67 protein-coding genes are annotated in these 53640 nt (G+C 61.6%); 55 read left to right on the top strand and 12 right to left on the bottom strand.

What is annotated here, in order from left to right; translation table 11 throughout:
• The coding region (locus tag G533_RS0116630; protein ID WP_027950947.1) for an EF-Tu C-terminal domain-related protein at nt 1-495 on the top strand (495 nt) is incomplete at its 5' end.
• Between the two features lie 62 nt (nt 496-557).
• Here the strand turns inward: G533_RS0116630 and G533_RS0116625 are convergent.
• A complete protein-coding gene (locus G533_RS0116625; RefSeq protein WP_027950946.1) occupies nt 558-959 on the bottom strand; it encodes an NINE protein in 402 nt (133 codons plus the stop codon).
• A gap of 196 nt (nt 960-1155) precedes the next feature.
• Here G533_RS0116625 and G533_RS0116620 point away from each other — a divergent pair, with 196 nt between their 5' ends.
• The 30 genes from G533_RS0116620 to rplQ all read left to right on the top strand — a co-directional run bounded on the left by G533_RS0116620 (nt 1156) and on the right by rplQ (nt 15669).
• Nucleotides 1156-1398 (top strand): HP1242/YdcH family protein, encoded by a 243-nt coding sequence (locus G533_RS0116620; RefSeq protein WP_027950945.1) that lies wholly within the window; start codon nt 1156-1158, stop codon nt 1396-1398.
• A 10-nt stretch (nt 1399-1408) separates the two neighbouring features.
• Nucleotides 1409-1723 carry a TraR/DksA family transcriptional regulator gene (locus tag G533_RS0116615; RefSeq protein ID WP_027950944.1) on the top strand — a complete coding sequence of 105 codons (315 nt, stop codon included), beginning with the start codon at nt 1409-1411 and terminating at the stop codon, nt 1721-1723.
• A 133-nt stretch (nt 1724-1856) separates the two neighbouring features.
• A complete protein-coding gene (gene rpsJ / locus G533_RS0116610; RefSeq protein ID WP_027950943.1) occupies nt 1857-2168 on the top strand; it encodes a 30S ribosomal protein S10 in 312 nt (103 codons plus the stop codon).
• A 123-nt stretch (nt 2169-2291) separates the two neighbouring features.
• The gene (rplC, locus tag G533_RS0116605) at nt 2292-2927 is read left to right on the top strand and encodes a 50S ribosomal protein L3 (protein ID WP_027950942.1); all 636 of its coding nucleotides are present in this window, start codon (nt 2292-2294) and stop codon (nt 2925-2927) included.
• A gap of 18 nt (nt 2928-2945) precedes the next feature.
• On the top strand, nt 2946-3563 hold the full coding sequence (rplD, locus tag G533_RS0116600) for a 50S ribosomal protein L4 (protein WP_027950941.1): 618 nt from the start codon (nt 2946-2948) through the stop codon (nt 3561-3563).
• On the top strand, nt 3560-3856 hold the full coding sequence (gene rplW, locus G533_RS0116595) for a 50S ribosomal protein L23 (RefSeq protein ID WP_027950940.1): 297 nt from the start codon (nt 3560-3562) through the stop codon (nt 3854-3856). The genes rplD and rplW overlap by 4 nt, the downstream gene beginning before the upstream one ends.
• Nucleotides 3857-3870: 14 nt before the next feature.
• On the top strand, nt 3871-4698 hold the full coding sequence (rplB, locus tag G533_RS0116590; protein WP_027950939.1) for a 50S ribosomal protein L2: 828 nt from the start codon (nt 3871-3873) through the stop codon (nt 4696-4698).
• Nucleotides 4699-4736: 38 nt separating this feature from the next.
• A complete protein-coding gene (gene rpsS, locus G533_RS0116585; RefSeq protein WP_027950938.1) occupies nt 4737-5012 on the top strand; it encodes a 30S ribosomal protein S19 in 276 nt (91 codons plus the stop codon).
• Nucleotides 5013-5040: 28 nt separating this feature from the next.
• Complete coding sequence (gene rplV, locus G533_RS0116580; protein WP_027950937.1) at nt 5041-5379, top strand: 50S ribosomal protein L22; 339 nt, start codon at nt 5041-5043, stop codon at nt 5377-5379.
• Between the two features lie 17 nt (nt 5380-5396).
• The gene (gene rpsC, locus G533_RS0116575) at nt 5397-6068 is read left to right on the top strand and encodes a 30S ribosomal protein S3 (protein WP_027950936.1); all 672 of its coding nucleotides are present in this window, start codon (nt 5397-5399) and stop codon (nt 6066-6068) included.
• Nucleotides 6069-6079: 11 nt separating this feature from the next.
• Entirely contained in the window at nt 6080-6493 is a 414-nt protein-coding gene (rplP, locus tag G533_RS0116570; protein ID WP_027950935.1) for a 50S ribosomal protein L16, read from the top strand.
• Nucleotides 6493-6684, top strand: a complete 192-nt coding sequence (gene rpmC / locus G533_RS0116565; protein WP_027950934.1) for a 50S ribosomal protein L29 — start codon at nt 6493-6495, stop codon at nt 6682-6684. Before rplP ends, rpmC begins: the two co-directional genes overlap by 1 nt.
• Before the next feature lie 2 nt (nt 6685-6686).
• Complete coding sequence (rpsQ, locus tag G533_RS0116560; RefSeq protein WP_027950933.1) at nt 6687-6953, top strand: 30S ribosomal protein S17; 267 nt, start codon at nt 6687-6689, stop codon at nt 6951-6953.
• 40 nt (nt 6954-6993) lie between these two features.
• On the top strand, nt 6994-7362 hold the full coding sequence (gene rplN / locus G533_RS0116555; RefSeq protein ID WP_027950932.1) for a 50S ribosomal protein L14: 369 nt from the start codon (nt 6994-6996) through the stop codon (nt 7360-7362).
• 26 nt (nt 7363-7388) lie between these two features.
• Entirely contained in the window at nt 7389-7703 is a 315-nt protein-coding gene (gene rplX, locus G533_RS0116550; RefSeq protein WP_027950931.1) for a 50S ribosomal protein L24, read from the top strand.
• Between the two features lie 23 nt (nt 7704-7726).
• Entirely contained in the window at nt 7727-8266 is a 540-nt protein-coding gene (rplE, locus tag G533_RS0116545) for a 50S ribosomal protein L5 (RefSeq protein ID WP_027950930.1), read from the top strand.
• 10 nt (nt 8267-8276) lie between these two features.
• The gene (gene rpsN / locus G533_RS0116540) at nt 8277-8582 is read left to right on the top strand and encodes a 30S ribosomal protein S14 (protein WP_027950929.1); all 306 of its coding nucleotides are present in this window, start codon (nt 8277-8279) and stop codon (nt 8580-8582) included.
• A gap of 15 nt (nt 8583-8597) precedes the next feature.
• Nucleotides 8598-8993: a 30S ribosomal protein S8 gene (gene rpsH / locus G533_RS0116535; RefSeq protein WP_027950928.1), complete on the top strand. Its 396-nt coding sequence runs from the start codon at nt 8598-8600 to the stop codon at nt 8991-8993.
• Between the two features lie 24 nt (nt 8994-9017).
• A complete protein-coding gene (gene rplF / locus G533_RS0116530) occupies nt 9018-9545 on the top strand; it encodes a 50S ribosomal protein L6 (RefSeq protein WP_027950927.1) in 528 nt (175 codons plus the stop codon).
• Between the two features lie 10 nt (nt 9546-9555).
• The gene (gene rplR, locus G533_RS0116525; protein ID WP_027950926.1) at nt 9556-9906 is read left to right on the top strand and encodes a 50S ribosomal protein L18; all 351 of its coding nucleotides are present in this window, start codon (nt 9556-9558) and stop codon (nt 9904-9906) included.
• A gap of 9 nt (nt 9907-9915) precedes the next feature.
• Nucleotides 9916-10428 (top strand): 30S ribosomal protein S5, encoded by a 513-nt coding sequence (gene rpsE, locus G533_RS0116520; protein WP_027950925.1) that lies wholly within the window; start codon nt 9916-9918, stop codon nt 10426-10428.
• An 18-nt stretch (nt 10429-10446) separates the two neighbouring features.
• A complete protein-coding gene (rpmD, locus tag G533_RS0116515) occupies nt 10447-10629 on the top strand; it encodes a 50S ribosomal protein L30 (protein ID WP_027950924.1) in 183 nt (60 codons plus the stop codon).
• 15 nt (nt 10630-10644) lie between these two features.
• Entirely contained in the window at nt 10645-11079 is a 435-nt protein-coding gene (rplO, locus tag G533_RS0116510; protein ID WP_027950923.1) for a 50S ribosomal protein L15, read from the top strand.
• On the top strand, nt 11080-12402 hold the full coding sequence (gene secY / locus G533_RS0116505) for a preprotein translocase subunit SecY (protein WP_027950922.1): 1323 nt from the start codon (nt 11080-11082) through the stop codon (nt 12400-12402).
• 31 nt (nt 12403-12433) lie between these two features.
• Nucleotides 12434-12550, top strand: a complete 117-nt coding sequence (rpmJ, locus tag G533_RS24090; protein WP_084639065.1) for a 50S ribosomal protein L36 — start codon at nt 12434-12436, stop codon at nt 12548-12550.
• Nucleotides 12551-12699: 149 nt separating this feature from the next.
• On the top strand, nt 12700-13056 hold the full coding sequence (rpsM, locus tag G533_RS0116500; protein WP_027950921.1) for a 30S ribosomal protein S13: 357 nt from the start codon (nt 12700-12702) through the stop codon (nt 13054-13056).
• A gap of 75 nt (nt 13057-13131) precedes the next feature.
• Nucleotides 13132-13524, top strand: coding sequence for a 30S ribosomal protein S11 (gene rpsK, locus G533_RS0116495; protein ID WP_027950920.1), 393 nt, complete (start codon nt 13132-13134; stop codon nt 13522-13524).
• A 33-nt stretch (nt 13525-13557) separates the two neighbouring features.
• The gene (gene rpsD, locus G533_RS0116490) at nt 13558-14178 is read left to right on the top strand and encodes a 30S ribosomal protein S4 (RefSeq protein ID WP_027950919.1); all 621 of its coding nucleotides are present in this window, start codon (nt 13558-13560) and stop codon (nt 14176-14178) included.
• Between the two features lie 38 nt (nt 14179-14216).
• Nucleotides 14217-15221, top strand: coding sequence for a DNA-directed RNA polymerase subunit alpha (locus G533_RS0116485; RefSeq protein ID WP_027950918.1), 1005 nt, complete (start codon nt 14217-14219; stop codon nt 15219-15221).
• A 58-nt stretch (nt 15222-15279) separates the two neighbouring features.
• Nucleotides 15280-15669, top strand: coding sequence for a 50S ribosomal protein L17 (gene rplQ, locus G533_RS0116480; protein WP_027950917.1), 390 nt, complete (start codon nt 15280-15282; stop codon nt 15667-15669).
• 373 nt (nt 15670-16042) lie between these two features.
• Here the strand turns inward: rplQ and uvrA are convergent, their stop codons facing one another.
• A complete protein-coding gene (uvrA, locus tag G533_RS0116475) occupies nt 16043-18928 on the bottom strand; it encodes an excinuclease ABC subunit UvrA (protein WP_027950916.1) in 2886 nt (961 codons plus the stop codon).
• Nucleotides 18929-19109: 181 nt separating this feature from the next.
• Between uvrA and G533_RS22430 the strand changes: the two genes are divergently transcribed.
• From G533_RS22430 to G533_RS0116450, 5 genes are all read left to right on the top strand, one after another.
• Nucleotides 19110-20303 carry an MFS transporter gene (locus G533_RS22430; protein WP_084639063.1) on the top strand — a complete coding sequence of 398 codons (1194 nt, stop codon included), beginning with the start codon at nt 19110-19112 and terminating at the stop codon, nt 20301-20303.
• A 151-nt stretch (nt 20304-20454) separates the two neighbouring features.
• A complete protein-coding gene (gene ssb / locus G533_RS0116465; RefSeq protein ID WP_027950915.1) occupies nt 20455-20958 on the top strand; it encodes a single-stranded DNA-binding protein in 504 nt (167 codons plus the stop codon).
• A 48-nt stretch (nt 20959-21006) separates the two neighbouring features.
• Nucleotides 21007-21894, top strand: coding sequence for a sugar nucleotide-binding protein (locus G533_RS22425; protein WP_051230516.1), 888 nt, complete (start codon nt 21007-21009; stop codon nt 21892-21894).
• Nucleotides 21895-21898: 4 nt separating this feature from the next.
• Nucleotides 21899-22429 (top strand): molybdenum cofactor biosynthesis protein B, encoded by a 531-nt coding sequence (moaB, locus tag G533_RS0116455; protein WP_035528616.1) that lies wholly within the window; start codon nt 21899-21901, stop codon nt 22427-22429.
• Nucleotides 22426-23628 carry a molybdopterin molybdotransferase MoeA gene (locus G533_RS0116450; RefSeq protein ID WP_027950913.1) on the top strand — a complete coding sequence of 401 codons (1203 nt, stop codon included), beginning with the start codon at nt 22426-22428 and terminating at the stop codon, nt 23626-23628. Before moaB ends, G533_RS0116450 begins: the two co-directional genes overlap by 4 nt.
• Nucleotides 23629-23642: 14 nt before the next feature.
• On the opposite strand, the gene fabB is transcribed toward G533_RS0116450, so the two are convergent.
• Entirely contained in the window at nt 23643-24869 is a 1227-nt protein-coding gene (fabB, locus tag G533_RS0116445; RefSeq protein WP_027950912.1) for a beta-ketoacyl-ACP synthase I, read from the bottom strand.
• A 4-nt stretch (nt 24870-24873) separates the two neighbouring features.
• Complete coding sequence (fabA, locus tag G533_RS0116440; protein ID WP_027950911.1) at nt 24874-25389, bottom strand: 3-hydroxyacyl-[acyl-carrier-protein] dehydratase FabA; 516 nt, start codon at nt 25387-25389, stop codon at nt 24874-24876.
• A 931-nt stretch (nt 25390-26320) separates the two neighbouring features.
• On the opposite strand from fabA, the gene G533_RS22420 reads away from it, so the two are divergent.
• From G533_RS22420 to G533_RS0116425, 3 genes are read left to right on the top strand one after another with little or no spacing between them, the layout of a single operon-like run.
• Nucleotides 26321-27766, top strand: coding sequence for a mannose-1-phosphate guanylyltransferase/mannose-6-phosphate isomerase (locus G533_RS22420; RefSeq protein ID WP_051230514.1), 1446 nt, complete (start codon nt 26321-26323; stop codon nt 27764-27766).
• Nucleotides 27766-28593 (top strand): UTP--glucose-1-phosphate uridylyltransferase GalU, encoded by an 828-nt coding sequence (gene galU, locus G533_RS0116430; RefSeq protein WP_027950910.1) that lies wholly within the window; start codon nt 27766-27768, stop codon nt 28591-28593. Before G533_RS22420 ends, galU begins: the two co-directional genes overlap by 1 nt.
• A gap of 15 nt (nt 28594-28608) precedes the next feature.
• Complete coding sequence (locus G533_RS0116425; RefSeq protein ID WP_027950909.1) at nt 28609-29958, top strand: phosphohexomutase domain-containing protein; 1350 nt, start codon at nt 28609-28611, stop codon at nt 29956-29958.
• Here G533_RS0116425 and pgi read toward each other — a convergent pair.
• Nucleotides 29955-31619, bottom strand: coding sequence for a glucose-6-phosphate isomerase (gene pgi, locus G533_RS0116420; protein WP_027950908.1), 1665 nt, complete (start codon nt 31617-31619; stop codon nt 29955-29957). The two genes, G533_RS0116425 and pgi, sit on opposite strands and share 4 nt — an antisense overlap.
• Nucleotides 31620-31687: 68 nt before the next feature.
• Nucleotides 31688-32650, bottom strand: a complete 963-nt coding sequence (locus tag G533_RS0116415; protein ID WP_027950907.1) for a polyprenyl synthetase family protein — start codon at nt 32648-32650, stop codon at nt 31688-31690.
• Nucleotides 32651-32905: 255 nt separating this feature from the next.
• Between G533_RS0116415 and rplU the strand changes: the two genes are divergently transcribed.
• From rplU to G533_RS0116385, 6 genes are all read left to right on the top strand, one after another.
• A complete protein-coding gene (rplU, locus tag G533_RS0116410; RefSeq protein WP_027950906.1) occupies nt 32906-33214 on the top strand; it encodes a 50S ribosomal protein L21 in 309 nt (102 codons plus the stop codon).
• A gap of 15 nt (nt 33215-33229) precedes the next feature.
• Nucleotides 33230-33487, top strand: coding sequence for a 50S ribosomal protein L27 (gene rpmA / locus G533_RS0116405; RefSeq protein WP_027950905.1), 258 nt, complete (start codon nt 33230-33232; stop codon nt 33485-33487).
• Nucleotides 33488-33608: 121 nt separating this feature from the next.
• Nucleotides 33609-34790: an Obg family GTPase CgtA gene (gene cgtA / locus G533_RS0116400; RefSeq protein WP_027950904.1), complete on the top strand. Its 1182-nt coding sequence runs from the start codon at nt 33609-33611 to the stop codon at nt 34788-34790.
• Entirely contained in the window at nt 34790-35917 is a 1128-nt protein-coding gene (gene proB / locus G533_RS0116395; protein WP_027950903.1) for a glutamate 5-kinase, read from the top strand. The genes cgtA and proB overlap by 1 nt, the downstream gene beginning before the upstream one ends.
• A 30-nt stretch (nt 35918-35947) precedes the next feature.
• Nucleotides 35948-36874 carry a ZIP family metal transporter gene (locus tag G533_RS0116390; protein ID WP_027950902.1) on the top strand — a complete coding sequence of 309 codons (927 nt, stop codon included), beginning with the start codon at nt 35948-35950 and terminating at the stop codon, nt 36872-36874.
• Between the two features lie 20 nt (nt 36875-36894).
• Nucleotides 36895-37344, top strand: coding sequence for a methyltransferase family protein (locus tag G533_RS0116385; protein WP_035528612.1), 450 nt, complete (start codon nt 36895-36897; stop codon nt 37342-37344).
• 11 nt (nt 37345-37355) lie between these two features.
• Here G533_RS0116385 and hemH read toward each other — a convergent pair whose 3' ends face one another.
• A complete protein-coding gene (gene hemH, locus G533_RS0116380; RefSeq protein ID WP_027950900.1) occupies nt 37356-38432 on the bottom strand; it encodes a ferrochelatase in 1077 nt (358 codons plus the stop codon).
• Nucleotides 38433-38679: 247 nt separating this feature from the next.
• Between hemH and G533_RS22415 the strand changes: the two genes are divergently transcribed.
• Entirely contained in the window at nt 38680-39033 is a 354-nt protein-coding gene (locus G533_RS22415) for a UrcA family protein (RefSeq protein WP_051230512.1), read from the top strand.
• Nucleotides 39034-39099: 66 nt separating this feature from the next.
• On the opposite strand, the gene G533_RS0116370 is transcribed toward G533_RS22415, so the two are convergent.
• Nucleotides 39100-40089, bottom strand: coding sequence for a prenyltransferase (locus tag G533_RS0116370; RefSeq protein WP_027950899.1), 990 nt, complete (start codon nt 40087-40089; stop codon nt 39100-39102).
• A gap of 109 nt (nt 40090-40198) precedes the next feature.
• Between G533_RS0116370 and G533_RS0116365 the strand changes: the two genes are divergently transcribed.
• From G533_RS0116365 to G533_RS0116325, 9 genes are all read left to right on the top strand, one after another.
• Nucleotides 40199-41629, top strand: a complete 1431-nt coding sequence (locus tag G533_RS0116365; protein WP_027950898.1) for an amidohydrolase — start codon at nt 40199-40201, stop codon at nt 41627-41629.
• 97 nt (nt 41630-41726) lie between these two features.
• On the top strand, nt 41727-42209 hold the full coding sequence (locus tag G533_RS22410; protein WP_051230510.1) for a MarR family winged helix-turn-helix transcriptional regulator: 483 nt from the start codon (nt 41727-41729) through the stop codon (nt 42207-42209).
• The gene (locus G533_RS0116355) at nt 42206-43906 is read left to right on the top strand and encodes an aromatic amino acid hydroxylase (RefSeq protein WP_027950897.1); all 1701 of its coding nucleotides are present in this window, start codon (nt 42206-42208) and stop codon (nt 43904-43906) included. The genes G533_RS22410 and G533_RS0116355 overlap by 4 nt, the downstream gene beginning before the upstream one ends.
• 107 nt (nt 43907-44013) lie before the next feature.
• Entirely contained in the window at nt 44014-45186 is a 1173-nt protein-coding gene (locus G533_RS0116350; protein ID WP_027950896.1) for an acyl-CoA dehydrogenase family protein, read from the top strand.
• Between the two features lies 1 nt (nt 45187).
• On the top strand, nt 45188-45820 hold the full coding sequence (locus G533_RS0116345; protein ID WP_027950895.1) for a glutathione S-transferase family protein: 633 nt from the start codon (nt 45188-45190) through the stop codon (nt 45818-45820).
• Between the two features lie 84 nt (nt 45821-45904).
• Nucleotides 45905-47053 carry an acyl-CoA dehydrogenase family protein gene (locus tag G533_RS0116340; protein WP_051230522.1) on the top strand — a complete coding sequence of 383 codons (1149 nt, stop codon included), beginning with the start codon at nt 45905-45907 and terminating at the stop codon, nt 47051-47053.
• Between the two features lie 10 nt (nt 47054-47063).
• The gene (locus G533_RS0116335; RefSeq protein ID WP_338035410.1) at nt 47064-48191 is read left to right on the top strand and encodes an acyl-CoA dehydrogenase family protein; all 1128 of its coding nucleotides are present in this window, start codon (nt 47064-47066) and stop codon (nt 48189-48191) included.
• A 62-nt stretch (nt 48192-48253) separates the two neighbouring features.
• On the top strand, nt 48254-49657 hold the full coding sequence (locus G533_RS0116330; protein ID WP_027950892.1) for an ABC1 kinase family protein: 1404 nt from the start codon (nt 48254-48256) through the stop codon (nt 49655-49657).
• On the top strand, nt 49654-50970 hold the full coding sequence (locus G533_RS0116325; RefSeq protein WP_027950891.1) for an ABC1 kinase family protein: 1317 nt from the start codon (nt 49654-49656) through the stop codon (nt 50968-50970). The genes G533_RS0116330 and G533_RS0116325 overlap by 4 nt, the downstream gene beginning before the upstream one ends.
• 1 nt (nt 50971) lies before the next feature.
• Here G533_RS0116325 and G533_RS0116320 read toward each other — a convergent pair whose 3' ends face one another.
• The 4 genes from G533_RS0116320 to tnpA are packed head-to-tail and all read right to left on the bottom strand — an operon-like array spanning nt 50972 to nt 53555.
• Entirely contained in the window at nt 50972-51241 is a 270-nt protein-coding gene (locus G533_RS0116320) for a hypothetical protein (RefSeq protein ID WP_027950890.1), read from the bottom strand.
• Nucleotides 51231-52883 (bottom strand): IS66 family transposase, encoded by a 1653-nt coding sequence (tnpC, locus tag G533_RS0116315; protein ID WP_205622641.1) that lies wholly within the window; start codon nt 52881-52883, stop codon nt 51231-51233. Before tnpC ends, G533_RS0116320 begins: the two co-directional genes overlap by 11 nt.
• 28 nt (nt 52884-52911) lie before the next feature.
• Nucleotides 52912-53256, bottom strand: coding sequence for an IS66 family insertion sequence element accessory protein TnpB (gene tnpB / locus G533_RS0116310; protein WP_027950888.1), 345 nt, complete (start codon nt 53254-53256; stop codon nt 52912-52914).
• Nucleotides 53253-53555: an IS66 family insertion sequence element accessory protein TnpA gene (tnpA, locus tag G533_RS0116305; protein ID WP_027950887.1), complete on the bottom strand. Its 303-nt coding sequence runs from the start codon at nt 53553-53555 to the stop codon at nt 53253-53255. The genes tnpB and tnpA overlap by 4 nt, the downstream gene beginning before the upstream one ends.
• Nucleotides 53556-53640 lie beyond the last annotated feature (85 nt).

Genomic DNA, 53640 nt, shown 5'->3' with positions numbered 1-53640 from the left:
CGTGTTGAGCGTGGCGTGATCAAGGTAGGCGAGGAAATCGAGATTGTCGGTATCCGCGACACCGTGAAGACGACCTGTACGGGCGTTGAGATGTTCCGCAAGCTGCTGGACGAAGGCCGTGCGGGCGAGAACGTTGGCGTACTGCTGCGTGGCACCAAGCGTGAAGACGTTGAGCGTGGCCAGGTACTGGCGAAGCCGGGTTCAGTGAAGCCGCACACCAAGTTCGAGGCAGAGGTGTATGTGCTGTCGAAGGACGAAGGTGGCCGTCACACGCCGTTCTTCAAGGGCTACCGTCCGCAGTTCTACTTCCGTACCACGGACGTGACGGGTGCGTGTGAGCTGCCGGAAGGCGTTGAGATGGTCATGCCGGGCGACAACATCCAGATGGTTGTGACGCTGATTGCGCCGATCGCGATGGAAGATGGTCTGCGCTTTGCGATCCGTGAAGGCGGCCGCACCGTGGGTGCTGGCGTCGTCGCCAAGATCCTCGAGTAAACTGGCGCTCGCTAGACAAAAAGCCCGGCCATGTGCCGGGCTTTTTCGTTGCAGGCCGTGTGTTACTGGCGCTGCAGGTTCTTTTCTGAAATCTGGCTGTTCAGTGTGAGGAAGTCGTACAGAACACCCAGCCCGAAAAGCCCCAGCGTAAGCAGGTAGACAAGGCCGGTGACGATCTTACCCATGTACAACCGGTGCACTCCGAAGACGCCGAGGAAGGTGAGGAGGATCCAGGCAAGGCTGTAGTCGGTTGGGCCCTCTACGTAGCGCCGATCGGCATCCCGTGCCATACCCGGTATGAGCAACAGGTCGATAATCCAGCCGATGAAGAACAGGCCTAGGGTGAAGAACCAGATAACACCGGTGATCTGGCGGCCATAGTAGAAGCGGTGGGCACCAATAAAGCCAAAGATCCACAACAGATAGCCGATGAGTACCGAATGGGTTTCGTTGTCGTTGCGCATGTGCTTTTCTCCTGAAGCCAGTAGTGGCATCGTTACCGCTGCGCGGATTAACGTCAAGGTCCGATGTCGGTTAACGGGTATCCTGGCCATGATCTGGATCATGGCACCAGGCCCGCTGCATGAACTACGCTGAAGGGCCGCCGCTGGCTGAGAGCAGCATTGTCCTGGCCGGGCCATTAATAAACAAGGAGACACCATGTCAGTAGAGCATCACGATCTCGTACACGAGTTCCCCGAATTCCGCGACCGGATTCACGCCCTGAAGATGAACGATGCGCATTTTCGCAAACTGTTCGATGAATACCACGAACTGACCAGGGAGGTGGAGAATATGGAGAACGAAGTGACGCCGGTGGCGACACATACCGAAGAGCAGGCGAAAATGCGTCGCCTGCACTTAAAGGACGCCCTCTATTGCATGCTCAACGCTGCGGTGTAACATGGCACCCATGAGTAATGCAGAAGTACGCGCCCGGTTGTCGGCAAGCCTTGCCGAGCTTGAACATCGTCTGGGCAGCATCAAGCGCGATGTGACCCGAAGCCATTCCGGAGACTGGGCTGAGCAGGCCCAAGAGCGGGAAAATGACGAGGTCGAGGACGCTATCGGTCTGGAAACCACGCAGTCGATTGCTGACACCCGCGCGGCGCTCGCTCGCCTGGATGCCGGCACTTACGGCCACTGCGTTCGCTGCGGCGAGGCCGTTGGCGCAGCGCGTCTGGAGGCACTGCCAACCGCCGCCCATTGTGTGAATTGTGCAGAGTAAAGCGGCCCTCTCACCACTAAAATAATCCCGTACCCTGCTTGACAGTTCGCGGGGTGGTCTTTAGAATTCGCGTTCCTTTTTCGGGGGGCTCCATTGCGGACCCCTGGTTTTTTATTGATTGGAGTTAGGTCTGGTGCAGAACCAACGCATTCGTATTCGCCTCAAGGCTTTCGACCATCGCCTGATAGACACGTCTACCCAGGAAATCGTGGAAACCGCTCGCCGCACTGGCGCGCAGGTCAAGGGGCCGATCCCGCTCCCGACTCGCAAAGAGAAGTACACCGTGCTGGTTTCCCCGCACGTGAACAAAGATGCTCGTGACCAGTACGAAATTCGTACCCACAAGCGTCTGCTCGACATCGTGGAGCCTACCGAGAAGACGGTAGACGCCCTGATGAAACTGGACCTGGCAGCAGGTGTAGAAGTACAGATCAGTCTTGGTTAACGATAACTCGTAGCAAGACCAGCCCGTAGGCCCACATGGTCTGCGGGTGTGTAACGCCCGGTTCTTTGAAGCAAGGCGGGGCGGCCATAGAGGGTAAGCCCCGTACACTGAGAGGTTAGTAAGATGACTATTGGCTTAGTCGGCCGTAAGTCCGGTATGACTCGTGTTTTTACCGAGGACGGCGCGTCCATTCCAGTAACCGTAGTGGAGGTTTCTCCAAACCGCGTTACTCAGATCAAAGAGCTCGAGAGCGATGGCTATCGGGCAATCCAGGTCACTGCGGGTAACCGCAAGGCCTCGAAAGTGAGTAAATCAGCAGCGGGTCACTTCGCCAAGGCGGGTGTGGAAGCCGGCACGGGTCTCTGGGAGTTCCGCCTAGCGGAAAGCGATGAGACGCCTGCGGTGGGCTCCGAGCTGACGGTTGCACATTTTGCTGCTGGCCAGAAAGTGGATGTGGCCGGCAAGTCCAAGGGTAAGGGTTTCCAGGGCGTGATCAAGCGCTGGAACTTCTCCATGCAGGACGCGACGCACGGTAACTCGCTGTCGCACCGTGCCCCGGGTTCAATTGGTCAGTGCCAGACGCCTGGTCGTGTGTTCAAGGGCAAGAAGATGTCCGGGCACATGGGCGCTGAAACAGTGACCACCCAGGGTCTGGAGATCGTGCGTGTTGATGCGGAGCGTAACCTGCTTCTCATCAAGGGCGCTGTCCCCGGTGCACCCGGCGGAGACGTTATCGTGCGTCCCGCGGTCAAGGCTTAAGGTTAGGGGGTCTCTAACGTGGAATTGAGTGTAGTCAAGCCAGGTAACGCCGCAGCGGGCACGGTTTCAGTGTCTGATGTCGCCTTTGCCCGCGAATACAATGAAGATCTCGTGCACCAGGTGGTTACCGCTTATCTGGCTGGCGCGCGCCAGGGCACCCGTGCCCAGAAGACGCGCTCCGAAGTCAGTGGCGGTGGCAAGAAGCCCTGGCGCCAGAAAGGTACCGGCCGCGCCCGTGCTGGCACCATCCGTTCGCCGATCTGGCGCACCGGTGGCGTCACGTTTGCAGCGCGTCCACAGGATCACTCGCAAAAAGTGAACCGCAAGATGTACCGCGCGGCCATGCGCTCCATCATGTCGGAGCTGGCACGCCAGGATCGTCTGCTGGTCGTCGAGAGTATGGATCTTGAGGCGCCGAAGACCAAGCTGCTGGTCAAGCAACTGGGTGAATACGGTCTGGACAACGTGCTGATCGTGACCGCGGAGCTGGCCGAGAACCTGTACCTCGCAGCGCGCAACCTGCACAAGGTTGATGTGCGCGATGTTGACGGTGTTGATCCGGTGAGTCTCATCGCCTACGACAAGGTGATGGTCACTGTGGGTGCCGTGAAGAAGATTGAGGAGATGCTCGCATGAACCAGGAGCGGATTTTCCAGGTATTGGTGGCGCCACACGTATCCGAGAAGGCTGCGGTACTGGCGGACGCCAACAACCAGTACGTTTTCAAGGTGGCTGTGAATGCAACCAAGGCCGAAATCAAGAAGTCGGTCGAGCAGCTGTTCAAGGTCAAGGTCGATGCCGTGCAGACCCTCAAGGTCAAAGGCAAGGTCAAGCGTAACAAGTATGGCCTGAGCGCGCGGCCGACCTGGAAGAAGGCATATGTTCGTCTGGAGCAGGGTCAGGACATCGACTTTGCCGTGGCTGAATAAGGAGTAGGTGCGAGATGGCAGTTTTAACAAGTAAACCGACATCGCCAGGACGTCGTCACGTCGTCCGCGTGGTGAGCGAGGGCCTGCACAAAGGTGCGCCTCACGCTCCCCTGCTGGAAAAGCAGAGCCGTCGCGGCGGTCGCAACAACAACGGTCGCATTACCGTGCGTCACGTTGGTGGTGGCCACAAGCAGCACTACCGCATTATCGATTTCAAGCGTTCCAAGGACGGTATTCCGGCCAAGGTTGAGCGCCTCGAGTACGATCCCAACCGCACGGCGAATATCGCCCTGTTGTTGTTCGCAGACGGTGAGCGTCGTTACATCATCGCGCCCAAGGGCGTGAAGGCGGGCGATGTTCTGCAGTCCGGCTCCGCAGCGTCAATCAAGATTGGTAACTGCCTGCCGTTGCGCAACATCCCTGTGGGTTCAGTTATCCACGCGGTCGAGCTGAAGCCGGGCAAAGGTGCCCAGGTGGCGCGCTCTGCAGGCGCTTCGGTGCAGCTGGTCGCTCGCGAAGGGCAGTACGCAACGCTGCGTCTGCGCTCGGGTGAAATGCGCAAGGTGCTTTCCGACTGCCGCGCCACTATTGGCGAGGTGTCGAATTCCGAGCACAGCCTGCGCAAGCTCGGCAAGGCCGGTGCTGCTCGCTGGCGCGGTGTGCGCCCGACCGTGCGCGGTGTGGCGATGAACCCGGTTGATCACCCGCATGGTGGTGGTGAAGGCCGCACTTCAGGTGGCCGGCACCCGGTCAGCCCGTGGGGTACCCCGACCAAGGGCTACAAGACGCGCTCGAACAAACGCACTGACGGCCTTATCGTGCGCCGTCGTGGCAAGAAATAAGTTCGGTCGATAGAGCCAAGAGATTAGAGGAAGACACTGTGCCGCGTTCACTGAAAAAAGGTCCCTTTATCGACCTTCACTTGATGAAGAAAGTTGAAGCAGCGATTGAAAGCAACGACCGTCGCCCGATCAAGACCTGGTCGCGCCGTTCCATGATATCGCCGGATATGGTTGGTCTGACAATCGCCATCCACAATGGCCGTCAGCATGTGCCGGTTTTGATCAATGAAGACATGGTTGGTCACAAGCTTGGAGAGTTTGCGGTAACACGCACTTTCAAAGGGCACATTGTGGACAAGAAGGCGAAGCGCTAAGCGCTGGTCTATAGCGAGGTTTAGGAAAATGGAAGTTGCAGCAAGACTGAAAGGTGCGCGGATCTCGGCCCAGAAGGCCCGCCTGGTTGCAGACCAGGTGCGCGGCAAGCCTGTCGAGGAGGCTCTGAGCCTGCTCGAATTCAGCACCAAAAAGGCAGCTCAGATCGTCAAGAAAATTCTCGACTCTGCGATTGCCAATGCTGAGAACAATGAAGGCGCGGATGTGGATGAGCTTAAAGTGTCCAGCATCTTTGTCGACGAAGGTATGACCATGAAGCGTCTGCGGCCACGTGCCAAGGGTCGTGCGGATCGCATTTTCAAGCGTTCCTGTCATATCACAGTGAAAGTTGCAGACGGCCAAGGCTAAGTTCAGGAGAAGACCACATGGGTCAGAAAGTACATCCGGTCGGCATACGTTTAGGTATCGTCAAAGATCACAACTCGATCTGGTATGCAGATAGCAAAAACTATGCGAAGACGCTGATTACCGATCTTGAAGTACGCAAGTACATCGAGAAAACGCTGGAGCACGCTTCCGTGAGCCGCGTTGTAATCGAGCGCCCCGCGCAAACGGCACGTATCACCATTCACACCGCCCGCCCGGGTATTGTGATTGGCAAGAAAGGTGAGGACGTTGACGGCCTGCGCAAGACGCTCGCGGAAAAGATGGGTGTGCCCGTGCACATCAACATCGAGGAAATCCGCAAGCCCGACCTGGATGCGAAGCTGGTTGCGCAGAACGTTGCGCAGCAGCTGGAGCGTCGTGTCATGTTCCGTCGTGCCATGAAGCGTGTGGTGCAGAACGCGATGCGCCAGGGCGCCGAAGGCATCAAGATCCAGGTGGGTGGCCGTCTGGGTGGCGCCGAGATAGCGCGTACCGAATGGTATCGTGAAGGTCGTGTACCGCTGCACACACTGCGCGCAGACATCGACTATGCAACCTACGAGGCATCTACCACGTACGGCATCATCGGCGTGAAAGTGTGGATCTTCAAGGGTGAAGTGATTGGCACGGAGCATAATTCCGACAGCGCCAAGAAGACAGCAACTAATTAAGGGTTACGCAGATGCTTCAACCTAAGCGTACTAAATTCCGCAAGATGATGAAGGGTCGCAACCGCGGCCTGGCAGAGCGCGGCAGCAAGGTCAGCTTTGGCGAGTTCGGCCTCAAGGCGACCGGCCGCGGCCGCATTACGGCGCGCCAGATCGAAGCCGCCCGTCGTGCGATGACCCGTCATATCAAACGTGGCGGGAAAATCTGGATCCGGGTCTTCCCCGACAAGCCGATTACCGGCAAGCCGCTGGAAGTTCGTCAGGGTAAAGGTAAGGGTAACGTTGAATACTGGGTAGCCCAGATTCAGCCCGGCAAGGTTCTGTACGAAGTGCAGGGTGTTTCCGAGGAGCTGGCGCGGGAAGCGTTTGCCCTGGCCGCCGCGAAGATTCCGGTAGCCACTACATTTGTTAAACGGTCGGTGATGTGATGAAAGCTAGCGAATTGCGTGACAAGTCCCCTGAGGACCTCAACAAGCAGCTGCTCACCCTGCGTGAAGAGCAGTTCAAGCTGCGCATGCAGAAGTCCACTGGTCAGCTGGGGCAGACGCATCTGCTGCAGCAGAACCAGCGCGACATCGCACGCGTCAAGACTTTGCTGAACGAAAAGGCGGGTAACTGAACATGTCTGGTGCAGAGAAGCGTATACGGACGGCAACTGGCAAGGTTGTCAGCAACAAAATGGACAAGACCATCACGGTCCTGATTGAGCGTCGCGTCAAGCACCCGGTGTACGGCAAGTACATCACGCGCTCATCCAAGATCCACGCGCACGACGAGAACAACGTCTGCAGCATTGGTGACACCGTGAAAGTGACTGAGTCCCGGCCCATTTCCAAGAGCAAGACCTGGAAGTTGCTCGAAGTCGTGGTAAACGCCCAACAGGTATAAGCGCTGTTTTTTGCGGCCCCGCCGCAGTTTGGAGTAAGAGATGATTCAGACAGAGTCGTATTTGGAAGTCGCTGACAACAGCGGTGCCCGTCGGGTGATGTGCATCAAGGTGCTGGGTGGCTCCAAGCGTCGCTACGCGCGCGTTGGCGACCTCATCAAGGTCACCGTGAAGGAAGCGATTCCGCGCGGCAAGGTCAAGAAGGGCCAGGTCATGACGGCGGTTGTGGTGCGCACCCGTAAAGGTGTGCGTCGCCCCGATGGCTCGCTGATCAAGTTTGACGACAACGCCGCTGTGCTGCTGAACAACCAGCAGGCGCCCATCGGCACCCGTATTTTTGGCCCCGTGACTCGTGAGCTGCGTGGCGAGAAGTTTATGAAGATTATTTCTCTGGCTCCGGAAGTTATCTGATTCGGCCAGGAGGAGAGGAAACCGTAATGTCCAAGATCAAGCGCGATGACGAAGTGATTATCCTGGCCGGCAAGGACAAGGGTAAGCGCGGCAAGGTTCGCAAGGTGCTCACTGACAATCGCGTGGTTGTCTCTGGCATCAACATGGTGAAAAAACACACACGGCCCAACCCGCAAATGGGTGTCGCCGGGGGCATTGTCGAGCGCGAAGCGCCGATCCAGGTGTCCAACGTGGCAATTTACAACCCGTCGACCAGCAAGGCCGACCGGGTCGGTTACAAAGTTGATGGGGATACCAAGATGCGTATCTTCAAATCCAGTGGCGAGGCGATTGACGCCTGAGTAGGGGGTCAAGGGTAAAAGACATGGCAACGTTGAAAGAAAAGTACAAGAGCGAGATCGCTCCCCAGCTGCGCGAAGAGCTGGGTCTGGGTAATGTGATGGAAATCCCGCGCATCACCAAAATCACCCTGAACATGGGTGTTGGCGAGGCGGTGGGCGACAAGAAAGTGCTGGAGAATGCCGTCGCCGACATGGAGAAGATTTCCGGCCAGAAGCCCGTCATTACATTGGCCCGGCGCTCCATCGCGGGTTTCAAGATCCGTGATGGCTGGCCGATCGGCTGCAAGGTGACGCTGCGTTCAGATCGCATGTACGAATTCCTGGAGCGCCTGATCACGATTGCGATCCCGCGTATCCGTGACTTCCGCGGTGTCAGCCCGAAGTCGTTTGACGGCCGCGGCAACTTCGCCATGGGTGTCAGCGAGCAGATTATTTTCCCGGAAATCGAGTACGACCAGGTGGATACGCTGCGCGGTATGGACATCACCATCACCACCACGGCTCGTACGGATGATGAAGGCCGCGCTCTCATGCGCGCTTTCAACTTCCCCCTGAAAGGTTAAGAGGCAAGTAATGGCTAAAAAATCGATGATCGCACGTGAGAAGAAGCGCGCGCAGATGGTGGTCAAGTATGCCGGCAAGCGTGCCGCGCTGAAGGCTGTCCTGAACGATCAGAACGCATCCGATGACGCCAAGTGGGACGCGCAGATTGCGCTGCAAAAGCTCCCCCGCGATGCCAGCCCGGTACGCAAGCAGCGTCGTTGCCAGCTGACCGGCCGTCCTCACGGTGTCTATCGTAAATTTGGCCTGTGCCGCAACAAGCTGCGTGAAGCAGCGATGCGCGGCGATGTACCGGGTCTGGTTAAAGCCAGCTGGTAACGGAGAGATTCGATCATGAGTATGCAAGATCCGCTGTCAGATATGCTGACCCGCATCCGTAACGCCCAGATGGCTGGCAAGGCCCGTGTAGAAATGCCCGGTTCCAAGCTCAAGGCCGCTGTTGCCGAGGTGCTCAAGCACGAAGGTTACATCAACGACTTTGCGGCCTCCGCCGAGTCGGGCAAGCCGCGCCTCAGCATTGAGCTGAAGTATTACGAAGGCAAGCCCGTTATCGCCGAGATCGACCGCGTTAGCCGTCCTGGCCTGCGTAGCTACGCAGCCAAGGGCGAACTGCCGACTATTCGCAACGGCTTGGGAGTGGCGATCGTGTCCACCTCCAAGGGCGTGATGACCGACCGCGCAGCGCGAGCTGCGGGCGTTGGTGGCGAAGTGCTCTGCACCGTTTTCTAGAATTACTGAAGAAGGGCATTCAACATGTCTAGAGTCGCAAAAAATCCGGTACAGCTGCCGCAGGGGGTCACCGTGACCCAGAGCGGTCGCGATGTGACCGTCAAAGGTGGCAAAGGTACGCTGGCGCTCGAACTGGGCCTGGGTATCGCCATCAACGAAGAGGACGGTGCGCTCAACATCGCCTATGACGGTGACAAGTTCAAGGCGCTGGCAGGTACCACACGCGCGCTGCTGAATAACATGGTGGTCGGCGTCAGTGCTGGCTGGGAAAAGAAACTGGTTCTCAACGGCGTAGGTTATCGCGCCAAGGCGGACGGCAAGTCGGTGAACCTCACCGTGGGCCTGTCGCACCCGGTGGATTACCAGCTGCCAGAAGGCGTGAGCGCCGAAACGCCAACCCAGACTGAAGTTGTGGTCAAGGGTATCGACAAGCAGGCTGTAGGCCAGGCGGCTGCCGAGATTCGCAGCTTCCGTCCGCCAGAGCCTTACAAGGGCAAGGGTATTCGCTACGCCAACGAGAACGTGCGGCGTAAAGAAGCCAAGAAGAAGTAGGTAGGTTGAGATGAGTGCAAAGAATGATTCAAGGCTGCGTCGCGCACGTCGCGCTCGCAACCGTATGTGTGAGCAGGGCGTCAACCGTCTCAGCGTGCACCGTACGCCACGGCACATCTACGCCCAGGTTCTCGCGCCCGCAGGTGATCGGGTTCTGGCCAGCGCGTCGACGCTGGACAGCAGCCTGCGCGCAGGCAGCACCGGCAACCAGGAGGCTGCAGCCGCTGTAGGCAAGCTGGTCGCGGAACGCGCCAAGGCCGCCGGAATCGAGAAGGTTGCGTTTGACCGCGCAGGCTACAAGTACCACGGACGTGTCAAGGCGCTTGCCGACGCTGCCCGTGAAAGTGGACTGGAATTCTAGGGTAAGGTTATGGCGTTTAACGATCAGAAGAAGCAGCAGCAGGACGGCGACCTCCAGGAAAAACTGGTGCAGGTCAACCGTGTTGCCAAAGTGGTCAAGGGTGGCCGTATCTTCAGCTTTACCGCGCTGACGGTTGTGGGCGATGGCAATGGCAAGGTCGGCTTCGGCCGCGGCAAGGCGCGCGAAGTGCCTGTTGCGATCCAGAAGGCGATGGAAGCCGCTCGTCGCAACATGATCCAGGTCGAATTGAGCCAGGGCACAATTCAATACCCGGTGAAAGCCAGCCACGGTGCATCCAAGGTGTACATGCAGCCGGCATCCGAAGGTACCGGTGTTATCGCGGGTGGTGCAATGCGTGCTGTGCTGGAAATTGCCGGCGTACACAACGTACTGGCCAAGTGCTATGGCTCCACCAACCCGGTCAATGTGGTACGCGCAACCTTCAATGGCCTGCGCGACATGTGTTCCCCGGATGATGTGGCGGCGAAGCGCGGCAAAACCGTCGAAGAAATTCTGAACTAATTATTGGGTTGGCGAGTCATGGCTAAAGCTACTATCAAAGTGACGCAGACCAAAAGCGTCCACGGTCGGTTGAAGAACCACCGCGCCTGTATCGCGGGCCTGGGTCTGCGCCGAATTGGTCATACCGTTGAGGTGGAAGATACCCCCTCTGTTCGCGGCATGATCAATAAAGTGAACTATATGGTTCGGATCGAGGAGTAAATCATGTCAGACGTTATGCGACTGAACAACCTGGGGCCGAACCCCGGCGCGCGCAAAGAAGGCAAGCGCGTTGGCCGTGGTATCGGGAGTGGCCTGGGCAAGACCGCAGGCCGCGGTCACAAGGGGCAGAAGTCCCGCTCCGGTGGCAAAGTGCGTCCGGGTTTCGAAGGCGGCCAGATGCCGCTGCAGAAGCGCCTGCCGAAGTATGGCTTCACTTCACGTGTGTCGCGTACTACTGCACAGGTGCGCCTGGGTGAACTGAATGCCGTGGACGGCGATGTGGTCGATATCGACGCGTTGAAAGCGGCTGATGTTATCCGCCAGGACGTACTGCGCGTGCGTGTGTTCTTGTCAGGTGAAGTCAGCAAGCCTGTTACCGTCAAGGGCCTCGTAGTTACCAAAGGCGCGCGAGCGGCGATCGAACAGGCCGGCGGGAAGGTCGAGGAATAAATGGCGACAGGTCAGCTGCCAGGGTCGAATAAAGCAGGACTGGGCGAGCTCTTTGCTCGCCTTCGTTTTGTATTGTTGGCCATTATTGTTTACCGGATCGGTACGCACATACCGGTTCCGGGAATTGACCCTGCCCAGCTGGCAGCCTTGTTCAACCAGAATCAGGGCACCATTCTTGGTCTGGCGAACATGTTCTCGGGTGGTGCACTGGAGCGGATGAGTATCCTCGCGCTGGGCATCATGCCGTATATTTCCGCGTCGATTATCATGCAGCTGATGTCCGCCGTGACACCGCAGCTGGAAGCGCTGAAGAAAGAAGGTGAGTCCGGGCGGCGCAAAATCAGCCAGTACACCCGCTACCTGACCGTGGTGCTCGCGATTATCCAGGCCACGGGCATGACCGTGGGTATGGCTAACCAGGGCATGTCGTATGACGTGTCGGTGGTGTTTTACGTGATAGCGATCACGTCGCTGGTTACCGGCGCCGTGTTCATGATGTGGTTGGGTGAGCAGATCACCGAAAAGGGCGTTGGTAACGGGATATCGCTGCTGATTTTTGCCGGTATTGTCGCCGGCCTGCCGGCTGCGATCGGTCAGTCGCTGGAACAGGCGCGCCAGGGCGAATTGAACATTCTGGTACTGCTGTTCATCCTGACGCTGGCGATCGCAGTCATCTACATGATCGTGTTTATCGAGCGTGGCCAGCGGCGTATTACCGTCAACTACGCCAAGCGGCAGCAGGGGCGCAAGATGATGCAGGCGCAGAGCTCGCACCTGCCGTTGAAAGTGAATATGGCGGGCGTGATACCGGCTATTTTCGCCAGCAGCATCCTGCTGTTCCCGGCCTCTATTGCCCAGTGGTTCGGGTCCAGTGGCTCGGCAGACTGGCTGCAGGACCTGGCTCTGGCGATTGGTCCGGGGCAGCCCCTGAACATCTTGCTGTTTACGGCGTTTGTGGTGTTCTTCTGCTTCTTCTACACGGCGTTGATGTTCAACCCGCAGGAAGTGGCTGACAATCTCAAGCGATCCGGCGCATTCGTCCCCGGTATTCGCCCCGGTCAGCAGACAGCGAACTACATTGATGGCGTGTTGACCCGGTTGACGGTATTTGGCTCCGCCTACATCGCGCTGGTGTGCCTCATGCCCCAGTTCCTGGTGGTGATGTGGAATGTGCCGTTTTACCTGGGTGGTACCTCCCTGCTGATCGTGGTCGTCGTGGTGATGGACTTCATGGCGCAGGTGCAGAGCCACTTGATGTCTCACCAGTATGACTCGGTGATGAAGAAAGCGAAGCTGAACAACTATGGTGCTTCCGGCCGCTGATAGTGCTGGCCGGTCATTGGAGAGAAGTGAAATGAAAGTACGTGCATCAGTAAAGAAGGTCTGCAGAAATTGCAAGGTCGTTCGTCGTAAGGGCGTCGTCCGCGTTATCTGCAATACCGATCCGCGTCACAAGCAGCGCCAGGGCTGATCGGCCCCGGTTACTGACTGTTGATTTTTAGTAAACATATCGCTAGAATGCTGCGCCTTTCGCGCCACACACCCTCAATCTTGTCGATTGAGGGGTCAGGTGTTTCTGCCCAGTGCAAAGCGACGATTTGAGTATTTGGAGAAAGTTGGATGGCTCGTATTGCCGGCGTCAACATACCTGATAACAAGCACACTGTTATCGCCCTGACCTACATTTTTGGCGTGGGTCGTACACAGGCACGCCGCCTGTGCGTCGAGGCCGGTGTTGCCGAGGACGCGAAGATTGGTGATCTCGACGAAGGACAGATGGATGCACTGCGCACCAAAGTCGGCGAGATGACGGTTGAGGGTGACCTGCGCCGGGAAGTGTCCATGAACATCAAGCGTTTGATGGACCTGGGCTGCAACCGTGGCCTGCGTCACCGCCGCAGCCTGCCGCTGCGCGGTCAGCGCACCAAGACCAATGCACGTACCCGCAAGGGCCCGCGCAAGCCGATTCGCAAGTAAGGGACTCGTACCCGCGAATCCTTTTTAGTGTAGCTGCACCGGGTGCAGTGTCGATATTAAAGCAGGAAAAACAGTATGGCCAAGCCAGGTGGCAAGACCACTCGCAAGAAGATAACCAAGACCGTGGTGGACGGCATTGCGCACGTGCACGCATCGTTCAACAACACGATCATCACCATCACCGACCGCCAGGGCAACACCCTGAGCTGGGCGACGTCTGGTGGTTCCGGTTTCCGCGGTTCACGCAAGAGCACGCCCTTCGCGGCCCAGGTCGCCGCCGAGCGCGCTGGTGAGGCTGCCAAGGAATACGGGCTGAAGAACCTCGATGTTCAGGTGAAAGGCCCCGGCCCAGGTCGCGAGTCCGCCGTGCGCGCTCTCAATGCCTGTGGTTACAAAATCACCAACATCACCGACGTGACGCCGATTCCGCACAATGGCTGCCGTCCGCCCAAGAAACGTCGCGTCTAATATCAAGACAAGCGCTTAGCAGGAACAACTGACATGGCTCGATACATTGGACCCAAGTGCAAGCTGGCCCGCCGGGAGGGAACAGATCTGTTCCTCAAGAGCGGCGTGCGTGCACTCGAAAGTAAGTGCAAACCCGAATCCGCCCCAGGGCAGCACGGCGCGCGCCGCGGCCGTCTGTCCGACTACGGCGTACAGTTGCGTGAAAAGCAGAAAGTACGCCGTATCTACGGCATACTGGAGAAGCAGTTCCGCAACTACTACAAGGAAGCTGCACGCCTGAAAGGCGCGACCGGCGAAAACCTGCTGCAGTTGCTGGAAAGCCGTCTCGACAACGTCGTATACCGCATGGGTTTTGGCTCCACGCGTGCCGAAGCGCGCCAGCTGGTGTCTCACAAGGGCATTCTGGTCAACGGCGCAGTGGTCAACGTAGCGTCCTACCAGGTGAAAGCAGGGGATATCGTTTCCCTGCGCGAAAAGGCCAAAAAGCAGCTGCGTGTGCAGTCCGCCCTGGCGCTTGCCGCCCAGCGCGGGGATTCCGAGTGGATCGATTTCAATAGCGATAAGCTGGAAGGAGTATTCAAGTCAGCGCCTGAGCGTCAGGACCTGTCTTCCGAGATCAATGAAAACCTGATCGTGGAACTGTACTCCAAGTAATCCGGACTTAGGACTAACCTACTCATACAGGTGCCAGAATGCAGACAGCAGTAAACGAATTTTTGACTCCGCGGGTCATCAACGTCGAAGAGAAGACGAGCACTCGCGCGCAGGTCACCCTGGAGCCGCTGGAGCGGGGCTTTGGCCACACGCTCGGCAACGCCCTGCGTCGCATACTGCTGTCTTCCATGCCCGGCTGCGCCATCACCGAAGTGGAAATCGATGGTGTTGAGCATGAGTACAGCGCAATCGAGGGCGTGCAGGAAGATGTCATCGAAATCCTGTTGAACCTCAAGGGTGTAGCCCTGGTCATGAACGGCAAGGAAGAAGCCGAGCTGACCCTGAGCCGTAAAGGCCCGGGTGTGGTGACGGCGGGTGACATTCAGGTTGATCACGACATCGAGATCCGCAACCCCGATCACGTGATTTGTCACCTCAACGGCAGCTCAGACATCAGCATGAAGCTGACTGTAGCTCGCGGCCGCGGCTACTCACCGGCTGATTCCCGGGAAAACCCCGAAGAGGAAACACGCGCCATTGGCCGCCTGCACCTCGACGCGACGTTTTCGCCGATCAACCGCGTAGCCTACGTTGTAGAGGCAGCGCGCGTAGAGCAGCGCACCGACCTCGACAAACTTGTACTGGACCTCGAGACCAACGGCACCATCGATCCAGAGGAAGCCATTCGCCGCGCGGCAACAATCCTGCAGCAACAGCTCGCGGTGTTCGTTGACCTCGAAAGCGAAAGCCAGAGCGAGTCCGTGATCGAGGAAGACGAAGTCGACCCGATCCTGCTGCGCCCGGTCGACGACCTCGAACTGACCGTACGTTCGGCCAACTGCCTGAAGGCAGAGAATATTTACTACATCGGCGACCTCGTTCAGCGCACCGAAGTGGAGCTGCTGAAAACCCCGAACCTGGGCAAGAAGTCTCTGACAGAAATCAAGGATGTACTGGCGTCTCGCGGCTTGTCGCTGGGTATGCGCCTGGACAACTGGCCACCGGCCAGCCTCCGAAACGACGACCGGGTGTTGAGCATCTAAACACACGAGTTACCAGTTGGCAGTGCTGAGATAGCACAGAGAGTATAGGAAAGGAAAAATGCGTCACCGTCATAGCGGACGTCAGTTGAACCGGAATGCCTCCCACCGCAAGGCCATGTTCCGGAACATGACCGTGTCTCTGGTAGAGCACGAGTTGATCAAAACCACCTTGCCCAAGGCGAAAGAGCTGCGCAGCTACGCTGAGCCGCTGATCACCCTGGCCAAGAGCGACAGCGTGGCGAATCGCCGCCTCGCCTTTGATCGCATGCGCGACAAAGCCGCAGTGGGCAAACTGTTTGCCGAACTCGGACCGCGCTACCAGGCGCGCCCGGGCGGTTACATTCGCATCATGAAGTGTGGCTACCGCGCCGGAGACAAGGCCCCCATGGCCTACGTCGAGCTGGTTGATCGCCCCGCTTCGGATGACGTGGCAAGCGAAGAGGCATAAAGTCTCTTATTAAAAAGCCGGGCAATGCCCGGCTTTTTTGTGCCCGTAATTCGGCGCGATAATGGCATAAACTCGCTCCTACCACTGCCCAAGTTTACGCACTTACGAGCCCAGTTCCAGTCGTCACAGCCAACCACCCCAAGACGACAAGCCCCATAGCGTCGCCCCGGCCACAGCGGACCGTCGACGGCCAGGACGGCCGTCGCCGAGCCCCCATGGATGGGTTCACGGCGTGTCCGCGGTGGCCGGGGCGACGCTATGGGGCGCTGCCTCGGAGACTGCCGGTCCCCCATGAACGGGTTCACGGCGTGTCCTCAGTGCCTAGTGCCTGGGGTGCCGCTACGCGGCGCCCGCACCATCGGGCCGCAGCAGCCTAGGCAGCCGCCTTCTTCTTCCCCTTTCGCACAGCCCCCTTCTTGCTGCGCCCGCCAGCTGCATGCGTCAACAGCGGTTTGAGGAACATCCCGGTATAGGAGCCGGGAGCTTCCGCAACCTCTTCCGGCGTACCCGTCGCGATAATCTGACCGCCCCCCGAGCCGCCCTCCGGTCCCAGGTCCACCAGCCAGTCTGCCGTTTTGATCACATCCAGGTTGTGCTCGATAATCACCACCGTATTGCCGTGATCACGCAGACGGTGCAGCACCTCCAGCAGCTGGCGGATGTCCTCGAAATGCAGCCCGGTTGTGGGCTCATCGAGGATGTACAGCGTTTTCCCGGTATCGCGCTTGGACAGCTCCCGCGACAGCTTCACCCGCTGCGCCTCACCCCCGGACAGGGTCGTAGCCGCCTGCCCCAAGCGGATATAGGATAACCCCACATCCATCAGCGTCTGCAGCTTGCGCGCGATGCTCGGCACCGGCTCGAAGAACGTCAGCGCGTCTTCCACTGTCATCTCCAGCACCTCGTGGATGTTCCTGCCCTTGTAGCGCACCTCCAGCGTTTCGCGGTTGTAGCGCTTGCCCTTACACACATCACAGGGCACATAGATATCCGGCAGGAAGTGCATCTCCACCTTGGTGACACCATCGCCCTGACAGGCCTCGCAGCGTCCACCCTTCACATTGAAGCTGAAACGTCCCGGTTTGTAGCCACGCGAGCGAGCCTCCTGCGTGCCCGAGAACAGCTCACGTACCGGCGTGAAGATGCCAGTGTAGGTGGCGGGGTTGGAGCGGGGTGTGCGACCAATCGGGCTCTGGTCGATGTCGATACACTTGTCGATGTGCTGCATCCCGGCGATCGCGGTATAAGGGGCCGGTGTGAGGGTTGTCGCGCCGTTGAGCTCGGTTGCCGCCAGCGGGTACAGCGTATTGTTGACCAGGGTTGATTTACCCGAGCCGGACACGCCGGTAACGCAGGTCAACAGGCCCAGGGGCAGCTCCAGCGTGACGTTCTGCAGATTGTTGCCCCTGGCCCCCGACAGTTTCAGCATTTTCTTCGGGTCAACCGCTGTGCGGGCCGCCGGTACGGCGATCTCGCGCTTGCCCGACAGGTACGCGCCCGTCAGCGAGTCCTCATTGGCGACGATATCGGCAAGCTTGCCCTGGGCGACAATGCGCCCACCGTGCACCCCGGCGCCCGGCCCGATGTCGATAATGTGATCGGCGCTGCGAATGGCATCCTCGTCGTGTTCCACCACCAGTACCGTATTGCCGAGATCGCGCAGGTGCGTAAGGGTACCCAGCAATCGCTCGTTGTCGCGCTGGTGCAGCCCGATTGAGGGCTCATCCAGAATGTACATAACGCCGACCAGCCCGGCCCCAATCTGCGAGGCCAGACGGATGCGCTGTGCCTCGCCGCCGGAGAGTGTTTCTGCGCTGCGGCTGAGTGTGAGGTAGTTGAGGCCCACATCCACCAGGAAGCGGTAGCGTGCGCGCAACTCCTTGAGAATCTTGCTGGCGATTTCACCCTTGCGCCCCGGCAGCTCAAGGCCGCCGAAATACAGCTCTGCCTCGCCAACCGGCATCTCGGCGATGCTTGGCAGGTTGCGATCATCCACAAATACGTGGCGGGCATCCTGGCACAGGCGCGTGCCACCACAGTCCGGGCAGGGCTGAGTGGACATGAACTTGAACAGCTCTTCGCGCACCGACTGTGACTCAGTGTCGCGGTAGCGTCGCTCCATATTGGGCAATATACCCTCGAAGGGGTGCTTGCGCTTGTATACGTCCCCGCGGTCGTTCATGTAGGAGAAACTGACCTCTTCCTCGCCACTGCCGTGGAGGATGGCTTGCTGTTGCGCCTTCTTGAGTTTCATGAACGGGGTGTCGATGGAGAAGCCGTAGTGGTTAGCCAGGCTGGTCAGCATGTGGAAGTAATAGACATTGCGCCGGTCCCAGCCGCGAATGGCCCCTTCTGCCAGGCTGGCCTCCGGGTGCAGTACGACCCGCGCCGCATCGAAATACTGCTTCACTCCCAGGCCGTCGCAGCTGGAACAGGCGCCGGCGGGGTTGTTGAACGAGAACAGTCGGGGCTCCAGCTCGTCAATACTGTGACCGCACACGGGGCAGGCAAAACGCGCTGAAAACATGATGTCCTCACCGCCGCCTTCCATCGGGCTGATCGTGGCCAGGCCATCGGTCAGTCCCAGGGCTGTTTCGAACGATTCCGCGAGACGCAGGCTGAGGTCGGCGCGTACCTTGAATCGATCCACCACAACCTCGATATCGTGCTTGCGCTTCTTGTCGAGGTCGGGAAGGTCGTCGAGCTCGGTGATGATGCCATCGACGCGGGCGCGCACGAAGCCGGCGGCGCGCAGTTCCTCGAAAACATGCAGGTGTTCGCCCTTGCGCGCACGCACCACCGGCGCCAGCAACATCAGCTTGCTGCCCTCCGGCATGGCCAGTACCGAATCCACCATCTGGCTCACTGTCTGCGCCTGCAGGCTTTCGCCGTGCTCGGGGCAGCGTGGCTCGCCGACCCGCGCATAGAGCAGGCGCAAATAGTCATAGATCTCGGTAATGGTGCCCACGGTAGAGCGGGGGTTGTGTGAGGTGGACTTCTGCTCGATGGAAATGGCCGGAGAAAGACCTTCGATATGGTCCATATCGGGTTTTTCCATCATCGATAGAAACTGTCGCGCATAGGTGGACAGGGACTCCACGTAGCGACGTTGCCCCTCGGCGTACAGCGTGTCGAAAGCCAGCGATGACTTGCCCGAACCCGAGAGGCCGGTGATCACTACCAGCTTGTCGCGCGGGATATCGAGGTCGATGTTCTTCAGGTTGTGGGTGCGCGCACCGCGGACGTGAATAGTGTCCATGTGTCTCCGGTCAGGGGCTGTCGGTCGAACCCGACAGTATAGGTGGTGTTGTTGCGTCGAGGCAAAAGTATACAGGGCTGTTACGCAGTTGCCCGCCGGGTGGATGCCACGGGGAAGGGGAAGCTGTTACCATACCGCACTTTTGCATAGTGCCTGCCCTGTTGTGATTACCAAGAACCCTATGTCGGCCGTTGAGCGGCGTTCCGTGGCGGCGCTGGCCCTGCTGTATAACGTGCGCATGCTCGGCCTGTTCATGGTGCTGCCCTTGCTCGCGTTGTATGCCGTGGACGTTGCCGGGTCTACGCCGGCGCTGATCGGCGTGGCACTGGGCGCTTACGGGCTGACGCAGGCCTGCCTGCAGATCCCCTTCGGCTGGTTGTCTGACCGCATTGGTCGCAAGCCCGTGATTGTGGGTGGCCTGCTGGTATTTGCCGCCGGTAGTGTGGTGGCGGCCATGGCCGACAGTATTCAGGGCATCATTCTCGGCCGTGCGCTGCAGGGCGCCGGTGCCATTGCCAGTAGTGTCATGGCGCTGGTGGCGGACCTCACGTCGCAAGAGCAGCGCACCAAGGCCATGGCCGTGGTGGGCGCCAGCATCGGGCTGGCGTTTGCGCTGGCGTTGGTGCTGGGCCCACTGCTCGCCGGGTTTGGCGGCCTGGAAGCAGTGTTCGGCGTCACCGCCGCGCTGGCTCTGGTGGGCATTGTGGTGGTGCTGTGGCAAGTCCCCGACCCGCCCCGCAGCGGGATCGCCCATGCTGAAGTCGGCGCGCGGCCACGTCTGCTGCGGACGAGCCTGCGCAACCGCGCGCTGCTGCGCCTTGATGTGGGTATTTTTGCCCTGCACTTTGTGCTGATGGCGAGCTTCCAGATTGTGCCCGGTGCGCTGGAGTCGGTCGTCGGCGTTGCTCGGGAGGATCATTGGCAGGTCTACCTGCCAGCTGTCCTGCTATCGGTGCTGGGAATCCTGCCCCTGATGCGGCTCGCAGAGCGCGGAGGGCGACACCATCTGGTGTTCCTGATAGCCATCGCGGTGTTGATGGTGGCGCTCGCGCTGCTCGGCCTGGCGACAAGTCCCTGGCTGTTCTGCATGGCATTATGGCTGTTCTTCGTAGGCTTCAATTATATGGAGGCGGTGCTGCCCTCCATGGTAAGCAAGGCGGTGGCGCCGGAGGCCAAGGGCACTGCGCTGGGTATTTTCTCCACCGCGCAGTTCCTGGGTATATTCGCCGGCGGCGTGGCCGGCGGCTGGGTACTGCAGCACTATGGCATCGTGGGTATCACGGAGCTCTGCCTGGTGGTGGTGGCCGTGTGGATGCTCGTCGCCCTGCCTGCGCCCCGGCCGGGACATGCCGGCCTGCCTGAAGCGGCCCCCTGACGGGCGTAACTCCATCGGGGGTGTGCCCGCCGCCTGGTGTGGGCTCAACTGATGGGTTTTGGTGTGATGTGCTGTCGCAATTGCACAGGCGGATTGCTATAGTCCCTGACTTACTTTCCTATCGCCAATCGTCCACGAAAGAGGAGTGACCATGGCTTCACGGGGCGTCAACAAAGTCATACTGGTCGGTAACCTGGGCGCAGATCCGGAAGTGCGCTACATGCCTTCAGGTGGCGCGGTCACCAACGTCAATCTGGCAACGTCTGAGAGCTGGAAAGACAAGCAAACAGGCCAGCCACAGGAACGTACCGAGTGGCACCGCATTGTCTTTTTCAATCGTCTGGCCGAGATCGCTGGCGAGTATTTGAAAAAGGGCTCCAAGGTGTACGTTGAGGGCTCGTTGCGCACACGCAAGTGGCAGGGTCAGGATGGCCAGGACCGCTACACCACGGAAATCGTCGCCAATGAAATGCAGATGCTCGACAGCCGCACGGGCGGCGGCCAGATGGGCGGTGACAATTACGGGCGTGATGAGTACAACCAGAGCGCGGCACCGCAACAGGCGCCGGCGCCTTCCGGGGCGCCCCGCGCCGCGCCGCCGAGCAATCCCCCGCCCGGTGATTTTGCCGACTTTGACGACGATATCCCGTTCTAGGCCCGCCAGCGGGCAAGCGCTGCGTGCCGACGTGGTAGGGGGCAACTCGTGCGTGTCCTGCTGATAGGGTCGGACGGCTCTCTCGGTCTGGCGCTGGCTGATCATCTGAAGCGCTGGGGGCGGCACGAGCTGGAGAGCGTTTCCAGCTCGGTGTCCCGCTGGAAGAGCGAACGCCACGCCAAGAAGGTAGTGCGCCGCGCGCGGGCGGACATCGTGGTCGATGCCCGTTTGCAGGGCGCTATCGACAGTGGCGAACTGATCAACGAGCTGGATGTGGAGCGCAGCCATTGGCTCGCCAAGGCGTGCCAACGCAGTGGCGCCGCTTATTTCCTGGTGTCCTCTGCCCGCGTTTTTGCCGGCGATGCGGAGCGCGGGTACCGTGAGCAGGACCCTCCCGACAACCCGGAAACCGTTGCTCGTTTGCTGGCCTCCGCAGAGCAGCGCACGCGCGAGACCTGTGAGCGGCATGTGGTGCTCCGCCTGGGGCCGGTGTTCTCGGCCGCGGGCATCAATGTGCTCTCGCACATGCTTGAGCAGTTGATTGCGGGGGGAAGCCTGCTGCTGGACAACCAGCTCAGGGGCTGCCCCGTGGAGTCGCTGGACGCCGCCCGGGTCGTGGCCGGCATGCTGGACCAGTTCGGCGTAGGTGCAGAGGCGTGGGGTACCTATCACTACTGCAGCACCGACGCCACCAACTGCTATGAGTTCGCCGAGGCGCTGCTGGCTTCCGCTTCCCAGTTTTCGCGGTTTTCCCCCGACGGCGTGCAGTTGCAGTTGCTTGAAGGCCCCGGCCGCGCGCTCAACCGCTCGCTGCAATGCAGCGCCATTCGCAGCGCCTTTGCCATCAAACAGGTATCCTGGCGCAGTTTTGTTGCCGACACAGTGCGCCAGTACTTCTACCAACGCCAGCAACAGCAGGCAAGCAAGGAACTCTGAACCGATGTCAGAATCCCCCGCGAGCGACACACCGGTGCCTCTGTCTATCGCCGTGCTGACCGTGTCCGACAGCCGCACGCCGGAAAACGACACCTCCGGTCAGTACCTGCGGCAGTCTCTGGAGGCGGCCGGTCACAGCTGCTTTGATCACCGAATCGTGCCGGACGATATTTACCAGATAAGGGCGCTACTCTCGATCTGGATAGCCGATCCCGCGGTACAGGCTGTGCTGGTCACGGGCGGTACCGGCTTCTCCGGGCGGGACTCCACTCCCGAGGCGGTCGCGCCGTTGTTCGATAAATCGATTGAGGGGTTTGGCGAGGTGTTCCGTGCGTTGTCCCTGGTGGAAATCGGCTCCTCCACAGTGCAGTCGCGCGCGCTGGCGGGGCTGGCCAACAACACCGTTATCTTCTGCATGCCGGGCTCAACCGGGGCCTGCCGCACCGCGTGGACGGGCATTATCCGTGACCAGCTCGACAGCGAGCACCGACCCTGTAATTTCGTCGGTGTGCTGCGGGCGCGCTCCGGCTCGTGACCCCTTTAGTCCCGGTTGCAGAGGCACTGGACACCCTGTTGTCCAAGGCCCCGCCACCCCCGCACAGCGAATTGCGCCCACTGCATGGCGCCTGTGGTGCGGTGCTGGCCGCCGACGTCGTCGCCGATATCGCGGTGCCGCCGGAAGACAACAGTGCCATGGACGGTTATGCACTGCGTGCCGTCGACATGCCCGGACCGCTGCCCGTGAGTCAGCGCATTGCGGCGGGGCAGGCACCACGGCTCCTGCTGCCGGGAACTGCAGCGCGCATCTTCACCGGCGCACCGGTGCCGCCGGGTGCGGATACCGTGGTCATGCAAGAGCAGTGCACCGAGGTGAATGGGGCGCTTGAAGTACGGGGTGAGGTGCGCGCAGGCGACAATATCCGGCTTCGCGGCCAGGATATTGTCACAGGCGCCTGCCTGTTGGCCCGTGGCCGGCGCCTGCGCCCGGAGGATCTGGGTCTGCTGGCATCCATAGGCGTGGGGCAGGTAAGGGTGCGCCGTGCCCTGCGCGTGGCCCTGCTTGCCACGGGTGATGAGCTGGTTGAACCCGGTAGCGGGCCCCTGCAGCCCGGGCAGATCTATAACAGCAACCGTTTTATGCTCGCCGCGCTGCTGCGGAGCCTGGGTATGGAAGTCGTCGACTGCGGGCGCGTTGCCGACACGCCCGCCGCAACCGCGGATGCCCTGTTGCAGGCTGCGGGCAGCGCCGACTGCGTGCTCAGCACTGGCGGGGTCTCGGTGGGTGATGAGGACCACGTGCGCAGTCAGGTCGAACGCCTGGGTTCACTCGCGCTCTGGCGCCTGGCGATCAAGCCCGGAAAACCGCTGGCTTTTGGGGAAGTGGGTGGTGTGCCCCTTCTGGGGCTGCCGGGCAACCCGACGTCGAGCTTTGTTACCTTCTGCCTGCTCGCCCGGCCGTTTCTCCTGCGCTTTCAGGGCGTCGATGATGTGGAACCGCTGTGGCTGCGCGCCCGGGCCGGGTTTACCCGCGACAAGGCCGACCGGCGGGAAGAGTATCTGCGTGTGACCCTGAGTTCAGGCGAGAGCGGCATGCGCGTGGTGCCCTTTGCCAACCAGAGCTCCGGTGTACTGAGTTCCGTGTGTTATAGCAATGCCCTGGCGCGCATACCGGCGGCGACGACGGTTGCCGAAGGTGACTGGCTGGACGTGGCCCTGCTGGATTCCCTGAACTGAGCGCCCGCGGGCACTCAGCCCGTGAACTTCTGGAAGACCAGCGAGGCGTTGGTGCCGCCAAAACCGAAACTGTTGGACATGACGCGCTGCAGATCGACATTGTCGTGGCGCTGGATGGCGATTGGCAGCCCTTCCGCTTCCGGGTCCAGTGTTTCGATGTTGGCCGAGGCCGCGATGAAGCCGGCTTGTTGCATCAGCAGTGAGTAGATCGCCTCCTGCACGCCCGCGGCGCCCAGCGAGTGTCCGGACAGCGACTTGGTGGAGCCGACAACAGGAATGTGGTCGCGATCGCGGTAGGCTTCACGCACCGCCTTCAGCTCCTGAATGTCGCCAGCGGGTGTGCTGGTGCCGTGTGCATTGATGTAGTCGATAGGGCCCGTGACCGTGGCAAGCGCCTGCTGCATGCAGCGCACAGCACCTTCACCGGACGGCGCCACCATGTCGTGGCCATCAGACGTTGCACCGTAACCCACCAGCTCGGCATAGATGTGTGCACCCCTGGCGAGGGCGTGCTCCAGTTCCTCGAGCACCAGCATGCCGCCGCCACCGGCAATAACAAAGCCATCGCGGTTGGCATCGTAGGCGCGGGAAGCCCGCTCCGGCGTGTCGTTGTATTTGGTGGACAGCGCACCCATGGCATCGAACAGGCTGCTCAGCGTCCAGTGCAGTTCCTCACCGCCGCCGGCAAATACAACGTCCTGCTTGTTGAGCTGAATCTGCTCCATGGCATTGCCGATGCAGTGTGCGCTGGTGGAGCAGGCCGAGGATATCGAGTAATTCACACCCTTGATGTGGAAAGGCGTCGCGAGGCAGGCCGAGACAGTACTGCCCATGGTTTGGGTGACACGATAGGGGCCAACGCGACGCAGTCCTTTTTCCCGCAGAATATCCGCCGCTTCGGTCTGACTGGCGGAAGACGCACCGCCGGATCCGGCGATGATGCCGGTGCGTACGTTTGAGACATCCTTTTCCGTGAGCCCGGAGTCGGCAATGGCCTGCTGCATGGAAATATACGCGTAGGCCGCGGCATCTCCCATGAAACGCAGTTGCTTGCGATCGATGTGATCCGCCACGGTAATCTCCGGCGCCCCGGCGACGTGTGAGCGCATACCGATGTCGATCTGCTCCTGGCGAATTTTGATGCCAGAGCGCCCTGCACGCAGCGCGTCGGTGACTGTTTTGGCATCGTTACCCAGACAGGACACGATACCGAGCCCTGTAATGACTACCCGTCTGCTCATGGGATTAAAAAGACTCCGTTGAGGTGAACAGCCCGACACGCAGATCGTTTGCTGTGTAGATATCGCGGCCATCCACAGAGACCACGCCGTCGGCGATGCCCATGATGAGTTTGCGCTCGATAACGCGTTTCATGTGGATGTGATAGCCCACTTTCTTTGCACTGGGTACCACCTGACCGGTGAACTTCACGTCCCCGGAACCCAGCGCGCGGCCGCGCCCCGGATTGCCTCGCCAGCCGAGGAAAAAGCCGACCAGTTGCCACATGGCGTCCAGCCCCAGGCAGCCGGGCATCACCGGGTCGCCCGGAAAGTGGCACTGGAAAAACCACAGGTCCGGATGGATATCCAGCTCGGCGATGATTTCGCCCTTGCCGAAACGTCCGCCTTCAGAGCTCACATGTGTGATGCGGTCCAGCATCAGCATGTTGTCGGTGGGCAACTGGGCATTGCCGGGGCCGAAGAGGTGACCGTGCCCGCAGGCTACCAGTTCCTCTTTCGTGAATGCGCTTTGTGCGGTCATAGTGTGTCCAGTCGGGCCCTGGAGGCTGGGGGGGGGCGGTCAGCCCTGATCTCCGTCGTGTAATGTTCCAGCAGGGCATGTGTGTCAGGGCGTCATTCTAAACCCTGCAGGGCACAAGTCCAGCGCTGGCGTGCGCAGGGATTTGGGGGTTGGTCAGGTATGTAGGCTGTGGGGTGTTTCCTTAAGGATTGAGTGGGCGGGCGGCCCGTTGGGCCGCTGCGTCGCTTTGCACGGTGCGTTATTTCCTGCTCCATTCCGGGCGCATGCGGCGCGCGGTCCTTTGGGTGATCTTGCGCTACCGTCTGGCGGTCGATTGATGAAGTTATTTGGTCACTTGTCATGGCGGCGGTGTTTCTCGGGTGGCCTTTACGCACTAGCAGCGCTGAGGGTGGGGTGCGTTTAAGAGAGTTGTGGGGGCGCACCGACGCCCTCCAAGTCCGCAGGAAACAACCCACCGCACAAATCAACGCGGGTACGTTGACGAATGGAGCGGTGCTTCGTATTGAGTGGGGCTTCATAGCCGAGGTTTCCACCCGCGTTGATCCGGTGTGCGGGAGTCTTTTTGCGGACTCGGAGGGCGTCGGCGCGAACACAACCCCACCTTAGACCCCGCCAACCTCCAGCCCTGCTAGTACGCAAACGCCTCCCAAGCGCTCAACAGCCTTGGCAAATGCCCAATCCCCCCAACCAGCACGTCGCCAGACGGCAGCGCAAAAACACCCAAAGGACCGCGCGCCGCATGCGCCCGCAGTGGAGCAAAATGACTCCCGTGCTCCGGAGCGACGCAGCGGCCCAACGGGCCGCCAACCTCCAGAACCCACCAGAACCCCGCCAGCCGCTGGCCTCCCACTTTGTCCTTCAAGTAAGATAGAGGACTCCAGCGAGCATCGGCTGCCTGCGGCCAATCTCGCCCAACGCAACAGGACCTACCATGTTGACACCCGTTCTCCTCTCCGGTGGCGTCGGAAGCCGCCTGTGGCCCGTGTCCAGGGAGCTTCACCCGAAGCAGTTTCTGCCCCTGGCCGGCGAGCTCACCATGCTCCAGCAAACCCTCAAGCGCACAGGTTCACTGGAAGCCAATGCCCCGGTAGTGGTCTGCAACGAAGAGCATCGTTTCATGGTGGCGGAGCAGCTGCGCCAGGTCGGGATCAAGGCGGGTGCCTTGATTCTTGAGCCACAGGGGCGAAACACGGCTCCGGCGGTGGCGCTGGCGGCGCTGCATGAGCAGGCTCGTGACCCCGAGGCCGTGTTGCTGGTGTTGCCCGCTGATCATCTTATCCAGCAGGTAGAGGCTTTTTCCGTAGCAGTCGCCAGGGCGCTGCCGCTGGCGCGCGCCGGCCGGCTGATGACCTTTGGCGTGGTGCCGCACACGCCCGAGACAGGTTACGGTTATATTCGCTGTGGAGCCGCTCTGGATGAAGACCTCTATGCACTGGAGGCATTTGTCGAGAAACCGGACAGCGCGACGGCTCAGGCCTACCTGGAAAGTGGCAGTTATCTCTGGAATAGCGGCATGTTTCTGCTGCGGGCGGAAACCTACCTGGCGCAGCTGGCGGAGTTCCAGCCTGCGATGCTGGCAAGCTGTCGTCGTGCGATGCAGGAGGCAACGCGAGACATGGATTTCATTCGCCCCGAGGCGGAAGCCTTTGCGGCCTGCCCCGCAGACAGTATCGACTATGCCGTGATGGAACACACGCGCGAAGGTGGCGTCATCGCCCTGGACTGTGGCTGGAGCGATGTCGGCGCCTGGTCGGCACTGTGGGAAGTCGCGGCGCGCGATGTGCAGGGTAATGTCAGCCAGGGCGATGTCATGCTCGACAACTGTCAAAATAGCTATTTTCGTAGTGAATCCCGTCTGCTGGCTGCAGTTGGGGTGGATAATCTGGTGGTGGTGGAAACGGCGGATGCCGTACTGGTGGCGGATCGCGACCAGGTGCAGGACGTCAAGCGTATTGTCAGTCGCCTGAAAGCCGAGTCGCGGCCCGAGGCATCGTTGCACTCGCGCGTCTATCGCCCCTGGGGGTCTTACGAAACGCTGGTTACCGCCGACCGTTTTCAGGTGAAGCGCATCATCGTTAACCCGGGACAGACCCTGTCGCTGCAAATGCACCACCACCGCGCAGAGCATTGGATTGTGGTGCATGGGACGGCGGAGGTGACCTGTGAAGAGAAGGTGTTCATGCTCGGTGAAGACGAATCCACCTATATCCCGCTCGGTCGCAAGCACCGCCTGGCGAACCCCGGCCGCATTCCCCTGGAGCTGATTGAAGTGCAGTCCGGGACGTATCTGGGTGAGGATGATATTGTTCGGTTTGAAGATGTCTACGGCCGCGAGCAGGCCAGTCAGGCAAACAAGGTAAACAAGGAGAGTCGTTGATGATCAAGAAATGCCTGTTCCCCGTGGCCGGTTATGGCACCCGCTTCCTGCCGGCGACCAAGAGCATGCCGAAGGAAATGCTGCCCATCGTCAACAAGCCGCTGGTGCAATACGGTGTGGAAGAGGCCATTGCCGCAGGCATGACGACCTGTGCGATGGTCACTGGCCGGGGCAAGCGCAGCATCGCCGATCACTTCGACATCAGCTTTGAACTGGAACACCAGATCTCCGGCACCGGCAAGGAGGTGTATCTGGAGAGCATTCGCAATGTGCTCGACAAGGGTGTGTTCACCATGGTGCGCCAGCGCGAAATGAAGGGGCTGGGCCACGCCATTCTGACCGGCGAAGCGCTGATTGGCAGTGAGCCGTTTGGTGTGGTGTTATCCGACGATCTCTGCATCAATGACGGCCCGGGTGTGCTTAGCCAGATGGCCGAGCTCTATCGTCAGTTTCGCTGTTCCATCGTCGCCATTCAGGAAGTGCCGATGGAGGAAGTACACAAGTACGGGGTGATTGCCGGTGAAAGCCTGAAAGACGGAATTTTCCGCGTGGATAAGATGGTGGAGAAACCTGATGCCGCCTCGGCACCTTCGAATCTTGCGATCATTGGTCGCTACATCCTGACGCCGGACATTTTCGATATCCTGCGCGAAACCCCGCCCGGGGCCAACGGCGAGGTGCAGCTCACCGATGCATTACAGACACAGGCGCGGCAGGGCTGTGTCATGGCCTACAAGTTCTCGGGTCGCCGCTTTGACTGCGGCAGTGTGCCGGGGTTTGTCGAGGCCACCAATTTCGTTTACGAACATCTTTATTCACAGCAGTAGGTGGGGGTTGGCAGCATGCAGAAGCTCGACTGTTTCAAGGCCTACGATGTCCGTGGACGCGTTCCCGACCAGTTGAATGAGGATATTGCGCGGCGCATAGGTCGTGCCTATGCAGAGGTAGTTAAACCGCAGAAGGTGGTTGTCGGTCACGATATCCGCCTGACCAGTGAAGCGATCAAGGCAGCCCTGGCGGACGGCCTGCGGGAGCAGGGTGTGGATGTGTATGACATCGGCATGTGCGGCACTGAGGAAATCTATTTCGCGACCAGTCACGCCGAAATGGATGGAGGCATTGTGGTAACAGCCAGCCACAACCCGAAAGATTTCAATGGCATGAAGTTTGTGCGCGAGGAGTCGCGGCCCATTTCCGGCGACAGTGGCCTTGCGGATATACAAGCCCTGGCGGAGGCCAACGCGTTTACGCGCGCAGGATCGCACGGTCGCTACCTGCCGCTGGATACCTCTGAAGCCTACATCGAGCATTTGCTTTCCTATGTGGATGTGGCGTCACTGCCGCCTCTGCGCATCGTGGTCGATGCCGGTAACGGCGGTGCAGGGCGCGTGGTGGATCTGCTGGCAGCGCACCTGCCGTTCGAATTTATCCGCCTGCATCACGAGCCGGACGGACACTTTCCCAACGGGGTGCCCAATCCGTTGCTGGAGGAAAACCGTGCGGTCACCAGCGAGGCGGTGCTCTCTCACAATGCCGATCTGGGATTGGCCTGGGACGGCGATTTCGACCGCTGTTTCTTCTTTGACGAGCGTGGTGAGTTTGTCGAGGGCTATTATCTGGTGGGTCTGCTGGCGGAAATGGCGCTGGAGCAGCACCCGGGGTCGGCGATCATCCACGACCCGCGGCTGGTGTGGAACACCATCGACCGCGTGGAGCAACTCGGTGGACGCGCGGTAGAAAGCAAAACCGGCCATGCGTTCATCAAGGAGCGGATGCGGGCCGAAAACGCGGCCTATGGTGGTGAAATGAGTGCTCACCACTATTTTCGCGACTTCGCCTATTGCGACAGTGGCATGATTCCCTGGCTGCTGGTTGCGGCCCAGCTGGGCCGACGCGGGATGCCGCTGTCGGCGCTGGTAGCCGAATGCATGGCGGCTTTTCCCTGCAGCGGCGAGATCAATCGCAGTGTACCGGACCCGGCTGCGGTGCTGGCCAGAGTTGCGGCACGCTACCGGCCTCAAGCCGTGGCGGAATCATCGGTTGACGGGCTGTCCATGGCCTTTGCGGACTGGCGCTTTAATCTGCGCCTGTCGAATACCGAACCTGTGGTGCGCCTGAATGTGGAAAGCCGCGGTGATGCCGCGCTGATGACGGCGCAAACAGCCGAGCTGCTGGCCCTGATCGACGCTTAGGTCGCCGCTGGGGCGTCGGTAGACCGTTGTGCCCGGAACCATTCTGCGAGCAGGCGCTCCGTGGCCGGGTCCAGGGTCTTGTCGGCCCCGGGGTCGTCGAGACGCTTGAGAATGCTGTGGCCGATGCTCTTGCCCAGTTCCACCCCCCATTGGTCAAAAGCATTCACCCCCCACAGCCGGCTGCTGCAAAATGTACGGTGTTCGTACAATGCCAGCAGCGCCCCGAGGGTGTGTGGCGTGAGGGCGTCCAGCGTAATGACACTGTGCGGTCGACTCCCGGGAATCACCAGGTGTGGCGCCAGGCGCCGTGCCTCGGCTTCCTCCACGCCGCGCTCTAACAGGCTGGCGACTGCATCCTCCGTGCTGCGCCCAACCATCAGGGCCCGGCTCTGCGCGAGGCCATTGGCGACCAGCAGGCGATGTTGCGCGGCTTCACCGGTGGCGGTAGTCAGCGGCAGAATGATGTCGGCCGGGCACAGGCGTGTACCCTGGTGCAGTAATTGGTAGAACGAGTGTTGTCCCATGGTTCCGGCAGCACCCCAGAGCACCGGGGCCGTGTCGTACGCCAGGGTTTCCCCATCGCGGCTGACCCGCTTGCCGTTGCTTTCCATGGTGAGCTGCTGCAGATAATCGGGCAACCTTTCCAGGCCCTGGTCATAGGGCAGTACCACATGGTTTGCTGCCTGGAAAAAGTTGCAGTACCACACCTCAAGCAGGCTCATCAGCATAGGCAGGTTGTGCGCGCTGTCGGCCTCGAGAAAGTGCCGGTCCATGGCTTCGGCACCGGCAAGCAGGGCGCTGAAAGCCTCCCAGCCAATGGCGACCGCAATGCTGAGTCCAATGGCTGACCACAGGGAGAAGCGCCCGCCGACCCAGTCCCACAGGGGCAGGCAGTTGTCCGCTGGAATGCCGAAGGCCGCGGCGGCTTCGAGGTCGCTGGTGATGGCCAGGAAATGCCGTGACCAGTCCCCGTCGCTGGCACCCGCCGCGCGCAGCCAGCGCTGGGCCGCTTCGCCGTTGGCGAGCGTCTCCTGAGTCTGAAACGATTTCGAGCACAGAATGAAGAGCGTGGACGCGGGGTCGAGACCGCGCAGTGTGCCCTGCAGGTCTGCAGGGTCCACATTGGCGACATAGTGGCATTGCACCGGACCCTGCCAGTTCGCCAGTGCCGCCGTCACCAGCCGCGGCCCGAGGTCTGAGCCGCCGATGCCGATGTTCACCACATGACGAATGGCCTGGCCGGAATAGCCGGTGAGCTCCCCCGTCGTAATGCGTTCACACCACAGACGCATGCGGTGGCGGGTATCCTCGACGCGGCTGAACTCGGCCTCCAGGCCGGACGGCGCGCTGCGCGCACGCAACAGAGTGTGCAGTGCAGGGCGGGCTTCCGTGTTGTTCAGGGGCGCGCCAGCGAGCAGCTGCCGGGCGTGGTGGGGGAGTTGCGCCTGTTCGGCCAGGCGCAGTAACGCGCCGCGGCTATCCCGGCAGAGCAGGTGGCGTGAGTAGTCCAGTGTGAGGCCCGCGGCGCTGGCGGTGAAATCCGCGGCACGCTGGACCTCGCGGTTGAACAGTGCACTGACGGCGGTGCCGCGCAGCGGTTCGGCGAGCGCCTGTAGTTCATGCCAGGAGGGAAGATCCGAAAGATGCAGAGTGTGTGCCATGGTGCGCGCCGCCGGGATAGGTGGCCAGTATAGGCAGCGCTATCGCGGCCTGCAATTCGCGCGTGGCGTCAGTGGTCGCGCTCTATGGACAGGCGTGTAAGCTGCTGCAGGGCGTCCAGCGCCGGACCCGGGGGCAGCCCGGCCAGAGCCGCCACCGCCAGGTCGTGGTGTTCGCGTGCCCGCATGCGCGTATGCTCCATGGCGGCGCAGCGTTCTACCGCGGCACTGATGGCTTCCATTTCCTCCGCGGAGCGCTCGGTAATGGCGCGTCTCACCAGTGCCTGTTCGTCTGCGTTGCCGGTGCGCAGGATGTGAATCAACGGCAGCGTCACTTTGCCTTCGCGCAGGTCGTCGCCGACATTCTTGCCCATGGTCGCGGCATCACCCGCGTAGTCGAGCATGTCATCGATCATCTGGAACGCCAGCCCGAGGTGCAGACCGAAACTGGACAGCCGCTCTGCCTGGGCCCGGTCGCTACCGCTCAATACTGAGGCGCCGTAGCAGGCGGCGGCAAACAGCACGGCGGTCTTGCGGGTGATGATGTCGATGTAGTCCTGCTCGGTGGTGTCCGCGTTGCCCGCCCGGGTCAGCTGCAGCACCTCGCCCTCGGCGATGGTGTTGGTGGTATCAGCCATGTGGCGCAGAATATCGAGGTTATCGAGCTGTACCATGAGCTGGAAGGCGCGCGTGTAGAGAAAGTCGCCGACCAGCACGCTGGATGCATTGCCAAAGGCGGAGTTGGCCGTCGGGCGGCCGCGGCGCAGCTGTGACACGTCGACCACATCGTCGTGGAGCAAGGTTGCCGTGTGAATAAACTCGATGACAGCGGCAAAAGTGATGTGGGCGCTGGCGCAGGTTCCCAGGGCCCTGGCGGTCAGCAGTGCGAGCAGGGGCCGCATGCGTTTGCCGCCGGCGTCCACAATATAGTGGCCGACATTCTCGACCAGAGGCACGTTGGACTCGAGCTGCTGGATTATCAGGTGGTTGACCTGATCGAACTCGCGGGCAACGCTGGCGCGGATCTGCTGCATAATGTGAGGGCGTTGAAAATGCTCGCGCATGCTAGGGTGGTCGGGGTGGGGTGTCAAGCGCGGCTGGGGCCGGGTGCGGCGCCTGTAAATAAACCTTGCCCACATTGGGCGAGTTGAGTAAAATTCGCGCCCTCCGGGAGAGATGCGCCTGAAACGCATGCCCCGGAATCATGAGCACTGTTAGTGCCTGGCTCTGCCCCCTTGATTTGCAAGGGTTTTTTACACCGCGAGCAGGCTAACTGAACGGAGACGGCAATGTACGCAGTTATTGAGAGCGGTGGCAAGCAGCATCGCGTGGTGGAGGGGGAGACCCTGAAGCTGGAAAAGATCGAAGTGGCCACAGGCGAGACGGTTGAGTTCGACCGCGTGCTGATGGTCGGCGGCGACCAGGTCAAGATCGGCACTCCGCTGGTAGCGGGAGGCAAGGTGACCGCTGAAGTGGTAAGCCACGGTCGTCACAAGAAGGTTAAGATTGTGAAATTTAACCGCCGCAAGCACTACCGGAGAGAAACTGGCCATCGCCAGTGGTTCACCGAAGTTAAAATCACCGCTATCACGGCGTAACGGAGGCTAGCGACTATGGCACACAAGAAAGCAGGCGGCAGTACTCGTAACGGTCGCGATTCCGAAAGTAAACGCCTTGGCGTCAAGCGTTTTGGCGGCCAGCTGGTGCAGGCAGGCAACATCCTGATCCGCCAGCGCGGCACTCGTTTCCACCCCGGCGCCAATGTGCGTTGCGGCCGTGACCACACGCTTTTTGCAACGGCAGAAGGCAAAGTGGAATTTGTGACCCGGGGCCCCAATAACCGGAAATACGTGCAGGTGGTGAGCGCCTGATCGGGCGGTCAACCTGGCCGGATAGATAGAAAGCCTCGTCAACTGACGGGGCTTTTTTTTTTGAGTGACTGATGTTCGCAGTGGCGAACGCGACCCCGCCGAGGGGCGCAACGGCTGAACCATGAAATTTGTAGATGAAGCAAGCATCAAGGTGTTTGCGGGCAACGGTGGCAACGGCTGCCTGAGCTTCCGCAGGGAGAAGTATATTCCGCGGGGCGGCCCGGATGGCGGCGATGGCGGCGATGGCGGTAGTGTCATCCTGGAAGCCGACGAAAACCTCAACACCATGGTCGACTACCGTTTTGTGCGCAGTTATCGCGCCGAGAATGGCGAGTCCGGCCGCAGCCGCAACTGTACCGGCAAGAGCGGCGAGGACCTCATTCTTCGGGTACCCGTGGGCACCACGATCATTGATGAGGACAGCGCCGAGGTGCTCGGCGACCTGGCGGCCCATGGTGACCGGCTTATTGTGGCCCAGGGCGGTTGGCACGGCCTCGGTAACGCGCGCTACAAATCCAGCACCAACCGGGCGCCGCGACAAACCAGCCCGGGAACGGAAGGCGAACAGCGCGCGCTGAAGCTTGAATTGAAAGTGCTGGCGGATGTCGGCCTGCTGGGGCTGCCAAATGCGGGCAAGTCGACCCTGATCAGGGCGGTGTCGGCGGCGCGGCCGAAGGTCGCCGATTATCCCTTCACTACGTTGGTGCCGAATCTGGGGGTGGTCAAGGTCGATGCTCATCGCAGTTTCGTCGTGGCCGATATCCCGGGCCTGATTGAGGGCGCCTCCGATGGCGCCGGCCTCGGCATCCGCTTCCTCAAACACCTCACGCGCAACCGCATCCTCCTGCATCTGGTCGACATGGCTCCGGTCGACGGCAGTGAGCCGGCCGATGCGGCGCTCGCCATCGTGCGCGAGCTGGAGCGTTTCAGCCCGACACTGGCCGGGCGCCAGCGCTGGCTGATTCTGAACAAGGTCGACCTGGTGCCCGAGGGCGAGCTGGCGCCGCGGCGCGCGGCCCTGCTCGAAGCGCTGGCCTGGGAGGGGCCTGTCTACGAAACCGCCGCTATCAGCGCCGAAGGCACCAGGCGCCTGTGCCAGGATTTGATGGTTTCGCTGGAGGAGCAGAAGGCACTTGAACTTGCCGACCCGGATGTCGCCCAGGCAGAGGCGGAGCAGCAAGCGCGCATGCAGCAGGAAGCCCGCGATCGTATCGAGGCCCTGCGTGCCCGGCACCGTCGGCGGCCGGAGGACGATGCCAGCGATGACGATAGCGACGATGTTGAAGTGGAATATGTACACTGATGAGTGAGCCGCAACGCGAAACCATTGCCGCCAGCCGACGCTGGGTTATCAAGGTGGGCAGTGCGCTGTTGACCAATGACGGGCGCGGCCTGGACGCGGCAATGATCGGCAGCCTGGTGGCGCAGATTGCAACCTTGCGCGCCGATGGCGCCGAGGTTGTGCTGGTGTCCAGCGGCGCTGTGGCCGCTGGCCTGGTCAGGCTGGGTTGGCCGCGTCGCCCCACGCGCCTGCACGAGTTGCAGGCCGCGGCTGCGGTCGGCCAGTCCGCCCTGATCCAGAGCTACGAAACCGCATTTCGCGGTTACGACATCGTTTCTGCCCAGGTGTTGCTGGGGCATGACGACATCACTGCCCGTGACCGTTACCTCAATGCGCGAAGCACCCTGACGACGCTATTGCGCCTCGGGGTGGTGCCGGTCATCAATGAAAATGACACGGTGGTGACCGACGAGATCCGTTTCGGTGACAACGATACCCTGGCGGCGCTGGTGGCCAACCTCATTGATGCTGATGCGCTGCTGCTGCTCACCGATCAGCAGGGGCTGTATGAAGAGGATCCCCGCCTGAACCCGTTTGCGGTGCTGGTGGACAGCCGGGAGGTGCACGATACGGCACTGGATCGGATGGCGGGAGAGGGCGGTGCACTTGGCCGGGGTGGCATGATTACCAAGCTGCGGGCGGCGCGACTGGCGGCCCGCTCCGGCACCGAGACGGTGATTGCCAGTGGTCGTCACCCGGATGTTGTGGCCCAGGTGGCCAGCGGCAGTGCCCTGGGCACCTGGTTGCGCACGGGCCGGCAACCGGAAAATGCGCGCAAACAGTGGCTGGCAGGCATGGTGCGTATTCCGGGTAGCCTGGAGCTCGACGCCGGTGCGGTGCGCGTGCTCCGGGAGTCGGGACGCAGCCTGTTGCCGGTGGGCGTGTGTGCGGTGACCGGTGAGTTTGAGCGCGGTGACATGGTGCTCTGTGTCGACCCGGAGGGGCGCGAGGTGGCACGTGGCCTGGTGAACTACAGTGCCGCTGAAGCGCGTCGAATCATGGGCAGGCCCTCGCTGGAAATAGCACCGTTGCTGGGTTACCAGGGTGATGAGGAACTGATTCACCGCGACAATCTGGTGTTGTGCTAGCGCACGGCGGCCTGGGGACTGGAGAAAAGGATGAGCCTGACGCCCGAACTGCTATTGCTGCTGTACTGCCTGGCCATTGCCCTGCTGTCGCTCGCGGGGGGGCTGTTGCCCAACTGGGTGAGAATGACCCATACGCGCACGCAGCTGGTGATGAGCTTTGTGTCCGGCCTCATGCTCGGCGTTGCTTTCTACCACCTGCTGCCGCACAGCATCGCCTTGCAACCCCGGGAATACGGTGCCGATGCTTCGGTCTGGTGGCTGATGATTGGACTCATCGTCATGCTGTTGCTGTTGCGCATGTTTCATTTTCACCAGCACGATTTCAGCGAAGATGAGCACGAGCATCATGACCACGGCTCCGAGCATACTCATGGTCTGGAGCCCGCAAGCGGTGGTGATCACCAGCACGGGCATGTGTTGGCACATGGCGGTCACAGTGCGACCCAGGCTCTGCCCGCTGCACATCGCCTGAGCTGGGTGGGCCTGGCACTCGGCCTGGGGGTACACACGCTGATTGATGGCGTTGCGCTCGGCGCGGTGATGCAGGGCGAAGTGGGGCGCAGCGCAGGGTTACTGGGTGTGGGTGTGTTTCTCGCCATCCTCCTGCATAAACCGCTGGATGCCATGTCAATAACAACCATCATGGAAGCGGGCGGCTGGAGCAGGCGGTCCCGCTCGCTGGCCAACCTCGGCTTTGCGTTGCTGTGCCCGCTCGGGGCGCTGCTGTTCTTCTTCGGCGTCGACCTGCTGGGCGATGCACGCCATCATGCCGTTGCCGGTGCGCTGGCATTCTCGGCCGGGGCGTTTATCTGCATCGCATTGAGCGATCTGCTGCCGGAGGTGCACTTCCACAGCCATGACCGCGGCAAGCTGACCCTGGCCTTTCTCGCCGGAATCGTACTGGCTTACGCCATTGGCGGGCTGGAGCCGGCTGGGGTACATTTGCACGGGGTTTGAACGCGCGCGAGGAGAACAGGATGGTCAAACGTATAATCTATCCGCCCATGTGGCTGGTATTTGGTGTGTGCGCCATTTTTGCCTGCAACGAGTTCTACCCCGGGCCGCGCTTTACCAGCCATGCCAGCCAGGCGATTGGTGGTGTCCTCCTGCTGGCGGGGCTTGCCCTGCTGGTGGTCGCCGGTGGCCTGTTCAAGCGCGCGGGAACGGACCTGATCCCGTTCCGCACGGTGTCCGCGCTGGTGACCACTGGCGTCTATCGCTTCAGTCGCAACCCGATGTATCTGGGCATGGCGGCAATCCTCCTGGGCGTGGCGGTGACGGTGGGCGCGACAACGGCGCTGCTGGTGCCGCCGCTATTTATGGTCATTGTCGAATGGCGTTACATCCGGCCTGAAGAAGGCCTGCTCCGGAATCTCTTTCCCGAGGAGTATCCCGCCTACTGCGCGCGCGTACGGCGCTGGATCTAGGCGATTTCTGCTCAGGCACCCATGGCTTTCGCCCGCGCCTGCGTGGCCTCTGCATCGAAGGGCTTTTCTGTCCAGCCCTGCAGTTGTTCTTCTACCAGCGTCGCCAGCGCGTCTATGTGGCCCGCATCGCTGTTAAGGCAGGGAATGTAGTCGTAGCGTTCACCGCCTGCTTCCATGAAGTAGTGGCGATTCTCTACACCGATCTCCTCAATAGTCTCCAGGCAGTCCGCCGAGAAGCCCGGACAAATCACCTGCACTGACTTGACCCCCTGCGCGGGCAGTCCCTTGAGCGTTTCATCGGTATAGGGCTGCAGCCAGGGTTCACGGCCGAAGCGAGACTGGAAACAGGTCAGGTAGTCCCCCGCATCCAGTCGCAGCGCCTCCGCCAGCAGGCGGCTGGTCTTGTGGCAGTGGCAATGGTAGGGGTCGCCGTTGTGGAGGTAGCGCTCTGGCTCGCCGTGGTAGGACATGATCAGGCGGTCCGCACGACCATGCGCCTGCCAGTGCGCGCGCACGCTGGCGGCCAGCGCTTCAATGTAAGCCGGGTGGTCGTGATACTGCGCGACAAAACGCAGTTCAGGCAGCCAGCGCCGCTGACGAAAATCCGCGGCGAGCGCGTCGAAGGTGGACCCGGTGGTCGGTCCGCTGTACTGCGGGTAAAGCGGCAACACCACCAGTCGCTGTACGCCACGGTCAAAGAATGCCTGTAGCTGGCTGGAGATCGGGTGCGAGCCATAGCGCATGGCGAAATCCACCAAGACGCCGTCGCCGTGGGTTCTCTTCAGGACTTCGTGCAGGGCCCGGGCCTGGTCGCGCGTGTGCAGGAGCAGGGGTGAGCCCTCATCGGTCCAAACGGTGCGGTAGGCTTTGGCGGAGCGGGCCGGGCGCAGGTTCAGAATGATGCCGTGGAGGATGAAGAACCACAGCAGGCGCGGCACCTCTACTACCCGGGGGTCGGATAGAAATTCCCTGAGGTAGCGCCTGAGTGCGCCCTTTTCGGGGGCATCAGGCGTGCCAAGGTTGGTGATCAGTACGCCGATACGGGGCACCTGAGCGTGGTTGTAGTCGTGTTGTCCGCGGTATCGCATAGGGTGACATTATCCTGTGGGGGTGCCGGAAAGCCAAGCGGCACTGGCGGCTGCAAGGCTCAGCTGTCCTCTACGCAAACCATTCGTCGCTGGATTGATGCAGTTCATCGCTGCCGGGCCACTGCTCATCGAAAGCCCCTGTCGGGCGAACCCGGGTGCCTCTAATCTGTGTTCCATGGACAGCGCGGGAGACACCCAGCGGGTCCTCAAGCCCACTGACAAGGCCCCAATGGCCAGGAGAAGAACCATGCAATCACTTATCAACAAGACCGTCGTATCATTCGCTTTCGGTGTATTCAGCACGCTCGCCCTGTCGACGAACGCCGCCGACGCTCCCGAAAATACGCTGGTGCTGGCACAGGGCATGGAGGCCGCCTCAGCGCACGTTGCGCTTGGAGATCTTAACCTGGCGTCGGCCGAAGGTCAGCAAGCGCTGCACAACCGGATCAGTCAGGCAGCCCGCGCTGTGTGCGGCTCCACCGATTACCGTGTTGCCGGTGGTTTGCGCATGGCATCCAACAACCGTGCCTGCTACGAATCCGCGTTCGCCGAGGCCATGAGCCAGGTGGGTGCCGGCCGGTTTGCCAGCACGGTGCGCTGAGTCGTTCAACTCCTGCTACCCCTGGTGGGAGTCCCGGGGAGTCACCGCAAGGTGGCTCCCTTTTTTTTACAGCAGCGTATCGATCACGACACCGGCCAGAAACAGCGGCGTGAACTGGCGGGTATGCCGGAAGCAGGCAGCTGAGAACCACAGGGGCCACAGCGCAGGGGAATAGGCGGTTGGCCGCGCCGCTGGCTTCGCCGATCGCAGTGCGCGCAGGGTGCGCCGCAGCCGCGGCAGGCTGGCGAACACCAATAACAGTGGCCAACCGAAGGCCTGTGTCAGTACCAGCCCCAGGGTCAGTGCGTACTGGGCCAGCAGCAGGGCCGCGGTGACCCGCCGGGCTCGCTGTTCGCCCAGTAGCACCGGCAGTGTGTGCACACCTTTCTCACGGTCGGCGTCGAGTTTGTCGATGTGCTTGCCAAACAACACGGTAGTGGGCCCAAGCGCAAATACCAGGCTCAACCACGCCACCTCATTGCTCCACGCGCCCGTGACGATGTAGTAGGTGCCACCCACCATGAGTGGGCCCCATACGAGCAGCACGGCGGGCTCTCCAAGGCCGATATACTTGAGTGGCCAGGTGTAGAACAGGACGAAAAAGGCACCGGCGAGGAACAGCGCAAGCGCGGGGCCGCTGCGCGCAGTCACCAGCCACAGGCCCAGCGCCAGCGCCACCCCCGCGGTAAAGGCAAAATAACGCCAGAATTGCGCTTCGCTCATCAGCCCGTCTTCGAGTACATGTACGCCGTACTGATTGCGGTAGTAATTGCCGCGGTCAATGCCCCGGCGCGAATCGGTGTAGTCGTTGAGCAGGTTGTTGCTGGCATGGGCAAACAGCAGCCCGGTGGCGCAGGTTAACCAGAACAGTAAATCGAAACTGCCGGCGCGCCAGGCCAGTAAGCCGCCAAGCATGGCGGCGGTGAGCGTCATGAACAGTACCGACGCCCTGCAGGCTAGCAACCAGCGCGCCACGGGATCCAGTTGCGCCCACTGCTCGGTGGTGACACCGGGCATGCCGTTCAGGGCTGCCGCCCACAGTTTGAGGTTTACCACGTCGACAAGCCTTGCCCACCACTCTTCAGCCCGCAAGCATATCAGGCATTGTGGCGCCTGCGATGATAAGGTGTCGCCAATCGACCTGCAGCACACGGAGGCACTTGCCATGCAGCGAATAACGGCCATTGCGGCGCTTACCACAATTATGCTCAGCGGCGCGGCGCAAGCCGCAGGGGAGAGCAGCATGCTGACCCGCCTCGATCGCGAGCAGGCGCGCTATGCGGAGCTGGCGCTTACGATCTGGGACAAGGCCGAGCTGGGTTACGTGGAGAACGACAGCAGCACGTTGCTGCAGGACACACTGGCCCGTGAGGGGTTCACCGTAGAGACCGGGGTGGCGGGCCTGCCCACGGCCTTTGTGGCCAGCTACGGCAGTGGCAAACCGGTGATTGGCCTGCTGGCGGAGTTCGACGCGCTACCCGGGATTTCCCAGACAGCCGCCCCTGTGCGGGAAGCGGCAACCGACAAACACAGCGGCCACGCCTGCGGCCACCACCTGTTTGGTGCGGGTTCGGTAGCGGCCGCGGTGGCGGTGCGCCACTGGATGGAGGAAAACAATGTGAGCGGCACCGTCCGCCTCTACGGCACACCGGCGGAAGAAGGTGGGTCCGGCAAGGTGTATATGGTGCGTGCCGGCCTGTTTGAAGACGTGGATTCGGTGCTGGTGTGGCACCCGGCTGATCGCAACCAGGCCAACCCGTCCACAACACTCGCCAACAAGTCGGCCAAATTCCGTTTTCGTGGTGTGTCTTCCCACGCTGCAGTCGCCCCCGAACGGGGTCGCTCGGCACTCGACGGTGTGGAGGCGATGAATATGATGGCCAATATGTTGCGGGAACACATGCCGCAGGAAGTCCGCATGCACCACGTGATCACCAGCGGTGGCTCGGCGCCCAACGTGGTGCCGGATTTTGCGGAGTCATTCTATTACCTGCGCCATCCCGACGCCGCGACCCTGGAGGAACTGTGGGCGCGCCTGGTAGCGACGGCGGAGGGTGCCGCCGTGGGTACGGGCACGGAGATGAGCTACGAGGTGATTCACGGCAACCACAGCGTGCTTGCCAATGAAACGCTCGCCCGGGCCATGCATGATCGCCTGCAGCAGGTGGGCGGTGTGCAGTACAGTCCGAGTGACCTCGCGTTTGCCAACACCCTTGCCGAATCGCTTGCCCGCAGTGAAGGCGATCTCGCCGCCGCCGCGGCGCGCATAGAGCCCTTCGCGCCATCGCGCAGCATGGGCTCCACGGATGTGGGTGACGTCAGCTGGGTGGTGCCGACCACCGAGATGCGTGCGGCGACCTGGGTGCCCGGCACGGCGCCGCACACCTGGCAGGCCATTGCCGCTGGCGGCACTGACATTGGTGTCAAGGGCATGATGGTGGCGGCGAAGACCCTCGCGCTCACTGCTGCGGATCTGCTGCAGCAGCCCGAACTGCTGCGCGCGGCACGCAGTGAATTCGAGCAGCGCCGGGGCGCCGACTTCACCTATCGCCCGCTGCTCGGTGAACGCGAGCCGCCGCTCGATTACCGCAAGTAGGGCCACAGGCTGCAGTAGCCGCCGGGGCAAATGGTTGCATTGGAAACCTTTTGCCCCGGGCGTATACTCGGGGTCTGTTTTCGCTTGCAGGTAACCCATGTCACAGTCTCTTGCCCTGGCGCGATTTCTGCCCTACCGCTGTAACAGCCTGGCGCGCAAGATCAGCGTTTCCCTGTCACGTATTTATGCTGAGAAATATGGCCTCAGTATCCCGCAGTGGCGGGTGCTTGTTACGCTGGCAGAGTATGGCGAGCTGCAGGCCAGCCAGGTCACGGAGCTCACGAGTCTGGACAAGGTGCAGGTGTCGCGCGCGGTGGCGGGGCTCAGTGAGCGCGGCCTGCTGCGGCGGCGCAGTTCGGAGCGGGATAGTCGGGCAGCGCTGCTCTGTCTCAGTGACACCGGGCAGACACTGTTCCACCGTATCGAGCCGGAGGTCCTGGCCTGGGAGCAGGCGTTGTTGGCGCCGCTTGAGCCCGCGGAGCAGGAGGTGCTGTTTACGCTGATCGACCGGCTTGAGCTGCGGCTACAGGAAATGCGTCCGGTTGGCGATGCAACGACCGGCGCCGGGCGGTCCCCGTGACACAAGAGGAGGTGGTGGCCAGCCTGCCCGCCCATCTGCGGCCCTTTGTGCAGGTGCAGGACTACGCGCAGCGCTATACGGCACAGGATCAGGCCCTGTGGCGATTCATCATGCGGCATCTGGTACAACAGCTGCGTGTCACGGCCCACCCGGTCTACCTTGAGGGGCTCGCCCGCACCGGCATCGCGCTGGACCACATCCCCTCGATTGACGAAATGAATGCATGTCTGGCCCAGCTGGGCTGGCGAGCGGTGGTGGTTGACGGCTTTATCCCGCCCGCGATATTCATGGAATTTCAGGCGCTGCGCGTGCTGGTGATTGCGCTGGACATGCGCAGTGTCGACCACGTGTTCTACACCCCGGCGCCGGACATCGTGCACGAAGCGGCGGGACACGCGCCGTTTATTGTGGATGTCGACTACGCGGAGTTTCTGCAGCGTTTTGGTGAAGTCGGCATGCTGGCGATCGCGTCACAGCGCGATCACGCCCAGTATGAAGCGATCCGTAAATTGTCGATACTGAAGGAGACGCCGGGCGTGCCGGCCTCGGCTATCGCTGCCGCCGAGCAGGCGCTGACAGAGCTTCAGGAGGCTGGAGAGGCCCCTTCAGAGGCTGCCCTGCTGGCGCGTCTGCACTGGTGGACGGTGGAGTATGGCCTGGTGGGCGACCTTGCGGACTACCGTATTTTCGGTGCGGGCCTGCTGTCATCGCTGGGCGAGAGCAGGCACTGTCTGGACGATGCGCGGGTGCGCAAATTACCGCTCACGGTGGATGCTGTTGCTCGCCCTTACGACATCACCCGGGAACAGCCGCAGTTGTATGTGACTCGCAGTTGCCGGCATTTGAGCCAGGTGCTGGAGGAGTTTGCCGCTACCATGGCTTTTCGGGTAGGTGGTGCAGCCGCGCTGCGGCGGGCGATTGCCGCGGGTACCGTGTGCACGGCGACCTACGACAGTGGTGTTCAGGTCAGCGGCCGCTTCAACGCGTTGCTCTGTGACGCGGTCGGCCAGGCGATTTACCTGCAGTGTGAAGGGCCGAGCCAGCTGGCCTTCCGCGGCAGGGAAATCTACGGCCATGGCACCGCTGCGCACAGTGGTGGCTTCGGCTCGCCGGTGGGCAAACTGAAGGATTTCACCCGCTGCCTGTCCGAGTATTCGGTCGACGAGTTGCAGGCGCACGATATCCGCGTGGGTGAAAGGGTATGTCTGGAGTTCCTGTCGGGGATTACCGTGCGCGGCCATCTGCACCACGTGGTGCGTCAAGAGCACCGCAACCTTGTCCTGAGCTTCCTCGACTGTGCCGTGACTGATCTCCAGGGCAGTGTGTTGTTTGAGCCAGGCCAGGGGCGGTATGACATGGCGGTAGGCGGGGCGATCACAGCCCTTTCCGGCGGCAGTGCAGACCGCGAGAAATACCCGTTATACCAACCGGTTGCCAGTACGCACACGCAGCATGCGGCGACGGATCCGACGCTGGAGGCGGCCTACCAGGCCGTGTTGGCGCTGGGACAGCAAGGCAACGAAGCCGCCGCGGCGGCAGCGCTGGATGAGTGGCCGGATGACTGGCTGCTGCGGGTGGAGGTGCTGGCCCTCGGCGAACGGGCGCCTGCCGCATTATCAGCACGGGCGCAGCGAGAGCTGCAGGCCCTCGGCACACGGCGCGACGAGCTGCACGACGTGCTCGCTCTGATGCAGTAGTACGCTGCGCCCGCAGCGACAAACCTGTGTGGTGCGCGAGGCATGCATCCCGGCGGGGCTTCCCTTACTATACCGGCTCGCACAGACACTGCGCATGGAGAGAATGGATGCCACTGGATTTCGATGGCGCGCGACTGCCCAATCCTCACTGCGGCGAGGAGCACGAGGCCTGGCGCACGCAGCTGCGCCGCTTTATTGACAACGAGATCATGCCTTTTGCCGAGGACTGGGATGAAGCGGGTGAGATTCCCGCCGATCTGTGGCCCAAGGCGGCGGCGGTGGGTTTGCTGGGGCTGGGCTACCCTGAGGCCTATGGCGGCACCAGTGAAAGTATCGACAGCTGGCACGCCTGGATCACCCAGGAAGAGCTGGCGCGTATCGGCGCGGGGGGGATTCCCGCCAGCCTCATGGTGCACGGCATTGGTCTGCCCCCCGTACTGAACTGGGGTTCCGAGGAAATGAAACAGCGGGTGGCGCCACCGGTGCTCGCCGGCGAGAAGCATATCGCCCTCGGCATCACCGAGCCCGGTGGGGGATCGGATGTCGCCAGCCTTGCTACCACGGCGGTGCGGGACGGCGACACGTTCATCGTCAATGGCTCCAAAACCTATATCACCGGCGGCATGCGCGCAAACTGGGTGTCGACGGCGGTGCGTACGGGGGGTGAAGGCGCCAAGGGGGTGTCCATGCTGCTGATTCCCACGGACGCGGAAGGGTTCAGCCGCACGCCGCTCACCCGCAAGCAAGGTTGGTGGGCATCGGATACGGCGACGCTGTATTTCGACAATGTGCGCGTTCCCGTCGACCAGTTGATCGGCCCTGAAAACCAGGGCTTCTGGGTCATCATGACCAATTTCAACAGCGAGCGCATGGCGATGGCGGCGGGCATGGAAGCCATGGCCCGGGTCTGCCTGGAAGAAGCGGTGGCCTGGGCGCGAGAGCGGCGCACCTTTGGCAAGCGGCTGGCGGATCACCAGGTGATCCGGCATAAAATTGCCCAGATGAAGCAGAAAATCAACGCCACGCAGGCTTATATTCGCCTCTGTTACGAGTCGATAGAGACGGGCACGGCAAACCCGGGCGATATCGCCCTGCTCAAGGTGCAGGCCAGCGAGACCGTGGAGTTCTGCGCTCGTGAGGCGATGCAGATCCTGGGTGGCATCGGCTTTATGCGCGGTAGCCGCGTGGAACGGATTTACCGGGAAGTGCGGGTCAACGCCATTGGTGGCGGCTCGGAAGAAATCATGCGAGACCTGGCCGCGCGCCAGTACGGAGTCTGATATGAAATTGTGGCACTGTGGCGGGGCGCGCTCGCTGCGCCCCCTCTGGACGCTGGAAGAGTTGGGGCTGGACTACGAACTGGAGTTGCTGCCGTTTCCGCCCAGGGTGATGCAGCCTGACTATCTGCAGACAAACAGCCTTGGAACCGTTCCCTACTTTACCGATGGCGATACGGTGATGACGGAATCATCCGGCATCTGCCAGTACCTGGTGGATCGCTACGGGAATCACGGGCTGGGGCTGCGGCCAGAAGATCCGGAGTACGGCGCCTACCTGAACTGGCTGCATCACAGCGATGCCACGCTCACCTTCCCGCTGACCATCGCCCTGCGCTACTACTTCTTCGAGCCGGACCCGGCGAAACGGACGGTGGCAGATGACTACGCCAAGTGGTTCCGCGCCCGCCTGCGGCGCCTGGATGAGTGTGTTGAGCAGCAGGACTACCTGGTGGCCGGGCGCTTTACCATCGCGGACATCGCAGTTGGCTATGCCCTCTTTCTCGGACAGATGGTGCACCTCGACAAGTACTACAAGCCCGCCACCGCGGCCTATTTGCAGCGGCTGATGGCGCGCCCGGCGTTTCAGCGCGCCAATGCACACGGCGAACCGCTGGTCCTGCCCGATGTTGTGTGACGCGCAAACAATGACAAGGAGTGCTACGTGAGTCAGGTAAGCGAAGAGGAAAAGGCGGCGTTTCGCCAGCAGGTGGCAGCCTGGATGCAGGCCAACAAGCCCGCAGATCCTGGCTTCCTGCTGCCTCAGTCGTTCATGGAAGTGGGCAGTGAACAGCAGCTCGACTTCCTGCGCGAGTGGCAGCACAAAGTCTGGTCCGCGGGCTACCTGGGCATGGCCTGGCCGCGTGAATACGGGGGGCAGGGTGTAGACCCTGTGTTCCAGTCCATTGCTGATCAGGAAATGCGCCGCCACGCCGTGCCCATTTGCTTCAACGTAATTGGCCTGGGCTGGGCGGGGCCGTTGATCAACGATATCGGCACGGAGGCGGAAAAGGCGCGCTATCTGAAAGGTATCCTGACCGGTGAGGATATCTGGTGCCAGGGATTTTCCGAACCGGACCACGGCTCCGACCTGGGCAACGCGCAGCTGCGGGCCCGCCGTGACGGTGAAGAGTATGTGCTCAACGGCACCAAGATCTGGACCACCATGGGCAACTTCGCGAAGTACATGATCCTCCTTGCGCGCACGAATCCGGAAGCGGAGCGCAAGTACGACGGCTTGTCGTTTTTCCTTGCCCCTATGCAGGTGGCCGGTGTGGACCCGCGGCCGATACGCAAGCTCACCGGCGAGTACGGTTTCACGGAAACCTTCTTCACCGATGCGCGCATACCGGCCAGCTGCCGGATGGGCGAAGAAGGACAGGGCTGGAAAATCGCCATGAAGACCCTGCAATACGAGCGCGGCGCGGAAGCCGGCGCGGCGGGTGGCTTGGCGTTTGTGCGCATAGCGATCGACGACATGATAGCCGGGCTTGCGGATGTGGAACGGGACGGCGCACCGGCGCTGCAGGACCCTGCGATACGCGACCAGCTGGTACAGATGATCATGGAAGAGAAAGCGGTAGTGCTCGGTGATCGACGTGCGGCAATCGGGCCCCTGACGACGGATTATCCGTTCTCGCTGCCACTGTCGAACAAGTTGCGTTTTACCGAGAGCACCCGGCGCATGCGCCAGCTGGCGATCAACCTGCAGGGCGCGGATGGCGGTTTGTACGTGGGCGACGAGGGTGCTCGGGAGGGCGGTTTCTGGCAGCGGGCCTACCTGAACAGCTTTTCCGCCACCATTGGCGGTGGCACCAGCCAGGTACAGGCAAACATCATTGCAGAGCACATTCTGGGCTTGCCCAAGTGAGGAGAGATTGGTGTCGGTGATTGGCAATACAGCACTGCGTTTCAGCGAAGACCAGGCGATGATCATGGATGTGGCCCGGGCCTTCTGCGCCGACCGCTCACCCATGGCCAGCGTGCGTGCGTTACTGGAGTCGGACGCCGGCTTCGACCCCGCCGTCTGGCAGGAAATGGTGGACATGGGATGGCCCGGTATGACCCTGCCGGAAGCGCTGGGCGGCGCCGGGCTCGGCGTTGCGGCCGCCGTGCCGGTATTCGAGGCAATGGGGCGCTCCCTGTTGGGCGGCCCCCTTATGGCGAGCCTGCTGGCAGGTCAGCTGCTGCTGCGGGCGCAGGTGGGGAACGCGGCTGACAACGCGCTGCTGGCGATTGCCGCCGGTGCGCCTGCGACGATCGCGCTGCTCGACAGCGCTGACTGGGGCGCTGAACGTATCCGCTGCGAGCTGCAGGATGGTGTGCTGCGCGGTGTTAAGCAGCAGGTGTTGGAGGCGGCGGCAGCCGAGTGGTTTGTGGTGGTGGCGCAGGAGCATAACGCGCCCGTGCTGGCAGTGGTGCCGGCCACTGCAGTCGCGCCGGCCGTGCGGCGTGATCACGTGCTGATTGATGCCACGCGCCGCGCCCAGTCTATCGATTTCACCGGTATCCAGGTGAGTGAGGAGGCTGTACTGCGCGGCCCAGCGGTTGCCAGTGCCCTGCGCGATGTGCGTCTGATGGGCGCCCTGCTGCTGGCGGCGGAGGCGGGTGGCAGTGCCGCCAGCTGCCTCGATACCACGGTCGATTACCTGAAGACGCGCAAGCAGTTCGGCAAACTTATCGGGTCCTACCAGGCCCTGAAACATCCCTGTGTGGATATTCTGATGGCGGTGGATTCAACGCGGTCTTTTGTCTACCACGCTGCGACCCTGCTGGGAGAAGACGCGCTGGATACTGACGCGGAAATAGCCTGCCGCATGGCCAAGGCGCAGGCTACTGAAACCCTGAAATACGCCGGTGACCGCGCCGTGCAGTTTCATGGCGGTATGGGGTTTACCTGGGAGTGCGATGCCCAGCTCTACCTGCGCCGCGCACAATGGGTGCAGCAGGCCTTTGGTGACGCCCCGCATCACCGGAAAAGACTAGCCGAGTTGTTGCTTGACCGCTGAGGCCGGCGGCGGCCCGCAACGTTGCCGGCAGTCCGGTAGGCCAGGTATGACGTATTACGCCCATGAGTAAACGCAAACCTACATCGTCAATTCGTAGCGGGGGCATGGGTCGCGGCCTGGCAATGTCGCTGGCGGGGTTGCGAGCCGGGGGCGCCTTCGCCCTCGATGGCGCGCTGGCGCGCCTGCGCCCGGGCAGTGATGCGCAAGCGGAAGCCGGCGACTCCGAGTTCCTGCGCCGCGAGGCCCGCCGGTTTGTTGCCGAGCTGGGGCGGCTCAAGGGCACCTATGTGAAGATTGGCCAGATGTTCGCACTGCTGGGGGAGCACTTTCTGCCCCGTGCGCTGACGGATGCCCTGCAGGAGCTGAATGCTGCCACCGAACCGCTGCCCTGGGCTGAGATCGAGCCCGCGCTGCGCGCCAGTCTCGGTGTGCGCCTGGATGAGCTTGAGGTCGAGCATGAGGCACTGGCTGCCGCTTCCCTGGCCCAGGTGCATCGTGCAACGGTGCGCGCAAGCGGCGAGCGCATCTGCCTCAAGGTGCAGTATCCCGGCCTGCGCGATGTGATCGACAGCGATTTCGACACCGTGGTGCGCATGTTGCTGCTGGCGCGCTGGTTACCGGCGGGACGTCAGCTGGATGACTGGCTGGAGGCCATGCGTCAGCACCTGCACCATGAAATTGACTACCAGCGCGAAGCCCGCCTGGGCGATCTGATGGCGGGCCATGTGAACGCAACGGGTGCCGCCCCCGGCGGTTGTCCCTATCATGTCCCCCGGCGCCATGCGCGTTACTGCGCCAGTGACGTTCTGGCGCTGGAGTATATCGACGGCCATCTGGTGACGGATGCGGCGGTGAGCAGGCTGTCGCAGAGCCGGCGCAACGCGCTGGGCCGCGGTATGCTTGATCTGTTCTTTCGCGAACTTTATTCCTGGGGCCTGCTACAGACCGACCCGAATTTCGGCAATTACCTGATTCGCCGTGAGGCGCGCAGCGACCAGTTGGTGCTGCTGGACTTCGGCTCCACGCTGGAGTGCGAAGCACACTTCCTGCAGCACCTGGGCGGGGCGATTGCCGCCGGTCTGGAGCAGGATCGGGAGGCCTTGCTCGACAGCCTCATTGGCCTGGGGTGTTTGAACGAAGCGAGCAGCGCCTACGCGCGGGATACGTTTATCGATTTCTGTTTTGCCCTGCTGGAGCCGCTGCGCCCCCCCGCCCAACTCCCCGCGGAGTACCTCAACGCGGAGGGCGATTACTGCTGGGGTCGTTCGCAGTTGTTGCGCCGCGCGGGTAAACGCGCCGCCAGTTCAGCCGCATCGCTGGATTTTGCCACCCCCTCCCGTGATTTTGCCCTCATCGCCCGCAAGCTCACCGGGGTGTTTACGTTCATTGCGGTGCTCGACGCACAGTTCAACGGGCACGCACTGGTGGCCCCGCATATCGCGCGCTGGCGCCGGGGGGTCGCATGACGGATCGCGACAAGGAACGCCCGGTGCCAGCGGGCCGCCTGCGCCGTCTGGCTGGCATGGCGCGTCTCGCCGGCGGTGTCGCGGGTGGCATGCTGGCGGAGGGCGAGCGCCAGCTGCGCGCTGGCAAGCGCCCCAAGGTGCGCGACATGCTACTGACGCCGGGCAACGCGCGCCGCGTAACCCGTGAACTTTCACGCATGCGTGGCGCGGCGATGAAACTGGGGCAGATTCTGTCCATGGATACCGGTGACTTGCTGCCCCGGGAACTCGCGGAAATCCTTGCACGGCTACGCGCCGATGCGGATGCCATGCCGCGCCAGCAACTCGAAGCCGCGTTGCAGGGTGCCTACGGCAAGCGCTGGGACCCCGCCCTGTACGATTTCCAATGGCAACCTCTGGCGGCGGCATCCATCGGGCAGGTACACCGGATTCGCGCACCCGACGGGCGCCAGGCAGTACTCAAGATCCAGTATCCGGGTGTGGCAGACAGCATCGATAGTGATGTCGATAACGTGGCGAGCCTGCTGCGCATGACCGGCCTGCTGCCCCGGCAGCTCGATATCGAACCGCTGCTGGTGGACGTGCGGGCCCAGTTGCGGGAAGAGGCGGATTACCTGCGCGAAGCGAAGTTCCTGCAGCGTTTCCGCGAGGCCCTGGCGCACGATGAACGCTTCGTGCTGCCCGAGGTGCTACCCGAGTTGACCCGGCGCACGGTGCTGGCGATGACCTATGTGGCGGGGGAACCCATCGAGACCCTGGCGTTGCAGCCTGCCGAGGAGCGCGACCGGGTGATGACGGCTTTGATCGAGCTGCTGCTTACAGAGTTGTTCTCCCTGCGCCTGGTGCAAACCGATCCCAACTTTGCCAATTACCGCTACCGCGCCAGCGATGGTGCGATCGTCCTGCTCGACTTCGGCGCCACCCGGCGTTTTCGCGCCGGCTTCGTGCGCGACTACGGCAAATTGGCCGCCGCAGCCATGGCTGAGGACCGCGAGGGTCTGGCGCGGGCGGCTGAGCGGGTGGGATATGCCATGGGGGACCCCGGCTCTCACTACCGCGAGTTGGTGCTGGACATGCTGCTCCTGGCGCTTGAGCCCCTGCGGCACCCGGGTGCCTATGACTTTGGTGCCTCGGATATGCCGGCGCGGCTGATGGAGCTGGGCCAGTCGGTTTCAGGGTTTCGCGACTTCTGGCAGGCGCCACCGACCGACGCCATCTACTTCCATCGCAAGTTGGGTGGCCTGTTTATGCTCGCGCACCGGCTAAAGGCTCGCGTCGATGTGGCGTTAGCGTTCATTCCAAGACGTAGTTGACTCACCTCACATCACGAAGGGGCCGCAGTAATCCCGGCGAGATCTTATACTGTTTCCTGCCGTCCTCGCCCAGCACGATCACGGTCTTGCGGTTGATCTTGGTAACGATACCCATGGTGGGGCCCTCTTGGGCCTCGAAGGACACCTTCTGACCCACTCGCAACTGCCTCAAGGCCTGTAGGGTTTCTCGGTCCTGCAGTTCATCAATACGCCGGCAGATCATGCGGTTCAGTTCCAGCAACTGATCGATGCTCATATCTTCAATACGCACGGATGAGTTCCTCCGGCTCGCTCGCTTGCCTCTGTGGGTGACGCGGGTCGACCAGGGACCTCAGTGGCTGGTCGGCGAACCGCAGTTTCCAGCGCCGTGGCGTCAAGTCGGCCACCTCACTGGCCGGGTGCTGGCTGATGCGTTGCAGTACATCCACCAGGTAGGTATACGGATTCACGTCATGCAGCCTGCAGGTACTGATCAGACTCTGGATGATACCCAGGTGCTCGGCACCGAGTTCGGTCCAGCAAAAAATCCAATTTTTCCTCCCCAGAGGAATCGGGCGCAGGGCCCGCTCCAGGTGGTTGGTATCCGGCTGGACATCCGGGTCTTCCAGGAAGACCGTCAAGCTGCTTTCGCGACTGAGCACATAATTCAGGGCTTTGGTCAGTGCGTCACTCGGCAGTAAGCCACCACTTTCCAGCTGCTCCCGGCACCAGTCGAAGAAGCCACTGACCACCGGCTTGGAGTGTTCGAGCCGATACTGGCGCTTCTTTTCATCCGTCAGCTGCCGATCCCGGATAACCGTTTCGTTCTGGTACAGCTTGGCAATCTGCTGAAGGGCTTCGGTGGCCTTCTCCGGGTGCTCATCCTGGGCCTCAATGAAGTAACGGCGACTGTGCACCCAGCATTGTGCGTGGGTGATGGTGGCCTGCTGTTCGGCATACCGGGCGTAGGCGGCATAGCCGTCGCTGAGCAGTGTGCCAGTGAACTGGGTGCCCAGTATCTGCTCGATGTGTGCGCGGCCCCGACTGTTCGAGTACGTGAACACCACCTCATCGGCATCGCCGTACAGCGGCCAGAACCAGCCGGATTTCATTTTGCCTTTTCTGGGTCCCACCCGACCTTGGTGGCCGGCCTTGATGGGCGTTTCATCCATGGCCAGTACCCGGCTGCGCAGCACGTTATCAGTCTGGGAATCAACCACCGGCCGCAGCAGGTCGATGGCGCGCTTAACCAGATTGGTCAGTGTGCTTCGGCTGAGGGTGATACCTGCCTGCTGGATGCGCTGGTGCTGGCGATACAGCGGCAGGTGGAACTGGAACTTGTCCACCAACAGCCCGGCCAGCAGGCTGACATCAGCCAGGCTGTTGTCCAGGACATTGAACGGCGCAGGTGTGGTGACCGGCTTGTTGTCTGCACCTTTGCGCCGGAACACCGGGCGTTCGTGCTGGAGTACCACATAACAGCTCCGCTGGGCCAGCCGGTAGGTGGTCTTGGTACCGATAACATCGTACTGGTCGGCATCTGGTCCGGTTAGCTCTGGCGGCAGTTGCTGGATAACTTCAACCGGCACCTCGGCGGTAAAGCGCAAGCCGGTGTCATTCAGGCAGTCGTCGTCTCGCTGCTTCTTGCCAGTGCCGCGCTGATACGCACGCACCGGGCGCGGTTCATTCTCGGTCGGCGTTTCCGGCAAGGGCGCCTCATCCCGCTGAAACAGACTGTCTTGTCCCGGCAGGTCGTACACCTGCTTCTCGGATTTTGGACCGAACAACTGCTTTTTGAACCAGCTCAGCTGGCGGGTCAACTGCCGGAGGGCTTCGGACTGGGCTGCCAACTGCTCGCGCAGCGCGGCATTCTCTTCGGTCAGTGCCGAGTAGGAAGGCGCGTTGGAATGCGGTGCGTAAGCCGTTGAATTCATGGCGTATATTATACCTGAAGCCAACGCGCTATACGCGCCGAAAACGCTTGTACTGACGATATTTTTGCACCTCGATACCATCGATTAGCAGCTGCAAATCTGTCAGGGTCAAAGCCCGCTGACCGGAAGTGGACGAGGGAACCCGGAACTGTCCCTGCTCCAGACGCTTGGCCCACAGGCAATAGCCGGTGGCAGCAAAGTACAGCATTTTCATCTGGGTCTTGCGGCGATTGACGAAGACAAAATACTGGCCGCTGAGCGGATCGTGCTGAAGCTGGTTGCGCACCATTGCGCTCAGGCCGCGGAAGGATTTGCGCATGTCGGCGGGCTCCGTACACAGCCAGATCCTGGTCTGACTATCGAGCCCGATCATCCGCCTTGGCTCAATCGCAGTTCAACACCATTACCGAGGCTGAGCACGATGTGCCAGCTCGGACCAGAAGCGTTCGGCGCGTCCATCAATAATGAAGACAGGTCCAGAAAGCCGGGATCACTGGCACTCGACGCTTCGGATCTCTGCTGCAGCGACGTACCGGACAGATGCGTGCGCCACTTGCGAAAGCTGGCATAGCCGATGCCATGCTGCTGACAAAATTTCAGAGTTGACAAGCCGCTATCATGCTGCTGGTCAACTAAGGCCTGCCACTGCGCTGCCGTACGATGTTTGCTCATGGAGGTAACCTCATGTGGGTGGATGTGAGGTTACTGTAGGGAGAAATTCAGCGCGGTGGCAGAACGTCCTGGAATGAACGGTTAC

This window comes from Haliea salexigens DSM 19537, assembly GCF_000423125.1.
GTDB classification, from domain to species: domain Bacteria; phylum Pseudomonadota; class Gammaproteobacteria; order Pseudomonadales; family Halieaceae; genus Haliea; species Haliea salexigens.
Note: the sequence above shows the minus strand (reverse complement) of the source record. Positions and strands in the feature narration are given on the sequence as shown.

What these genes read in the sequence shown, in the direction of transcription:
- proB (WP_027950903.1), top strand. Translation starts at nt 34,790, where the DNA reads ATGAGTGAGCCGCAACGCGAAACCATTGCCGCCAGCCGACGCTGGGTT.
- rpsE (WP_027950925.1), top strand. Translation starts at nt 9,916, where the DNA reads ATGGCGTTTAACGATCAGAAGAAGCAGCAGCAGGACGGCGACCTCCAG.
- pgi (WP_027950908.1), bottom strand. Translation starts at nt 31,619, where the DNA reads ATGGCACACACTCTGCATCTTTCGGATCTTCCCTCCTGGCATGAACTA.
- rpmA (WP_027950905.1), top strand. Translation starts at nt 33,230, where the DNA reads ATGGCACACAAGAAAGCAGGCGGCAGTACTCGTAACGGTCGCGATTCC.
- rplV (WP_027950937.1), top strand. Translation starts at nt 5,041, where the DNA reads ATGGAAGTTGCAGCAAGACTGAAAGGTGCGCGGATCTCGGCCCAGAAG.
- G533_RS22415 (WP_051230512.1), top strand. Translation starts at nt 38,680, where the DNA reads ATGCAATCACTTATCAACAAGACCGTCGTATCATTCGCTTTCGGTGTA.
- G533_RS0116615 (WP_027950944.1), top strand. Translation starts at nt 1,409, where the DNA reads ATGAGTAATGCAGAAGTACGCGCCCGGTTGTCGGCAAGCCTTGCCGAG.
- G533_RS0116345 (WP_027950895.1), top strand. Translation starts at nt 45,188, where the DNA reads ATGAAATTGTGGCACTGTGGCGGGGCGCGCTCGCTGCGCCCCCTCTGG.
- rplR (WP_027950926.1), top strand. Translation starts at nt 9,556, where the DNA reads ATGAGTGCAAAGAATGATTCAAGGCTGCGTCGCGCACGTCGCGCTCGC.
- rplQ (WP_027950917.1), top strand. Translation starts at nt 15,280, where the DNA reads ATGCGTCACCGTCATAGCGGACGTCAGTTGAACCGGAATGCCTCCCAC.
- uvrA (WP_027950916.1), bottom strand. Translation starts at nt 18,928, where the DNA reads ATGGACACTATTCACGTCCGCGGTGCGCGCACCCACAACCTGAAGAAC.
- rpmC (WP_027950934.1), top strand. Translation starts at nt 6,493, where the DNA reads ATGAAAGCTAGCGAATTGCGTGACAAGTCCCCTGAGGACCTCAACAAG.
- galU (WP_027950910.1), top strand. Translation starts at nt 27,766, where the DNA reads ATGATCAAGAAATGCCTGTTCCCCGTGGCCGGTTATGGCACCCGCTTC.
- cgtA (WP_027950904.1), top strand. Translation starts at nt 33,609, where the DNA reads ATGAAATTTGTAGATGAAGCAAGCATCAAGGTGTTTGCGGGCAACGGT.
- G533_RS0116485 (WP_027950918.1), top strand. Translation starts at nt 14,217, where the DNA reads ATGCAGACAGCAGTAAACGAATTTTTGACTCCGCGGGTCATCAACGTC.
- tnpB (WP_027950888.1), bottom strand. Translation starts at nt 53,256, where the DNA reads ATGATCGGGCTCGATAGTCAGACCAGGATCTGGCTGTGTACGGAGCCC.
- ssb (WP_027950915.1), top strand. Translation starts at nt 20,455, where the DNA reads ATGGCTTCACGGGGCGTCAACAAAGTCATACTGGTCGGTAACCTGGGC.
- fabB (WP_027950912.1), bottom strand. Translation starts at nt 24,869, where the DNA reads ATGAGCAGACGGGTAGTCATTACAGGGCTCGGTATCGTGTCCTGTCTG.
- tnpC (WP_205622641.1), bottom strand. Translation starts at nt 52,883, where the DNA reads ATGAATTCAACGGCTTACGCACCGCATTCCAACGCGCCTTCCTACTCG.
- rpsD (WP_027950919.1), top strand. Translation starts at nt 13,558, where the DNA reads ATGGCTCGATACATTGGACCCAAGTGCAAGCTGGCCCGCCGGGAGGGA.
- moaB (WP_035528616.1), top strand. Translation starts at nt 21,899, where the DNA reads ATGTCAGAATCCCCCGCGAGCGACACACCGGTGCCTCTGTCTATCGCC.
- G533_RS0116325 (WP_027950891.1), top strand. Translation starts at nt 49,654, where the DNA reads ATGACGGATCGCGACAAGGAACGCCCGGTGCCAGCGGGCCGCCTGCGC.
- G533_RS0116620 (WP_027950945.1), top strand. Translation starts at nt 1,156, where the DNA reads ATGTCAGTAGAGCATCACGATCTCGTACACGAGTTCCCCGAATTCCGC.
- rplP (WP_027950935.1), top strand. Translation starts at nt 6,080, where the DNA reads ATGCTTCAACCTAAGCGTACTAAATTCCGCAAGATGATGAAGGGTCGC.
- G533_RS0116330 (WP_027950892.1), top strand. Translation starts at nt 48,254, where the DNA reads ATGAGTAAACGCAAACCTACATCGTCAATTCGTAGCGGGGGCATGGGT.
- G533_RS0116340 (WP_051230522.1), top strand. Translation starts at nt 45,905, where the DNA reads ATGCAGGCCAACAAGCCCGCAGATCCTGGCTTCCTGCTGCCTCAGTCG.
- rpsN (WP_027950929.1), top strand. Translation starts at nt 8,277, where the DNA reads ATGGCTAAAAAATCGATGATCGCACGTGAGAAGAAGCGCGCGCAGATG.
- rplW (WP_027950940.1), top strand. Translation starts at nt 3,560, where the DNA reads ATGAACCAGGAGCGGATTTTCCAGGTATTGGTGGCGCCACACGTATCC.
- rplO (WP_027950923.1), top strand. Translation starts at nt 10,645, where the DNA reads ATGCGACTGAACAACCTGGGGCCGAACCCCGGCGCGCGCAAAGAAGGC.
- G533_RS0116425 (WP_027950909.1), top strand. Translation starts at nt 28,609, where the DNA reads ATGCAGAAGCTCGACTGTTTCAAGGCCTACGATGTCCGTGGACGCGTT.
- rplX (WP_027950931.1), top strand. Translation starts at nt 7,389, where the DNA reads ATGTCCAAGATCAAGCGCGATGACGAAGTGATTATCCTGGCCGGCAAG.
- rpsH (WP_027950928.1), top strand. Translation starts at nt 8,598, where the DNA reads ATGAGTATGCAAGATCCGCTGTCAGATATGCTGACCCGCATCCGTAAC.
- rplC (WP_027950942.1), top strand. Translation starts at nt 2,292, where the DNA reads ATGACTATTGGCTTAGTCGGCCGTAAGTCCGGTATGACTCGTGTTTTT.
- rpsM (WP_027950921.1), top strand. Translation starts at nt 12,700, where the DNA reads ATGGCTCGTATTGCCGGCGTCAACATACCTGATAACAAGCACACTGTT.
- rplN (WP_027950932.1), top strand. Translation starts at nt 6,994, where the DNA reads ATGATTCAGACAGAGTCGTATTTGGAAGTCGCTGACAACAGCGGTGCC.
- G533_RS0116365 (WP_027950898.1), top strand. Translation starts at nt 40,199, where the DNA reads ATGCAGCGAATAACGGCCATTGCGGCGCTTACCACAATTATGCTCAGC.
- rplB (WP_027950939.1), top strand. Translation starts at nt 3,871, where the DNA reads ATGGCAGTTTTAACAAGTAAACCGACATCGCCAGGACGTCGTCACGTC.
- G533_RS22420 (WP_051230514.1), top strand. Translation starts at nt 26,321, where the DNA reads ATGTTGACACCCGTTCTCCTCTCCGGTGGCGTCGGAAGCCGCCTGTGG.
- tnpA (WP_027950887.1), bottom strand. Translation starts at nt 53,555, where the DNA reads ATGAGCAAACATCGTACGGCAGCGCAGTGGCAGGCCTTAGTTGACCAG.
- G533_RS0116390 (WP_027950902.1), top strand. Translation starts at nt 35,948, where the DNA reads ATGAGCCTGACGCCCGAACTGCTATTGCTGCTGTACTGCCTGGCCATT.
- rpmD (WP_027950924.1), top strand. Translation starts at nt 10,447, where the DNA reads ATGGCTAAAGCTACTATCAAAGTGACGCAGACCAAAAGCGTCCACGGT.
- G533_RS22410 (WP_051230510.1), top strand. Translation starts at nt 41,727, where the DNA reads ATGTCACAGTCTCTTGCCCTGGCGCGATTTCTGCCCTACCGCTGTAAC.
- rplU (WP_027950906.1), top strand. Translation starts at nt 32,906, where the DNA reads ATGTACGCAGTTATTGAGAGCGGTGGCAAGCAGCATCGCGTGGTGGAG.
- fabA (WP_027950911.1), bottom strand. Translation starts at nt 25,389, where the DNA reads ATGACCGCACAAAGCGCATTCACGAAAGAGGAACTGGTAGCCTGCGGG.
- rpmJ (WP_084639065.1), top strand. Translation starts at nt 12,434, where the DNA reads ATGAAAGTACGTGCATCAGTAAAGAAGGTCTGCAGAAATTGCAAGGTC.
- G533_RS0116625 (WP_027950946.1), bottom strand. Translation starts at nt 959, where the DNA reads ATGCGCAACGACAACGAAACCCATTCGGTACTCATCGGCTATCTGTTG.
- rpsQ (WP_027950933.1), top strand. Translation starts at nt 6,687, where the DNA reads ATGTCTGGTGCAGAGAAGCGTATACGGACGGCAACTGGCAAGGTTGTC.
- rpsK (WP_027950920.1), top strand. Translation starts at nt 13,132, where the DNA reads ATGGCCAAGCCAGGTGGCAAGACCACTCGCAAGAAGATAACCAAGACC.
- G533_RS22430 (WP_084639063.1), top strand. Translation starts at nt 19,110, where the DNA reads ATGTCGGCCGTTGAGCGGCGTTCCGTGGCGGCGCTGGCCCTGCTGTAT.
- rplF (WP_027950927.1), top strand. Translation starts at nt 9,018, where the DNA reads ATGTCTAGAGTCGCAAAAAATCCGGTACAGCTGCCGCAGGGGGTCACC.
- hemH (WP_027950900.1), bottom strand. Translation starts at nt 38,432, where the DNA reads ATGCGATACCGCGGACAACACGACTACAACCACGCTCAGGTGCCCCGT.
- rpsC (WP_027950936.1), top strand. Translation starts at nt 5,397, where the DNA reads ATGGGTCAGAAAGTACATCCGGTCGGCATACGTTTAGGTATCGTCAAA.
- G533_RS0116385 (WP_035528612.1), top strand. Translation starts at nt 36,895, where the DNA reads ATGGTCAAACGTATAATCTATCCGCCCATGTGGCTGGTATTTGGTGTG.
- rplE (WP_027950930.1), top strand. Translation starts at nt 7,727, where the DNA reads ATGGCAACGTTGAAAGAAAAGTACAAGAGCGAGATCGCTCCCCAGCTG.
- secY (WP_027950922.1), top strand. Translation starts at nt 11,080, where the DNA reads ATGGCGACAGGTCAGCTGCCAGGGTCGAATAAAGCAGGACTGGGCGAG.
- G533_RS0116415 (WP_027950907.1), bottom strand. Translation starts at nt 32,650, where the DNA reads ATGCAGCAGATCCGCGCCAGCGTTGCCCGCGAGTTCGATCAGGTCAAC.
- G533_RS0116350 (WP_027950896.1), top strand. Translation starts at nt 44,014, where the DNA reads ATGCCACTGGATTTCGATGGCGCGCGACTGCCCAATCCTCACTGCGGC.